Source organism: Sphingobium sp. VMM (assembly GCF_056790315.1).
The window spans coordinates 1-55,602 of sequence record NZ_JBXGSI010000026.1; the positions used below are offsets into that span (position 1 = coordinate 1).

At 61.5% G+C, this 55,602-nt stretch carries 58 protein-coding genes and 5 pseudogenes; 26 read left to right on the plus strand and 37 right to left on the minus strand.

Features of this window, described 5'->3' with window-relative positions; translation table 11 throughout:
- Nucleotides 1–67: 67 nt before the first annotated feature.
- The 7 genes and pseudogenes from ACUCV3_RS24215 to ACUCV3_RS24245 all read left to right on the plus strand — a co-directional run.
- A pseudogene (locus ACUCV3_RS24215) lies at nt 68–382 on the plus strand (transposase); the annotation flags it as partial.
- A 79-nt stretch (nt 383–461) separates the two neighbouring features.
- Nucleotides 462–1,617, plus strand: a pseudogene (locus ACUCV3_RS24220) (IS110 family RNA-guided transposase).
- A gap of 299 nt (nt 1,618–1,916) precedes the next feature.
- Nucleotides 1,917–2,030 (plus strand): annotated as a pseudogene (locus tag ACUCV3_RS24225) (IS5/IS1182 family transposase); the annotation flags it as partial.
- Nucleotides 2,031–2,274: 244 nt separating this feature from the next.
- A pseudogene (locus ACUCV3_RS24230) lies at nt 2,275–3,305 on the plus strand (IS110 family RNA-guided transposase).
- Nucleotides 3,306–3,697: 392 nt separating this feature from the next.
- Nucleotides 3,698–3,946: a phage integrase N-terminal SAM-like domain-containing protein gene (locus ACUCV3_RS24235; protein WP_230588605.1), complete on the plus strand. Its 249-nt coding sequence runs from the start codon at nt 3,698–3,700 to the stop codon at nt 3,944–3,946.
- Nucleotides 3,947–3,949: 3 nt separating this feature from the next.
- Nucleotides 3,950–4,567 carry a tyrosine-type recombinase/integrase gene (locus ACUCV3_RS24240; RefSeq protein WP_482241230.1) on the plus strand — a complete coding sequence of 206 codons (618 nt, stop codon included), beginning with the start codon at nt 3,950–3,952 and terminating at the stop codon, nt 4,565–4,567.
- 9 nt (nt 4,568–4,576) lie between these two features.
- Nucleotides 4,577–4,699: pseudogene (locus ACUCV3_RS24245) on the plus strand (IS91 family transposase); the annotation flags it as partial.
- Here ACUCV3_RS24245 and ACUCV3_RS24250 read toward each other — a convergent pair.
- From ACUCV3_RS24250 to ACUCV3_RS24260, 3 genes are all read right to left on the minus strand, one after another.
- A complete protein-coding gene (locus ACUCV3_RS24250) occupies nt 4,674–5,117 on the minus strand; it encodes a site-specific integrase (RefSeq protein WP_206046375.1) in 444 nt (147 codons plus the stop codon). The pseudogene ACUCV3_RS24245 and the gene ACUCV3_RS24250 sit on opposite strands and share 26 nt — an antisense overlap.
- Complete coding sequence (locus ACUCV3_RS24255) at nt 5,117–5,674, minus strand: tyrosine-type recombinase/integrase (protein WP_230588603.1); 558 nt, start codon at nt 5,672–5,674, stop codon at nt 5,117–5,119. The genes ACUCV3_RS24250 and ACUCV3_RS24255 overlap by 1 nt, the downstream gene beginning before the upstream one ends.
- A gap of 334 nt (nt 5,675–6,008) precedes the next feature.
- Entirely contained in the window at nt 6,009–6,356 is a 348-nt protein-coding gene (locus tag ACUCV3_RS24260) for a hypothetical protein (protein ID WP_482241231.1), read from the minus strand.
- 198 nt (nt 6,357–6,554) lie between these two features.
- Between ACUCV3_RS24260 and ACUCV3_RS24265 the strand changes: the two genes are divergently transcribed.
- Complete coding sequence (locus ACUCV3_RS24265; protein WP_482241232.1) at nt 6,555–6,791, plus strand: hypothetical protein; 237 nt, start codon at nt 6,555–6,557, stop codon at nt 6,789–6,791.
- A gap of 15 nt (nt 6,792–6,806) precedes the next feature.
- Here the strand turns inward: ACUCV3_RS24265 and ACUCV3_RS24270 are convergent, their stop codons facing one another.
- The 13 genes from ACUCV3_RS24270 to ACUCV3_RS24330 all read right to left on the minus strand — a co-directional run bounded on the left by ACUCV3_RS24270 (nt 6,807) and on the right by ACUCV3_RS24330 (nt 18,827).
- The gene (locus ACUCV3_RS24270; RefSeq protein ID WP_482241233.1) at nt 6,807–7,319 is read right to left on the minus strand and encodes a hypothetical protein; all 513 of its coding nucleotides are present in this window, start codon (nt 7,317–7,319) and stop codon (nt 6,807–6,809) included.
- A 282-nt stretch (nt 7,320–7,601) separates the two neighbouring features.
- The gene (locus tag ACUCV3_RS24275) at nt 7,602–8,582 is read right to left on the minus strand and encodes an SLOG family protein (RefSeq protein ID WP_482241278.1); all 981 of its coding nucleotides are present in this window, start codon (nt 8,580–8,582) and stop codon (nt 7,602–7,604) included.
- A gap of 515 nt (nt 8,583–9,097) precedes the next feature.
- Nucleotides 9,098–9,316: a DUF6117 family protein gene (locus tag ACUCV3_RS24280; protein WP_482241234.1), complete on the minus strand. Its 219-nt coding sequence runs from the start codon at nt 9,314–9,316 to the stop codon at nt 9,098–9,100.
- Between the two features lie 70 nt (nt 9,317–9,386).
- Nucleotides 9,387–10,397, minus strand: a complete 1,011-nt coding sequence (locus tag ACUCV3_RS24285) for a DUF2493 domain-containing protein (RefSeq protein ID WP_482241235.1) — start codon at nt 10,395–10,397, stop codon at nt 9,387–9,389.
- A 70-nt stretch (nt 10,398–10,467) separates the two neighbouring features.
- The gene (locus ACUCV3_RS24290; RefSeq protein WP_482241236.1) at nt 10,468–10,746 is read right to left on the minus strand and encodes a hypothetical protein; all 279 of its coding nucleotides are present in this window, start codon (nt 10,744–10,746) and stop codon (nt 10,468–10,470) included.
- 87 nt (nt 10,747–10,833) lie between these two features.
- The gene (locus ACUCV3_RS24295; RefSeq protein ID WP_062063578.1) at nt 10,834–11,304 is read right to left on the minus strand and encodes a DUF736 domain-containing protein; all 471 of its coding nucleotides are present in this window, start codon (nt 11,302–11,304) and stop codon (nt 10,834–10,836) included.
- A gap of 620 nt (nt 11,305–11,924) precedes the next feature.
- Entirely contained in the window at nt 11,925–12,875 is a 951-nt protein-coding gene (locus tag ACUCV3_RS24300; RefSeq protein WP_482241237.1) for a hypothetical protein, read from the minus strand.
- Entirely contained in the window at nt 12,872–13,078 is a 207-nt protein-coding gene (locus ACUCV3_RS24305) for a hypothetical protein (RefSeq protein ID WP_482241238.1), read from the minus strand. Before ACUCV3_RS24305 ends, ACUCV3_RS24300 begins: the two co-directional genes overlap by 4 nt.
- Before the next feature lie 39 nt (nt 13,079–13,117).
- Nucleotides 13,118–14,401 carry a hypothetical protein gene (locus tag ACUCV3_RS24310; RefSeq protein WP_482241239.1) on the minus strand — a complete coding sequence of 428 codons (1,284 nt, stop codon included), beginning with the start codon at nt 14,399–14,401 and terminating at the stop codon, nt 13,118–13,120.
- Between the two features lie 12 nt (nt 14,402–14,413).
- Entirely contained in the window at nt 14,414–15,616 is a 1,203-nt protein-coding gene (locus ACUCV3_RS24315; protein WP_482241240.1) for an ATP-binding protein, read from the minus strand.
- A gap of 61 nt (nt 15,617–15,677) precedes the next feature.
- Nucleotides 15,678–16,520: a hypothetical protein gene (locus tag ACUCV3_RS24320; protein WP_482241241.1), complete on the minus strand. Its 843-nt coding sequence runs from the start codon at nt 16,518–16,520 to the stop codon at nt 15,678–15,680.
- Nucleotides 16,517–17,089 carry a DUF5983 family protein gene (locus tag ACUCV3_RS24325; RefSeq protein ID WP_482241242.1) on the minus strand — a complete coding sequence of 191 codons (573 nt, stop codon included), beginning with the start codon at nt 17,087–17,089 and terminating at the stop codon, nt 16,517–16,519. Before ACUCV3_RS24325 ends, ACUCV3_RS24320 begins: the two co-directional genes overlap by 4 nt.
- A gap of 64 nt (nt 17,090–17,153) precedes the next feature.
- Complete coding sequence (locus ACUCV3_RS24330; RefSeq protein WP_482241243.1) at nt 17,154–18,827, minus strand: ATP-binding protein; 1,674 nt, start codon at nt 18,825–18,827, stop codon at nt 17,154–17,156.
- Between the two features lie 130 nt (nt 18,828–18,957).
- Between ACUCV3_RS24330 and ACUCV3_RS24335 the strand changes: the two genes are divergently transcribed.
- Complete coding sequence (locus ACUCV3_RS24335) at nt 18,958–19,122, plus strand: hypothetical protein (protein ID WP_482241244.1); 165 nt, start codon at nt 18,958–18,960, stop codon at nt 19,120–19,122.
- Nucleotides 19,123–19,142: 20 nt separating this feature from the next.
- Here the strand turns inward: ACUCV3_RS24335 and ACUCV3_RS24340 are convergent, their stop codons facing one another.
- The 9 genes from ACUCV3_RS24340 to ACUCV3_RS24380 form a co-directional block, all read right to left on the minus strand.
- Nucleotides 19,143–19,556, minus strand: coding sequence for a hypothetical protein (locus tag ACUCV3_RS24340; protein ID WP_482241245.1), 414 nt, complete (start codon nt 19,554–19,556; stop codon nt 19,143–19,145).
- 23 nt (nt 19,557–19,579) lie between these two features.
- Complete coding sequence (locus ACUCV3_RS24345) at nt 19,580–20,662, minus strand: DUF5983 family protein (RefSeq protein ID WP_482241246.1); 1,083 nt, start codon at nt 20,660–20,662, stop codon at nt 19,580–19,582.
- Between the two features lie 15 nt (nt 20,663–20,677).
- Nucleotides 20,678–21,139, minus strand: a complete 462-nt coding sequence (locus tag ACUCV3_RS24350) for a hypothetical protein (RefSeq protein ID WP_482241247.1) — start codon at nt 21,137–21,139, stop codon at nt 20,678–20,680.
- Between the two features lie 136 nt (nt 21,140–21,275).
- Nucleotides 21,276–21,632: a hypothetical protein gene (locus ACUCV3_RS24355; protein ID WP_482241248.1), complete on the minus strand. Its 357-nt coding sequence runs from the start codon at nt 21,630–21,632 to the stop codon at nt 21,276–21,278.
- Complete coding sequence (locus ACUCV3_RS24360; RefSeq protein WP_482241249.1) at nt 21,613–22,047, minus strand: DUF4262 domain-containing protein; 435 nt, start codon at nt 22,045–22,047, stop codon at nt 21,613–21,615. Before ACUCV3_RS24360 ends, ACUCV3_RS24355 begins: the two co-directional genes overlap by 20 nt.
- Before the next feature lie 52 nt (nt 22,048–22,099).
- Nucleotides 22,100–23,362 carry a hypothetical protein gene (locus ACUCV3_RS24365; RefSeq protein ID WP_482241250.1) on the minus strand — a complete coding sequence of 421 codons (1,263 nt, stop codon included), beginning with the start codon at nt 23,360–23,362 and terminating at the stop codon, nt 22,100–22,102.
- Nucleotides 23,355–23,822 (minus strand): hypothetical protein, encoded by a 468-nt coding sequence (locus ACUCV3_RS24370; protein ID WP_482241251.1) that lies wholly within the window; start codon nt 23,820–23,822, stop codon nt 23,355–23,357. Before ACUCV3_RS24370 ends, ACUCV3_RS24365 begins: the two co-directional genes overlap by 8 nt.
- 75 nt (nt 23,823–23,897) lie before the next feature.
- On the minus strand, nt 23,898–24,110 hold the full coding sequence (locus tag ACUCV3_RS24375; RefSeq protein WP_482241252.1) for a hypothetical protein: 213 nt from the start codon (nt 24,108–24,110) through the stop codon (nt 23,898–23,900).
- Between the two features lie 86 nt (nt 24,111–24,196).
- Entirely contained in the window at nt 24,197–25,393 is a 1,197-nt protein-coding gene (locus ACUCV3_RS24380; protein WP_482241253.1) for a DUF932 domain-containing protein, read from the minus strand.
- A 227-nt stretch (nt 25,394–25,620) separates the two neighbouring features.
- On the opposite strand from ACUCV3_RS24380, the gene ACUCV3_RS24385 reads away from it, so the two are divergent.
- A complete protein-coding gene (locus ACUCV3_RS24385) occupies nt 25,621–27,312 on the plus strand; it encodes an ABC transporter ATP-binding protein (RefSeq protein WP_482241254.1) in 1,692 nt (563 codons plus the stop codon).
- Between the two features lie 77 nt (nt 27,313–27,389).
- Nucleotides 27,390–27,662 (plus strand): hypothetical protein, encoded by a 273-nt coding sequence (locus ACUCV3_RS24390; protein WP_482241255.1) that lies wholly within the window; start codon nt 27,390–27,392, stop codon nt 27,660–27,662.
- 76 nt (nt 27,663–27,738) lie between these two features.
- Here the strand turns inward: ACUCV3_RS24390 and ACUCV3_RS24395 are convergent, their stop codons facing one another.
- From ACUCV3_RS24395 to ACUCV3_RS24415, 5 genes are read right to left on the minus strand one after another with little or no spacing between them, the layout of a single operon-like run.
- Nucleotides 27,739–28,023 carry a hypothetical protein gene (locus ACUCV3_RS24395; protein WP_482241256.1) on the minus strand — a complete coding sequence of 95 codons (285 nt, stop codon included), beginning with the start codon at nt 28,021–28,023 and terminating at the stop codon, nt 27,739–27,741.
- 17 nt (nt 28,024–28,040) lie between these two features.
- Nucleotides 28,041–29,099, minus strand: coding sequence for a deazapurine DNA modification protein DpdA family protein (locus ACUCV3_RS24400; protein WP_482241257.1), 1,059 nt, complete (start codon nt 29,097–29,099; stop codon nt 28,041–28,043).
- Nucleotides 29,078–29,419, minus strand: a complete 342-nt coding sequence (locus tag ACUCV3_RS24405) for a hypothetical protein (protein WP_482241258.1) — start codon at nt 29,417–29,419, stop codon at nt 29,078–29,080. Before ACUCV3_RS24405 ends, ACUCV3_RS24400 begins: the two co-directional genes overlap by 22 nt.
- A gap of 29 nt (nt 29,420–29,448) precedes the next feature.
- Nucleotides 29,449–30,171: an N-6 DNA methylase gene (locus tag ACUCV3_RS24410; RefSeq protein WP_482241259.1), complete on the minus strand. Its 723-nt coding sequence runs from the start codon at nt 30,169–30,171 to the stop codon at nt 29,449–29,451.
- A gap of 34 nt (nt 30,172–30,205) precedes the next feature.
- Nucleotides 30,206–33,628: a strawberry notch-like NTP hydrolase domain-containing protein gene (locus ACUCV3_RS24415; protein WP_482241260.1), complete on the minus strand. Its 3,423-nt coding sequence runs from the start codon at nt 33,626–33,628 to the stop codon at nt 30,206–30,208.
- 333 nt (nt 33,629–33,961) lie between these two features.
- Between ACUCV3_RS24415 and ACUCV3_RS24420 the strand changes: the two genes are divergently transcribed.
- Complete coding sequence (locus ACUCV3_RS24420) at nt 33,962–34,240, plus strand: type II toxin-antitoxin system ParD family antitoxin (RefSeq protein ID WP_275488985.1); 279 nt, start codon at nt 33,962–33,964, stop codon at nt 34,238–34,240.
- 2 nt (nt 34,241–34,242) lie between these two features.
- Nucleotides 34,243–34,551 carry a type II toxin-antitoxin system RelE/ParE family toxin gene (locus tag ACUCV3_RS24425; RefSeq protein WP_482241261.1) on the plus strand — a complete coding sequence of 103 codons (309 nt, stop codon included), beginning with the start codon at nt 34,243–34,245 and terminating at the stop codon, nt 34,549–34,551.
- 253 nt (nt 34,552–34,804) lie between these two features.
- Here ACUCV3_RS24425 and ACUCV3_RS24430 read toward each other — a convergent pair whose 3' ends face one another.
- The 4 genes from ACUCV3_RS24430 to tnpA form a co-directional block, all read right to left on the minus strand.
- Nucleotides 34,805–36,859: a ParB/RepB/Spo0J family partition protein gene (locus ACUCV3_RS24430; RefSeq protein ID WP_482241262.1), complete on the minus strand. Its 2,055-nt coding sequence runs from the start codon at nt 36,857–36,859 to the stop codon at nt 34,805–34,807.
- Between the two features lie 419 nt (nt 36,860–37,278).
- On the minus strand, nt 37,279–38,847 hold the full coding sequence (tnpC, locus tag ACUCV3_RS24435) for an IS66 family transposase (protein WP_482241263.1): 1,569 nt from the start codon (nt 38,845–38,847) through the stop codon (nt 37,279–37,281).
- Nucleotides 38,848–38,914: 67 nt separating this feature from the next.
- On the minus strand, nt 38,915–39,268 hold the full coding sequence (gene tnpB, locus ACUCV3_RS24440; protein ID WP_147222007.1) for an IS66 family insertion sequence element accessory protein TnpB: 354 nt from the start codon (nt 39,266–39,268) through the stop codon (nt 38,915–38,917).
- Nucleotides 39,265–39,693 (minus strand): IS66-like element accessory protein TnpA, encoded by a 429-nt coding sequence (tnpA, locus tag ACUCV3_RS24445; RefSeq protein ID WP_482241264.1) that lies wholly within the window; start codon nt 39,691–39,693, stop codon nt 39,265–39,267. Before tnpA ends, tnpB begins: the two co-directional genes overlap by 4 nt.
- A gap of 53 nt (nt 39,694–39,746) precedes the next feature.
- Here tnpA and ACUCV3_RS24450 point away from each other — a divergent pair, with 53 nt between their 5' ends.
- Nucleotides 39,747–40,043: an HU family DNA-binding protein gene (locus tag ACUCV3_RS24450; protein WP_482241265.1), complete on the plus strand. Its 297-nt coding sequence runs from the start codon at nt 39,747–39,749 to the stop codon at nt 40,041–40,043.
- Nucleotides 40,044–40,097: 54 nt separating this feature from the next.
- Here ACUCV3_RS24450 and ACUCV3_RS24455 read toward each other — a convergent pair whose 3' ends face one another.
- Together ACUCV3_RS24455 and ACUCV3_RS24460 are read right to left on the minus strand one after the other, a co-directional pair.
- Nucleotides 40,098–41,003, minus strand: coding sequence for a DUF7146 domain-containing protein (locus ACUCV3_RS24455; RefSeq protein ID WP_482241266.1), 906 nt, complete (start codon nt 41,001–41,003; stop codon nt 40,098–40,100).
- Nucleotides 41,000–41,485, minus strand: coding sequence for a sigma factor-like helix-turn-helix DNA-binding protein (locus tag ACUCV3_RS24460; RefSeq protein WP_482241267.1), 486 nt, complete (start codon nt 41,483–41,485; stop codon nt 41,000–41,002). Before ACUCV3_RS24460 ends, ACUCV3_RS24455 begins: the two co-directional genes overlap by 4 nt.
- 372 nt (nt 41,486–41,857) lie before the next feature.
- Here ACUCV3_RS24460 and ACUCV3_RS24465 point away from each other — a divergent pair, with 372 nt between their 5' ends.
- From ACUCV3_RS24465 to ACUCV3_RS24520, 12 genes are all read left to right on the plus strand, one after another.
- Nucleotides 41,858–42,409, plus strand: coding sequence for a helix-turn-helix domain-containing protein (locus ACUCV3_RS24465; RefSeq protein ID WP_482241268.1), 552 nt, complete (start codon nt 41,858–41,860; stop codon nt 42,407–42,409).
- A gap of 62 nt (nt 42,410–42,471) precedes the next feature.
- Nucleotides 42,472–42,816 carry a hypothetical protein gene (locus tag ACUCV3_RS24470; RefSeq protein ID WP_093021584.1) on the plus strand — a complete coding sequence of 115 codons (345 nt, stop codon included), beginning with the start codon at nt 42,472–42,474 and terminating at the stop codon, nt 42,814–42,816.
- Between the two features lie 53 nt (nt 42,817–42,869).
- Nucleotides 42,870–43,310, plus strand: coding sequence for a hypothetical protein (locus ACUCV3_RS24475; protein WP_482241269.1), 441 nt, complete (start codon nt 42,870–42,872; stop codon nt 43,308–43,310).
- Entirely contained in the window at nt 43,220–43,882 is a 663-nt protein-coding gene (locus ACUCV3_RS24480) for a JAB domain-containing protein (RefSeq protein ID WP_482241270.1), read from the plus strand. Before ACUCV3_RS24475 ends, ACUCV3_RS24480 begins: the two co-directional genes overlap by 91 nt.
- Nucleotides 43,883–43,955: 73 nt before the next feature.
- Nucleotides 43,956–44,696, plus strand: a complete 741-nt coding sequence (locus tag ACUCV3_RS24485) for an AbrB/MazE/SpoVT family DNA-binding domain-containing protein (RefSeq protein WP_482241271.1) — start codon at nt 43,956–43,958, stop codon at nt 44,694–44,696.
- On the plus strand, nt 44,689–45,090 hold the full coding sequence (locus tag ACUCV3_RS24490; RefSeq protein WP_256213600.1) for a type II toxin-antitoxin system VapC family toxin: 402 nt from the start codon (nt 44,689–44,691) through the stop codon (nt 45,088–45,090). Before ACUCV3_RS24485 ends, ACUCV3_RS24490 begins: the two co-directional genes overlap by 8 nt.
- A 43-nt stretch (nt 45,091–45,133) precedes the next feature.
- Nucleotides 45,134–46,072 (plus strand): nucleotidyltransferase domain-containing protein, encoded by a 939-nt coding sequence (locus tag ACUCV3_RS24495; RefSeq protein WP_482241272.1) that lies wholly within the window; start codon nt 45,134–45,136, stop codon nt 46,070–46,072.
- A gap of 343 nt (nt 46,073–46,415) precedes the next feature.
- A protein-coding gene (locus ACUCV3_RS24500; RefSeq protein WP_482241273.1) for an IS630 family transposase occupies nt 46,416–47,356 on the plus strand; the annotation gives its coding sequence in 2 pieces (ribosomal slippage) (nt 46,416–46,761 and nt 46,761–47,356; 942 coding nt in all).
- 261 nt (nt 47,357–47,617) lie between these two features.
- Nucleotides 47,618–48,184, plus strand: coding sequence for an RNA polymerase sigma factor (locus ACUCV3_RS24505; protein WP_256213601.1), 567 nt, complete (start codon nt 47,618–47,620; stop codon nt 48,182–48,184).
- Nucleotides 48,181–49,290 carry a FecR family protein gene (locus tag ACUCV3_RS24510; RefSeq protein ID WP_482241274.1) on the plus strand — a complete coding sequence of 370 codons (1,110 nt, stop codon included), beginning with the start codon at nt 48,181–48,183 and terminating at the stop codon, nt 49,288–49,290. Before ACUCV3_RS24505 ends, ACUCV3_RS24510 begins: the two co-directional genes overlap by 4 nt.
- Nucleotides 49,291–49,346: 56 nt before the next feature.
- On the plus strand, nt 49,347–51,947 hold the full coding sequence (locus tag ACUCV3_RS24515; RefSeq protein ID WP_482241275.1) for a TonB-dependent receptor domain-containing protein: 2,601 nt from the start codon (nt 49,347–49,349) through the stop codon (nt 51,945–51,947).
- Complete coding sequence (locus ACUCV3_RS24520) at nt 51,948–54,071, plus strand: Atxe2 family lasso peptide isopeptidase (protein ID WP_482241276.1); 2,124 nt, start codon at nt 51,948–51,950, stop codon at nt 54,069–54,071. It abuts the gene before it with no gap.
- A gap of 30 nt (nt 54,072–54,101) precedes the next feature.
- On the opposite strand, the gene ACUCV3_RS24525 is transcribed toward ACUCV3_RS24520, so the two are convergent.
- On the minus strand, nt 54,102–55,602 hold a 1,501-nt coding region (locus ACUCV3_RS24525), incomplete at its 5' end, for an asparagine synthase-related protein (RefSeq protein ID WP_482241277.1).

The following is a 55,602-nucleotide window of genomic DNA, read 5'->3' on the forward strand; positions in this document are numbered from 1 at the left end:
CTAGATGCCGTAATGGGCCGGCGTCTCGAAGGTAGCCAAGTGGGAGGCTGTCTTGATCCGGGGTTTGATGAGCGACGAGGAATGGACGTGTCTTGAGCCGTTTGTGATCGAGCGCAGGGCGCGCAGCGAGCGGCGCCCGCGAGATCACCGCCTCGTCCTCGATGGGATTTTCTGGATCGCACGGACGGGCGTGGCCCGGCGCGACCTGCACGAGCATTTTGGCAAATGGTCATCGGTTTACCGCCAGTTCTGGCGCTGGACGCTGTCAGGCTTGTGGGAGTTGCTGCTCGAAGCCTTCAACGAAAGCGGGGGCGGCAACCCCAGCCTACAGATGATCGACAGCACAATAATCCGGGCGCACCACTGTTCAGCCCGCGCAAAAGATCCCATGATGAGAAGTGGACAGCGGCCTGAGGGAGATCAGAGTCGGTTTGCTACCAACCTCTCTGAAAGGATTTGCCATGTCAGCAGAATCAATCTCGCCGCCTGCCGCCATCTGGGTTGACCTTGGCGCAATTTTCGTTTCGCTGGAACTGTCGAAATCGACCTGGCTGGCGACCTCGCTATCGCCTGGCAGCGAGCGGATGTCGCGTCACTGGGTGCCGGGCGGCGACCTGCCCGCATTGCTGGCCTGCTTGGGTGCCTTGCGTGAGAAGACACGGGCCCGGGAGGGCAGGCTCTATCGTGTAGTGGTCATCCAGGAAGCGGGGCTTGATGGCTTCTGGATCCATCGCGCGCTTGAGGCGGAAGGTTGGATCGCAAGCCATGTCGTGGATGCCGCATCGATCGCGGTGTCACGCCGGCATCGCCAGGCGAAGACCGATCGCATCGACGGAGAGACGCTGGTCCGCACGCTGATGGCATGGATGCGCGGTGAGCCTCGCGTCTGCACGATGGTCCGTGTGCCTGCAGTCGAGGATGAGGATCGCCGCCGGATTGGCCGAGAGCGCAAGGCGCTGATCGAGGAACGCAAACGGCACGTCAACCGGATCAAGGGGCTGCTCTTTGGCGTCGGCATCCGGCATTATGAGCCTGTTCGTCGCGACCGCCGTGAGCGCCTGGAAGAACTGCGAACCGGCGACGGCCGCCCATTGCCTACCCATCTCAAGGCACAGCTTTGTCGTGAACTGGACCGGCTCGAGCTATTGGACGGACAGATCAAGGCCGTCGAAGCCGAACGCAATGCCCTGTGCTCCCAAGCCCATGAGACCTCGCCTCAAGCGATGCTGACGGGGATCAAGGGTATCGGCGCGGAATCCGCCAACATCCTCACGAGCGAGGGACTATTCCGACAGTTCGACAATCGGCGCCAGGTCGCGGCCTATGCAGGGCTTGCACCCTCGCCTTGGCGAAGCGGCTCGATCGATCGTGAACAGGGCGTCTCGAAAGCAGGCAATCCACGACTGCGCACGACGATGATCCAGCTGGCATGGCTATGGCTGCGCTATCAGCCGGACGCGGCTCTCACACGCTGGTTCCATGAAACGGGCAAGCCACAGCGGCGGGCGAGGTCGAAAGGTCGCGATCGTCGCGCTGGCGCGCAAGCTGCTCGTTGCCTTGTGGAATTACGTGACCGCAGGGGTCGTGATCGAGGGAGTCGCCATGACCGCAGCGTAGCGAAGGGCTGCTCGCGATACACTCCAATCCTCAGGACCTGATCGGTCCTGACGGATCCAGGCGAACGGACCGAAGCCCCCCCATGGCTTCCAACGCCGCTCAAAAGAAGGGTTCCGTTCTCCTGAGCCGCGTCCCCGAATGCGGGATTATGGTGCAGCCGTCCCGAGCGGCGACCGGATATGAGGTGGTACAGGCGAGGCACACCCGCCGGTACTCGTGAACGGGCTCAGCTGGATGCCGATGCCGACCGGGAGATACGAAACGACGAGATATCCCCTTGACCTTCAACTCATCATATGAGGGGGACTCCGCGTCAGGGTCTTGGCCGCTCAAAAGGTGGCTTTACGACCAAGATCCATCTCCGCATCAATGCGTTGGGCCTGCCCATAGCGGTGGCGCTGACCGGGGGCGAAGCGTACGCATCCGGGGAGGCTTGCGATTACCCATAAGTTTTTGAATCACTTATCAAGTAGTTGTCGAAAATTGTTGAATCGGATGAGTCGGTTATGATTGATTGAACGAACGAACATGACGTAATCGCGGGAGCGCCGGCCATGGGCAAGGGGCTCGAGATTACTGGAAGGTTGGTTGCCCCCCGCTAGATGAAGAACGGGCTCACGATTTTGGACCGGGCCCAGCATCAGATGGAGGACAACCGTGGACCAGCATATAGGACTCGATGTTTCCCTGAAAGACACTTCGATTTCGATTCGTCAGGATGGCAAGCGCGTTTGGCGTGGCAAGTGTCCGTCGGATCCGAAGCTGCTCGCAGAAGTGATCCGCAAACGCGCGCCGAATGCAAAGCGCGTGGTGTTCGAGACAGGGCCTCTTTCGGTTTGGTTTTTTCATGCGCTGACTGCGGAGGGTTTGCCAGCGATCTGCATAGACGCGCGCCATGCCAAGGCGGCTCTCGACATGGCCGCGAACAAGACAGACGCGAACGACGCTGACGGTCTGGCGCATTTGGCCGAGGTAGGTTTCTTTCGGGAGATCCGCGTCAAAGGCTTCGACAGCATGTTAATGAGGACGCTGATTGCAGCACGACGCCAACTTATGAAGATGCGGGTGCAGATGTCGAACCAGATACGCGGGCTGATGAAGACGTTCGGTCTCGTAATACCCAAAGGCGCAGGCAGCGTCTTTGAGCGCAACGTAGTTACGCTTCTGGAAGACGAAGACAATTTGGCGCGCATCATCCTACCACTGCTTAAGGCCTGGGGCGATATTCGGCTTCGCGTGGCGGAGTTGACCAAGCAGCTGGTTGTTATGGCCGGCACGGATCAACGCTGCCGCCTACTCGCCTCGGTACCTGGCGTGGGTACGGTCACCGCCACGGCCTTTGCAGCAGCAGTGGAGGATTCGATCAACTTCAAGAACTCGCGCGCGGTGGGCGCCTGGGTCGGGCTGACCCCGAAGCGATATCAGTCAGGCGAGGTTGACTATGAAGGTCACATCTCGCGTCGTGGTGACGCTAAGCTACGCACGTTGTTGTACGACGCGGCCTCGGTGATTTGAACAGGTCGTCGGAGACCAGCGCGTTGCGAACATGGGCACTCGCGCTGAAAGAGCGTTTGGGATTCAAGCGGGCCGCTGTCGCCCTTGCGCGCAAACTGGCGGTAATCATGCACTCGATGCTGAAGACGGGTGAGCTGTTTGATCCAAATGCCGGAGCCACTGCCCCGGCCTGACCAATAGGAGGAAAAAGCGCCGGAACCAGCATCATCTATCGTTTCATCAGTTAGCGCCCGTTCGGGGCGTGCCGAGCCGTCCCTGCCGGGACGCGGTTGGGATCATTCCGCGAAGCGGGAAGCAACTGCCCCTTGCGAGCAGATTGCGTCACGAACATAGGAAGATCTCGGCTACGGAACCCATCCTGCGGCGATCAAATTTGTATCGACCGCGTAGACGACCCTGTACCCGGCACACGCGGCGCATCTTTATGAACGATCAATTCGTTGGACTTGACCGAGGGGCGATTAGACGACCCGCTGACGCGGCACTGGGTTGTTCGCTGGCTGGAATGGCCTCCTGATGGGAAGGTTTGGTTGCTGAAGACCAACCCCTGATCAGGAGACCATCCATGACCGACACCTTGGCAGCGGTGAGCCCGCTGCGCCGTCGCATGATCGACGACATGATGCTTCGCAACCTGTCGCCAGCCACGCAGCGATCCTACCTCCATGCCGTGACGAAGTTCAGCCGTTATTTCGGCCCTTCGCCGGACCGCCTGGGGCTGGAGGATGTCCGCGCGTTTCAAGTGTATCTGGTGTCGCAGGGCATTTCCTGGCCGGCGCTGAACCAGACTGTCTGCGCGCTGCGCTTCTTCTAAGGCGTGACGCTGAAGCGGGCGGAGATTCCCGAGCGGATCGCCTATGCGCGCACGCCCCGCAAGCTGCCGGTGATCTTGAGCGCCGACGAGATCGTGCGCCTGCTTGAGGCGGTGCCGTCCCTGAAGGCACGCACGGCGCTGACCACGGCCTATGCCGCGGGTTTGCGCGTTTCGGAAGCGGTGAACCTGAAGGTTGCTGATATCGACAGCGCGCGCATGGTTATCCAGGTCCGTCACGGCAAGGGCGGCAAGGACCGGACGGTCATGCTCTCTCCACAACTGCTCGGTATCTTGCGGACCTACTGGCGCCTGGCGCGGCCGAGCGACTGGCTGTTTCCGGGTCGCGGCGACAAGCCGATCAACGTTTCCGTGCTCCATTCGGCCTGCCGGTCCGCGACCAAGGCGGCGGGATTGACCAAGAAGGTCAGCGTGCACACGCTGCGGCACAGCTTCGCTACCCATCTGCTCGAGAGCGGCGTCGACATCCGGATCATCCAGGTCTTGCTCGGGCACAACAGCCTGTCGACGACGGCGCGCTACACGCATGTGGCGACGACGACGATCGCAAGCACGCAGAGCCCACTCGATCGTTTGACCATCGAGGTGGTGCCGCCCGCCTGAGCCGACCCCGTGCGGTCCGATCTGGAGGTGGCGGATATTTTCCGCCGCCACGGTGCTGCTTTTCGCCTGGCCCATGACGGCCATCTCGGTCGCGTCGAACGCCGCGTCATGTCGGCGGTCGAGCTGTGCCGATGCGCAACCCCGTGACCGCGAGTAGGGCTATCAAGGTCGCATAAGTCAGCGGGCGCAGGCCTCCTTGAGGTCGAAGCTGGCTAGCGGCTTCGATCAGGCGAGCGATCTCCGTGCCCGAGTAAATGTGCGGTGGCCGGCGCCTTTTTTGGGCACCGAAGTGATTGCGCGGGGGCAACTCGTGCCGCACGTCTTCGACGCGGATATGGCGTGCGAAGCGGCAGACGGCTTTCAGTCGCGCGTCGCGTTGCGCAATCGACGGTCCCAGTGCGGCCCAATCGATGGCTGTTTGCGTTTGAACATACGCCTGTCCGCGCTCAGTCGCGAAGCCGGCGAAGCTTTTGAGCAAATACTCGGCATTCGACATCGCAAAGCCCGTGGCACGACGCAGTGCGAGATAGGTCTCGATGGTCTTCAACATCAGAGCGCCTCCGGCCATGGCTGCGCCACCTGCTTCAGAAGAGTGACATCGGCTTTGGCGTAGTGGGCCGTAGTGTCGATGCCACTATGCCGGAGGACCAGACCGATCTTGTCGAGCGGCACCCCGTGGCGCAGCATCTCGGTCGCCGCGGTGTGCCGCAGGACGTGCGCACCCTTGAACGGTGTCACGAGGCCAGCCCGCTTCATGATGCGCCTGACCACCGAAGAGACGGCGTCACCGTTTAGGAACGGGCGACTGGGCGCGATCGTGCTCAGGAACACGCGATCACTTCGGCAGAAAGACGGTCGGCATTCGAGATAGGCCGCGACCGCATCCCCGACGTCCTGGGGCAGCGGCAAGCGAACTTCATGGCGCGACTTGCCCGTAATCCGCAGCGAACCCGCCTGCCACTCGATATCGGTGAGGCGGAGCTGCGCCACGTCGCCGGCCCGCAGTCCGATGCACCAGCGAGTCCAGCCCTTTTCATGAAGGTGGCGGTCGAACAGATCCTGAAACCGCGTCTGACGCGTACCACAAATTATTTCAAGGTAACTCAACGGGATAGGGCCGACCTCGTCGGCGTCGTGGTCCGCGTACGACGCTCCCCTGGAACCGGGTCATACGGGTCTTACGGCAATATGACCTTGTTTCTACAGGCTAATACGCCCGCTGCACCCGTGCGTAGGGTCCATCACAAAACGGCCTCGCGCCGTGCGTCCCGCCTTACGCAGCGCGCTCGCGCTGCGCAGCCTCGCACCGGCAGGCGCGGGGCACTCTTGCTGCAGATTTGCCGAGAACATCGGCATGATGGTTTGAGGGATGTCGATCATGGGTGGGGTCTTCGCAAATACAAAAAAAGGACCGGGCGTCAGGCCCGATCCCGAGGTGCAATTAGCCTTGCTGGGCGATCAACATATGCGCTTGATGTATGAGCATGGCGGCCTCGTCGTCCCGACCCTGCGCCCGAATGATCCAATATGCATTGGACCGGGCAGCCATGCAGGCGAGGTCCGATGCCTTGTTCCATTCGGCTTCATATTCCTCGTCGCACTCGCCGGTGATCACGACATCGCCGGTTTCGTGATCGGTGTAGCCATAATATCGGCCAGCGTAGGAATTGGCGCTTTTGAGGTATCGCTCGATCTTGCGGATGAGCGCGAAGCCCCGCGCCTGCGCATGGAAGTAATGGGGTTCATGGGTTTCGACGAACCGGTCGTAATCGGGTTCGATAGCAAGCATGGAAGCCTCCTTGAAAGGGGGCCGCAGGCGACAGGCACCGCAGGCCGATGGATGGGATGGGTCAGTGAAGGATCGACAGGAGCGGCCAGGCGCGACGCCCCGCCGGTTCCGCAGGAAGCGGCAATCCCCGCTTGCGCTGGTCCGTCGATGTGGCAGAGTTACAGGTGACGGGCAGGCCATCGGGGAAGGACGATGGAAATGCCGAAGATGACGGAAAGGGATCGGCTTGCCGATCTGGAAGCGCGTCAGCGCAAGATGAACGGTGAACTGGAAAGCGCGCGCCGTTCCCTGCGAGGCAAATATGCCGCGATGATAGCGGACCTGCCGGTGGAGAAGCTCACGGAAAAGGATTTCCGCGAGCTTCTGACACAGGCGATCCGGGTGGGTGGCAGTGTTGCGCTAACGGCGCTCAAGGGATTGCCGGCAGCGACCTGATCGCGCCGCAGGCAATCAGAGGTTCCGACAGGGATGCGCCTCGAGGAAGCTGTCCCTGTCGGAATCCGATCGGAGCGTAATGAACCGCTCTTCCGGATCAAGCCAGATCACAATGAAACATCCCCGCGCCGCCAATCGGTGGATATTTGCGAGACTCCCACGGCTGCGATCGTCCCAGATCACGAACCCGCAGGATGCATCTTGCGCCATCGCCATGTCCTTGGGCGTGTGATAGGCGGCGGTGCCCTTCGCCCCGGAAGACGGGATGTTTCGGGTGGGCCATTTCCCGAGGTTATTGCGCGGTCCATCGCCCGAACAATAGACCATGACGGCATCGATATTTCGATCGGAAAGAAAGCGCTGGACGGCACGGTCCGCACCGCGTGCATCCCCGATCAGGACAGGAAGCGCGCGCTCGACGATACCGTCGATACGCTCGATGACGGGTTCGGGAAGCGCGGTAATGGACAGCGATCCTGAAATGAAGACCGCCGGGTTCGTGGATGATGGAAGGATATGGTCGGACATGGCTTTAATCTCCTCGAATGAACCAATCGTCCCTGCCCTCCTCTCCTCTATGCGGCGGAACCGGACCTTGCCGCCTCAACCCACCCCGCCAAAACCGCACCCGAAGGGTGTCCCTGCGACGAGCACGGCGAAGCCGCGCGCAGGAGGCCGGGACCGCTTTGGCGGTTCCGCATCGCGCCCGCGACGGACCCGCCTGCGGGTCCCTGAGCGGGGGCGAGAGCTACGCTCGAAAAAAGAAGTGAGGACCGGCCCGGCGAACCGGACCGATCCTCTTGGGGAAGCTCACTGCGCCTCCCATCCCTGATCGTTGAGCCTGACGAACCGCGCCGGGATACGCTTCTCCTTCACGAGACGCGCGAGGTGCGATTGCAGTCCCGATCCTTCGCAGACCAGCGCTTCGACGGGTCGCAGGCCCACCATCTGCTCGTTGCGCACGAACCCCGCCCGCTTGCCCAGCTTTGCGCTGAGGCGGAATGTGATGAGCTTCACTTTGCGGGAGGCTGCCCACGCTGCGGCCATGGCGTCGCACCCCTTGTCCTGTGCGGTCGTCGCCAGCAGCATCAGCGGATTGCGGGTTTTCGCTTCGTCGAGTTTCGCCCAGATGAGGCGGTCGTCGAACCATGTGTCCGCTCCGCCTGAGAAGATCACGATGGGCCCTTGCGGGTTGTGCGCGTCGGTGCGGCGCTGGCGGCGGGCGGCAAGGAAATCGGTGGCGGCTATGACCGAGGCGGTGCGCTTGCTCGAGACCAGCGACCCCTTCGGTGCCGACCATGGCCGTCCGGTTTCGGTGTGGAAGACGTCGGCGGCATGGTCGCGCATGCACCGCAGGGCGTCGGTGGCTTCGTCGAGAAATTCCAGAGTGTCGCGTGCCTGCTCGAGTTCGACGCCGTGGATCTCGCTGCCGTCGGCGCACCGCAGCAGGTCCTGAACCTCGCGGGTCGCCTTGTCGGCCTGCCCCTCCCATTGCTGGGCGACATGATGGAAACTGTTGACGATGCCCCATGCGAGGCGTTCGGCAGCAGGCTGCAACCGGGTGTCCCGCAGCACGTCGAAGAGCGTCGTGACGATGAGTTCCACGGCGAGCTGCGCTTCCCTCGGATCGGGCATGTCGGTCGCCATCTCCTCCTCATCGCGTCCGATACGGATGCCCTCCAGATTGGAGGCGAAGGCGGCGTGGAAATCGTCGGCCGTGGCCGTCGTTTCCTGCGCGATGAATTCGGCGATGTCGCAGAACGGGCGGACGGTGCGGTTGATAGTCGTCATTGGAACCTCCTGTTGAAACGAAAGAGGTTCCCCCTTGGGCACGGGCTCCGAGCGACGGGGTCAAGGATCGCGGAGCGACCGGCGCAGCCGGCGATGGGGGTCACGATTTTTTTGGGCGGCGACCATCATCGCAGGCCAGGCGCGACGCCCGACCCGCCCGGAAAAATGGTGGGGCCCCGTCGTCCTTGAGGCCGACGCGGTCCCGTGCCACCATAGGAATTCTTGAGAGAGAGAAGAGGCTTTGCGAATCTGGGGCTCGATGCCCCTGATTCGCAAATGGGTGCCTCCGGGCGCCTCCCTCAAATCCATGGACGGTGAGGGCCGGGGTCAAGGACCGCGGCACGCGGCCGCGAAGCGGCGGTGGGGGCAACGATTTTGCGGAGCAAAATGGTGGGTCCCCGCCGTCCTTGACGCCAACCGATGCCTCCATGACGATGATGGGAATGGAAGGGTATTGCGAGCTTGCTCGTGATGCCCGCATCTCCCTTCTGCCTGATCGAGGGCACGCGCCCCGCTCAGGCTGCCGGCGGGACATAGGCGTCGAAGGGATCGCCCTCATGCAAGTGCCCGAACGGCGTGAAAAGATATTCGTCCCCGCTCCGGCCGACGGCGCACACGACAAAGCGTGGCTCGCCGGAAACCGCATCCACGCACTCCATCAATGCGAGATCGCCGCTCAGGGCGGCATGCAGCAATGTCTGAAAATTGGCTCGGTGATGATCGGGTATCGCCATGACACGTCTCCATGAAAATGGGGACAGCGCGAAGCGCCGTCCCCGACAGGATGAATGAAACTCGCGGTTCTTATGCCGCCCGACGGAGCCGGCCCTGCACTGGCAGAGCGATCTTCTCAGCCGGAGCCTGATCCGCCTTGCGGAAGGCATGGATAGGGACACCTGCCTTGCGCAGGGCCTGATAGAGGTTCGCCTGAATGCCCGACCCCTCCCCCAGCAAGGCTTCGACGGGCTTGAGATCCACCAGCTTGCGGTTGCGCGCGAAGGGCGCACCGCGTCCCGAGCCCGTCAGCGAATAGGTCACGAGCTGGACCTCGCGGTTACCGGCCCATGAAGCCACGATCGCGTCGAAGCCCTTGCGCTGCGCGGTCGTCACCAGCGTCATGTGCGGAATGCGCTCGAGGATGGTATCGAGCCGGTCCCACAGCTGCTGCCAGTCATGCCATTCGGCATGGCCCGAAGCGACGACGATCGGACCGCGCGGGCGGTAGCGCTCGCGTTCGGCCAGTTCACGGGCGCGCAGGAAATCCTGTATCGATACCTGCGTGGCGGTGGCGACCTTCGATACGCGCGAGCCGCGTGCGGGCGACCATGGGCGGCCCGAAAGCACCCGAAAGGTGTCGGCGGCATAGTCGCGCATGCACTCGACCGCCTCGCGCTGTTCGCTCAGCGACTGGCACAGCAGCTGCTTCTCCTCCAGCTCGGTGTTGAACACCTCGGAAGGGTCGGCACGACGCATCATGTCGCGCAGTTCGTCAGCCAGCGCATCCTCCTGTCGCTCGAGCTTGCCGGCGACGAAGTGGAAGCTGTTGACCATGCCCCATGTAATCTCGGGCGCAAGCGCATCGAGACGGGTGTCGGTCAGCAGATCGAAGATCGTCGCGATGATGCCGGCACAGTCGGCTTGCGCGTGAAGCGGCTCGGGCATGTCATGTTCGCCCGGTTCGTCCCCCGGGCTGATGATCGAAAGCGGAATAGGGTCGCCGAAGGCGCGCTTGAATTCCGGCGTCGCCGTTATCTCGGCGAACAGCGCCGGCAGGTCTGCGAAGCGGCTGATGCTGCGCGAATGTTCTCTGGTCATGGGAGTTCTCCGTGGACATGAAAAGAAAAAGGGGCGCGGACGCCCTGGCGTCCCGCCCCCCGGTGTCGGATCAGTGCAGGATCGCCCGGATGCCGGCGAAGGCGGCCGAGCGCGTCAGGACGGCTCCGACGATTTCGGCGGCATGCGGGGCAAAGGGCGTGCCCTCGAGCAGGTCGTAAATGGCAGCGATGATCTCGCCGCAGGTGATCCCCGTCGGGATCTCGGGAATGTGGGCCGCTGCCAACGGCGGCGAAAGCATGTCCCGGATGGCGGGACTGGCCATGATCGCGGCGCAGAGCGCGGAGAGATCGGCCAACGGGGCGAGGTCGTGCAACGAAGGGAGCGGCATGGACTGCCTCCTCAGACAGGAGAAAAGAAAAGGGCCGGGGAAGCCTGACGCCTCCCCGGCCCGGAACCTGTTCCGATCAACCGGCGATCAGAACGGATCCTCCTCGCCGAACGGCGCACCCGCGCCGGTCAGTTCGCCGCCTGCACCCACGGTGCTGTCGCCGAAGCCGCCCTGATCGCGCGGGCCGCGATCGTCATAGTTGGTGCGGCTGACGCCCATGCCGCCGCCGAAGTCGGAGCGCATGGTGTCGCGCCGCCATGCGACCATGTAACCGCCATGATCGGCCGGGAAGAGCGCGATCGGCATCGGTTCGGGCAGGCTGGGGTCGTCGATATTGCCGGCGAGGAAGACCTCGCCCGTGCGCTTCGACACGGCTTCCCACAGCGCGCCGATCTGGACCCAGCGGCGTGCGACGTTGAGGGCGAGGATCTCGTAGACCGGGGCCTTCTCGTTCTCGCTCATCACCTTGCGCAGCCCGATGCGGGGCAGGTCGATCGTGCGGGTGGCGATCGAGCCCGTCAGGCGGTTGTTCACATTGAAGATTTCACCGATGTTCATCGTCTTGACCTTTCGAATGTCGCTCGGAAACCATTCTCCGGCGACACCCTCCCCGGTCCTTCTCTCCTCTCTGTCCCGCCCTCTCCCCGCGCGCCGTCCGCCCGTGGACCAGCGCTCCGCTGCCTCCCGCGCGACGCCGCACCGCCTGCCCCGCGCGCAACGCCACAGCCCGCCCACAACTCTGCGCGACCACCGCGACATGGCGCGAAGCCGGGACGGAGGTGGGGGGCCGAAGAGGGGCTGGGGAGCGAGGCTGGAGGCGCGGCGGTAGCCGCGCTGGCGTTACGCCAGCGGACGTAGAGGTAGCGGCGCGGGCAGCATAATCAGGCGGTCCCTGCAGGCAGTACCGGCGGACCCATGCTGGAACGGCACCAGCCGGTGCGTTTCCGGTATCGGGAACAATCGGGGGATGGCGGCGGGCCGCACGGCGGGATCGCCGCAGACTTCTGTCTCATGGGGGATAATTTGTGGGACCGACAGCAAGGCGCACTGAACCGCATTGGCTGCGAGGCGGCGGAGCATGCCTTTGGGCGGACTATGCTGATCTTGTCGGCCATCGTCCCAAATGGCCGTATGGCTTCCGTTATCAGGGAGGTGCGATGGTGGACGAGAAACTGGAATCAGGCTGCTCGGGGGAACTCATCCGGATCATTGATTGACGGGGAAGCACAGGCCCGCCCGGCATTGAAACGCTCGATCCATGTGCTGATATGGGATCGCTGCTCGATCGGAACGGCTGCGGCGGCACGCTGGAATTCGAGAAGGTCGAGCGGCGCCGTCGCGATGATCTCGTCAATCTCATCGGGATCGAGCAAGCCTTCGGCACGGATGAACGCGGTCATTGAACCGGGACGTTTCTTGGTCGATTTGCGCCATAGTCCTTCGACGGTTCGAAGCCTCGGCGCGGCGCGCGCTTCGAGCAGAACGATAAGGCGCAATTCCTCGCGCGGTAGAGCGCGGACCTCTGAAATCTGCATTCCGGAACAAAAGAAGCACGAACTTTTATAAAAAGGAGGCAGACCTTCATCCGCGATAAGGCGCTCACAATCTTCTCGTGTAAAACCCCATTCTCTCAGCGGGTATCTGTACTCGAAGAGCGGATCGACATGCCCCACGCGATGTGCGTAACGTTGATTGTCGCGAGCGGAGCAATCGTAGCCGATCAGGCGGACAATCTTGCGTCCCTTTGCCCAGGCGTGTTGCGCCGGAGGCCATGCCTTGACCCATTTATCCTGCGGCGAAATTTTATGACGGGCCGAACAGCTATGCCGCCCGAAGGCTATCGACGGCAATGTGCCATTCGTCAAATTCGCCTCTAACAGCGAGGTGTAGGGTGGCCAATGTTTGAAGAACCGGGCCTGATATTCAACGATCTCGTTGGGAACGCCATGATCGTCCATCCACTGGCGAAATATCGGGATAAGCCTGCGCGTGTGCGGCTGTTCGGGCATCGCGGCCAGCAACGTCATCTCGGGGATTTCGCCGCGCCGAACGAGTTCAATGATCATCGCTGTCGAATTGGTGCCCGCCCCCCATGCCGCGACGACGGGCGCCCGACTGCCCGCGCTCATGTGACCATCGCCAGCCAACGATCCGGCCATGGCGGCGGACGGGTCGTGACGCGATAGGCCTGGAAAGGCGCGATGCCGTGCACGACATAGTGGGGGACGCCGGTGGCGCGCCGCAGGTTCAGCGCAATGCGATAGGCGCGATCGAAGGAGGATAACTGGCTTCTGAGCGGTGAAAGGCAGGCGGGCGGGACTGGCAGAGCCATGGGAACCTCCGAAAGGAGCTGACCGGGAATGGAAATCGATCAGGCCGCGATCGGCAGATCGGGTGGAACAAGAGCGAGGAGACTTTCCAGCGTCACCGGCGCGCGGCTTGCCCGGCGCGTTCGCGGTCCCCGGCTGGGCCTTGCCGGATCATTGAACCGGTAGCCGATGCACGCCGCATGCTTGCCGATCACCGCCGGATCGCGGCCGAGCGCCTGTGCTACATCGACCATCGAAACGCCATGGAGCCAGGCGCTGCGGATAGCCCGGTCTTCATCGCTGCTGAACGGGCGCATGAACCCGTGGACGAGGCCCAGATGATTGGCGCGGTAGAGCACGGCGCGAAGCCCGCGCCCCAATGCCTTGGCGATCTCGCGCGTCGGGATTTTGCCATAATCGGCGCGCAGACGCGCTTCATCCTCAGCGGTCCAGACCGGCCCCTGCCGAAATCCGTCACGGCGAACATGCGTGCCGCGAAGCTTCAGGGCTTCGGCGCGCCATCGGATGGAATGGGACGAACGGCCCAGCCTTTCCCGTAGCGGCGTGAGACTGGCGCCGGTCGCATAGGCATGGCGGAGCAGATCATCCTCTTCCGCGATCCACGCACGTCCCCAGCCCCGTCCATAGCCGAACAGGCGCAGGCGCTGCCCCAGGCTGCGGCTGTTGCGCTCGGGAAAGCCTTCGTGGGCCAACATCCGGGCAATGGCCATATAGCGCGCGCCCGTGGCGGCGAGGTTGAGCGCACGGGTCATTTCCGCGTCGCTCCAGTCGTCGGGCTGGCAGGCATGACGCAGGCCCAGCACCGATGCGCGCGCGATGACACCGCTTAGCGGCCGCCCGATGAGGCTCGAAATCTGGGCGACCGGAACGCCCTGTTCATAGCCGGCGCGAAGTTGCGCATCTTCCCATCCGCTATAGGGTGGGGACCCGGGCTCGGACAGGCCGAGCAGCCGCGCGCGGGCATAGAGGGCACTCACGCCCCGGCCGAGCCGGGCGGCCAGCGTTGCCGTCGGGACATGTGCGTAGCAACGTGCCATTTCCTCGTCGTCCCAGTCGTTCCAGGATCGCCGGGAGTTGCGGCGCAGGCCAAGGTCATGGATACGCGTGGCGACACCTGCCCGGGACCTGCCGAGCACGGCGGCGATCTCGTCGATCGTGCGATCTTCGGCAAAGGCGGCGCGCAAGCGATTTGTCTCATCGGGGAGCCATGCGTCCGCACGGAAAGCCAGTTCGGAGAGCGGCGCGGTTGGAGCGGTTTCCGCTTCGGGGACAAAGGGGGTCAGTTCGACGATATCGGCGTCGAGATCGAAGCTGTTCTGGGTCATGGTGGGCGCCTCTCAGACCAGGCCGACGACGGGCGTATCGACGACGCGCAGGCGCAACCGGGCCGACAGACGCGCAATACGCGTATCCCCCCGCGGCATCGTGTCGGACGCGCCGATGGCAGCGAGCAGATCGAGCCCGGCGTCCACATCGTTGGCGGCTAGCGCGAGATGGCGCGCAAGATCGTCGGCCGTGGTGGCATTGGGCGCTATGTTGCCCAAGGCCCCGACAATGCGCGCGGCGGCGGGAGCGGCAGGGTCGAGCAGAAAGGCATCGAGCGCACGCTGCCCCCGCATGGCGGCATGGCTGGTCCTGCTCGGTGCGACCTCGCGCAGATTTTCAAGGTCGAGCAGAGTGCGGCTCTCGTCCGGGTCAAGGTCGGCCGCGGCCACCAGATCGGGCGTGCGGCCGATATGCGGTGTGATCGTCGGATCGATTTTGGCGAGCACAGGCGTTGCGGCCAGCGCGGGACCGAAGGCGAAGAACTCGCCGGGCGGAAGCAGGCGCAGCAGCGCTGCCTGATCGCTGCCGAACCCGAGCAGGTCGGCGGCGCGCGCAACATCGCGGTCGAACACGTTGAGGCCGATCAGATGATTATGCAGTTCCGAGACCACCGAACTGGCGAGTTTCGCGAGGCGCTGCGTGGCGATGATCGTGCCGATGCCGCGCTTGCGCCCCCGTGCACACATGTCGGCCAGCGTGGCGACACCCAGGCGGCGGGTTTCCGCGTCGCGAGCGGACGCCGCCATATGCGGTGCGAGCAGATGCGCTTCGTCGATGCATACCAGCACCGTATGCGCCCAATGTTCGCGTTGGGCGGAGAGGAGCCCCGCGAAAAAGGCGGCGGCCTTCTCGATGCGGTGATCGGGTTCAAGATCGGTGAGATCAAGGTGCAGCGCAATGCGGTGCTGGCGCGTGCGGAGCGCAAGGGCGGTAAGGCCGTCATTGGCATAATCGCGCGCGACAACCGTCGTGGCACCGATATGCGCGGCGAGATTGGCGAACTCTCCCTCCGGGTCTACGATGATGGTCGTGAGATAGTCGAAAGCTTCCTCGATGATCCGGCGCAGCGTCTGGCTCTTGCCCGCGCCGGATGATCCCTGGATGAGGCAGCGGCCCGACATCAGTTTGCCGAGATCCAGTTCCAGGGGGCCGGTCGAGCAATGGCCGAGCGGGACGCGGGCGTCGCGTGTGAAATTGCTGATGGGAATGGTCATCGGGCATACTCCTTCAGCGGCCGCAAAAGGCGGTCGTTCGCGTTGAATGTGGAGGGGGAGTTCAGGCGGCGATCGCTGCCGGAAGAATGATGGGTCCAGCATTGCGCCAGTCATGACCGGCCGCTTCCAGGGCATCGGTCACGACAGCGAACTGGCGGTCGCCGTCATCGTGGAGGATTCCCAGCGCGCAAGCGTCGGCCATCACCTGGCTGAACAGGCCGGCTCGATAGGCGTCGAAATCCTGCCCGGCTCCGAAAGGCGCCTCGCAGGTAACCCAGAGCGAAGCCTCGATTTCCCGGATCAGTGCAGACGCGCGGTCCAGTTTCGGATCGTGGAACAGCGAGCAGCGGCGCAGCAGAAGCTCAGGCGCCCAACAAGGGCCTTCCGGCTGGTCGATCTGCTGTGCGGCAGCCTGCCATCCGGTTTGCGACAGCGTGCCGGGTGCCAGGAAGGCGACGATATCGTTGAACCAGCGCAACTGATGCATGCAATGGATGCGCGCGCCGATGGCGTCGCACCGGTCCAGCGCATCGGGATAGTCGGCCTCGAGCGCCGCTTCCAGTTCGGCGGGTGTCAGCGCGATGAAGCAGGCACGCTGCTGCGGATCGGGAACGGCGCGGGACGCGTAGAGATTGGCCAGCGTGACCGGTGCAGATGCGGGAGGCGGAGCTTCGACAAGGGCAGGCGCCACCGCGCGCCAGAGCGCATCGGGATAATCGCAGAGGGCGACGACATGTTTAAGCGTGCCGCTGTCGTCAGCATCGATCAAGTTGAGCCGCGCGCCGCCCCGGATCGATGAAACGGCTGCTGGATCGAATAGGGCGACCTGCAAGGCCGAGCGTTCGAGGCTGCTGAGCGCGACATGGGTGACAGGATGGTCTATGGAGCCTGATGGCATGATCATGCTGAAACCTCCTTGGTTTCAACGGTCTCCACGACCGATGTCGTGTCGTTCTCGCAGGCTTCGCAAAAGGCAGCGTCGAACACCGAGCCGAGTACCCAGTCCTGGATGTCATCGTCCCAGCAGGCCCAGGCGTCGCGCATCACATCAGCGCTGCCGCATGAACCGCATCGAAGGGCGGTTTTCCCGGCCACAGGGCTGGCGGTGGCCACCGGTTCGGCAAGATCGCCGGAGTTCTTTGGCGCGACTTCCGTCATCTCGGGAAAGACCGGAAATCGATCGCAAGGCGGTTCGTCGCGGTCGAAGCTGATCCAGTTGGCGCCGCTCTTGCGGGCGTCAGTCAACAGAGCCCAGAGCTCAGGGGAAAGTTCGTCGGGGCGCTCGGGCCAGTCATCGAGCAGGCCAAGATGGATCCAGAAGCCATATTGATGTGGTTCGATCGACAAGAGCGGGTGATCGACGATGATACGGCCACCTTTTCTGGGCGCGTTCCGGATCAGACCGTCAATGGTGTCGCGCTCGGCCAGGGGAAGATGCGCCGTCGAGCAGGCGCAGACGGGGAAGCGGCGCATGGCCGGTCTCCTTCATAGATGGTGGACAGGAATAGCGGGAGCGCCAGGCGCTCCCGGCGGCAGTTCAGTTCGACAGGAAGTCGACGGTGATGCCGCCGCGCTCCGCGTGAATGACGACCTTGCGATCCTGCGGGATCAACCAGACCAGATGATCCCACGCGCTCATATTGATGGCTTCGAGGATAGCGGCATCGTCTCCGAGAAGGATCCGGGTCGCTTCGTGCTGCGCGTCGCGCTCGAAGGCGCGGGACTGGGTTTCCCAGCTATCGCAGTCGCTGTCGTCACTCGAACAGAAGAGGCTCGCATAGATCATGCGGCCCAGCCGAGAGGGTTTGATGCCACCCTCCTGCGCCGCGAAGATGAGCGCCTCCTCCATATCCCAGCCGCCGTTGCGGCACACAAGAGCCGGGATTTCGACGGTATGGACGCTGTGCGATGCACCCTCGTTCCCAATCCGGGCGACAATCAGTTCCACCACGATCCTGTCGCTGAGGCCTGAAGCCATATCAGCAGGAAGGCAGGTCTCGTCGTCATAGCGATATTCCGCGCCATCACGGTGAATGCGGAAGGAGATCTGCTCAATGATCGGCAGTGCGTCATACCAGGCGTAGCCTTGCAGTGGACGTTCCGCTTCGACCAGTTGAAAGTCCCGAAGCGGTATCTTGTCCCGGGCGAGCGCCAGAGCCTGCGCGATGTCGGGCTCCAGCGTGGGAACAATCAGCATGGCGCCCTCGGGAGCCATCGTTGCGCTGGCGCGTCCATGACAATCATCGGCCGTTTCCGGGCGCCAGGTTGAAAGTCCGGAGCGCGCCTCAGGCAGTTCCACGCCAAGTTCGCCTGCCCGTTGCCAATTGGCAAATGCAAGACGATGATCTGCCTTAGTGCCGATGGCTTTGTAGATGGCGCGTTCCGCGGCTTCGCGAAGGGCCCGCAGCGCTGTGCTTTCGATGACCTGCTTGCGGGCAGGCAATAGCAAATGGATATCGGGCGCGTCGACAATATCGATCCGGACGGCCCAGTGATCGAAACTGTCCTTGACCTCGCCAATTGTGGGCAAGGCGCATTTGACACGCAAACCGTGAAAGTTGATGCGGCGGCCATGTTGCGAGTCTGCGTCGAGATTATAGACGCCGATACGGCATCCACAGGTTTCCTCGACGAACAGAGCTTCCCGCAGAAAATCCTCTCGCGGCTGCAACACCCCGTTCATCGTTATCGGCAGGGGAAAGTGGAGCGCGACATCCGCGACAATGCCGTTCAAACCCAACTGCCAGTCATCGGGCATTTCGATAGAGATCAGCGTGCCCCAGCTAATCGTGCCCTGGTCAAGCGGTAGCGGTGCGCCGCTGTCCCAAGCCTGTGCCGGGATGCGCACTTTCCATGCCGTGCCGGCCGATGGTGAGAAGGACTGGATGTCGACGGTGCGGCCGGCAAGGCTGAACATGCCCATGCCGGCAGGATCTTCGGACCGCGCGATGTCATGGTCCCAGCCCGAATGCCCCAACATCAGCAGGGCAGCCGGATCGTCGATGCCGCAACCATCGTCGCGGATGTGCAGAAACAAGCGGCCATCCTGCCGGGTGAGATCGATGGCGATCCGCGTGGCGCCGGCGCGCCTCGCATTCTGGCACATTTCGTGGAGGCAGTCCCGACTGTCGCCCGAGAAGAGACGCGATGCGCGGCGGATCGCGTCCTGGCTGACGGCGGTCTGGATGGTGGCGGGAAGAGGCATGATCATCTCCGGTCTCGGCGACGGACCCTCTGTCCGCCTCTCTTGCGCCGCCCCCCTCCCCCTTTCATCCCGGGTTGCAGATGCGAGGCGGACAAGACGGTTGCCGCCAGGATGCCCCTCCTGCAAAGAGAGGGCGATGAGCCATTCAAACGATGTAAAATTGCGCGACCTTCTTCGGCGATTACCCGACTGGATGAGAAAGGATCTGGCCTCGAGCGATGTGACCAGGCGGGAGCGCGCCGAAGATGCGCTTCAGGTCATGCTGCTGCCGTTGCTGGAGCGCGGGGCCGGCGGCCCATGATGGGGCAAGGGCAGGATATGCTAGCGAGCAGCCTGATCGTCGGCGAGGAAAGTCGACCAGTCCCCATATAGCATGCCGCCATATTCGATGAGATCGTCGATCACGTTGAATTGGCAGTCGCAAAGCGGTCCGTGAGCGTTGCTGACGCCGCCGGCGCGCCACTGTGCCATGACCTCCGGGAAAAAGCGTTCCATCACGTCCGGCGCCGCGGCGAATTGCAGTTGGCTCATGTAAGTCACATGGATCGACGCCAGCGGTCCGATCACGGGGCCATCGCTGCCCCAGTCCTCCATCTGCTCGCCGGCCGTGGCGCGGCCATGATAGAGCCGAAGATAAAGCTTGCCCGTTTCCAGCGGCAGGGCCGCTAGTGTCGGCGGGGTGCGTGCGCTGTCCGAACGGCAGGGTGCAGTAGCGTGCTCAAGCATTCCAATCATCGGGTTTCCTTTCGACTATGGGATCACCAGTCGTGGACCGGCAAATCATCCGAGCGGTCACCGTCGCAATCGAGGAGCAGGAACTGGAAGCCCCGGCTGCGGCCGAACGTCATCAGGCGCAGCAGGTCTGCCGGCAGTTGCGCCTGGCGCTCTTTGTCGAGCGAACGGGTGGGAATGAACCAGCCGTAGACGGAGGCGGCGATGTCGATCGGCCGCTCGGTCGGTGGCCAGGATGCCCAGCCGTCGAGAAGGCCGGCGGTCTGGACCGTCAGATGCGCGGTCGAGAGCACGCAATAGCGTCCCGTTTCCACAGATTTCGAAGCGAAGCTTGTATGGAGAAGCGGCGGCATGACCTGCAGTAGGTCTTTGGCGCATCCGTCCGATGGGTGCCCGTCGAAATAGATGGCAATCACGGTTTCATCGTCCAGCGCGGCGGGATCGCGCTCGTCGCCAGCTTCTTTCCACCACTCGCGGCACCAGGCGGCGATTTCCGCGTCCAGCGTAGCCTCATCGATCGCGGCATGGATATTGGTGCCGTAGCGGTGCTCGATAGCGGCGGCATGAAGCTTGACCGGCCAGGGCAAGGGCGATCGTTCGATATGGTCCTCGGCACTGCGGATTGCCGCGATCAGTTCGCTACGCGCAAGGTGTGCGAGGTTATCGGGATAATGGATGGCCGAGCGTGCCCGCATCAGCAAGGCGAGATGATCCTCGCGGCTGGCGATAATTGTCGGTGCCGACGGTGGCTCTTTCCCGATGCCGGTTGGCCCAGCCTGTGCAGCGGCCTGTCCGGCCGCATCGACACGCAGGACCGGGTGGTGCGGATGGGACCAGTCGACGCTTTCGGCCAGCCATCGGCCGATATAGGCCCCGTCGAGACCGAAGGGGCAATCGTCATCGACGTGCTGCCATGCCCGTTCGACGGTAGCAGTCCAGCTGAGTATGATGGGACGCAGGGTCTCTGCCCCAAGCCTGTCGAACGCCCTGCGGATCGCCAGGGCGCGTTCGAGCGCATCGGGATCGGCGGCAGGCCGGTCACGCAAGGTCAGGACCGCCTCCCATAGGCAGGCGGCGATTTCGAGATGGAAGGGGGCATAGCGGGTCATGGGCTCAATCCTGGTTCAGGCTGCGCGGCGGTGATCGTTGAGACACAGGCCGAGATCGGTGGCGATCAGCGTTTCGATCCGGGGTGCGAGACTATCGAAGGCAGCATTGAGATCGATGCCGGAGATGCGATGGCGGACCTCGCCGGGCTCATGGTCGAGCAGAAGCATCGGCGGAACGAGACGAGTGGTCATTTCAGGGAAAATGGCCTGCAGGATGATGGCCTCGACACGGCGCGACACAAGGTTGAGCCGCGCGGCCAGGCCGCAATGCATGGCGAGATAGCGCTCGAACCAGCGTCTTGGCGCCAGCACGTCGGCGAGCCGGGTACAGGGCAGCCGTCCAGCCGGTGTCGGGACATGAAGAATGACGACACGATGCCGACGGTGGGCGGCAAGCTGGTCCAGCGGGACGAGAACCCGATAGCTGTAAAGCGGGGCCTGTCCGCTGATGCGGGTCCTGCAGATGATCATATCCATCGGGCATTTCCTTCATATGCGTGCGCAATGCTGCTCGCGGTTTCACGCACGCCCCCTCCCCCTTCGCTCCTCGGCCCGGTCGTGAAGGTGATCCAGATGGTCTGGAAAATTGGGCCGCAATCCGCTGAAGCGGTTATCAGCCTCCGATGCCGCCGCCATGAGCGGCGGCGTTGTCGTACATTGGTTTGTCGCCCGGCCGCCATGGGACGGGATGCCAGATACGGCCATTGTAGCTGATGCGACCGATGATGACGCCCTCGCGGATGAGTGTGGCTTCCGGAAAAGTGCTGGCGCCAAGACCGGTCTGGTCGCGGCGTTCGCAATAGTGGCGCGACGCATCTGCGAGTGTTTCCACCATGATGTCTGGATATCCGGCTTGCCTGACGATCAGGAACAACCGGTTTTGCTGGCCTGCTTCTGTATATGGCACTGTCGCATTTGGGGGCATGGCCGCGTTCCTCAATGGCAGGGCATTATGGGCGGAGAACGTCATAGCGAGGGTCGCATCCTCGCTCGCCGGGGTAGAGACCCATCGGATCGGGCAGGAGGAGCTGGACGACGGCATATTCCTCATGGCCAAGAAAGCGCCCGACCTGGATCGAGAATGTGCTGCGTGCCGTCGCTCCGGCAAGGCGCGGACGGATCGGGAAGGCGCCGCCGATATCGATATCCTGGTCGGGCACCTGCTCCGTCTGGCGCATTCGCCGAGCAACTTCGTTGAGAACCGACGCCATCAGGATCGGCGCGAAATTACCGATGATCAGCAGTTCGGGCAGGCCAAGGCGCGCGTTGTCGATCGTGTAGGGCAAGCCCGGCGTGTCGGCGTCGGGGAAGATTGCGAAAATATGTTGGCCCGCCCTGTCGATGTTGGATTGAATGACGGCCATGTTGGTCGTGAGGATGGTCATGATGGGTTTCCAGTTTCGCGATGCGAGCCGGCCTCGCGTCGTTCGGGACAGGTCAGTAGTGCGGAACCGCTGACGCGAAGCGGCGCAGCATTGCCGCCATATGTTTGCGTAAATGCGCCTTGTTGGAGACGATCGCTTCAGGCTTGAGCGGTTCGCCCTGCGGGGTCATGAAGCCCGTTGCGGATGTGCCGTCTGTGCATTCGACGACGATTTGATGGCCGCGCGGCCGGGCGGGACCGGCATAGCGGGCCGTGAATTCGCCAAGACGACCGGAGAGACCCCGGGCGATCTTCGTCCAGCAGATATGGCCGCCGGCCATGGTTTCGCCGGCATCCAATCCACGATCGAGCCACATGCGCAGCTGACCGCGCTGCTGGATCACAGAGTTTCGCGTTCTCTCCATGGTGCGGCATAGCGGAAGCAGGTCGGCATGGCGGTCGATCCAGTCGAGATCCGCGCCGTCCGCAAAAACCAGAAGATCATCAGGATCGATATCAGCGAGCAGGACAGGCAATGGGCTGAGCGCACGCGCCGTTCCGGCGTTGCAGACACTATTCCATAGGCGAAAACCCTGGCCGGGAACGGCCAGAATGACTGTCATCCCCTGGTGACCTGGGCGGGACTGGAGCATGGCGGGAAGGTAGAGACCGGTGTCCGCCGCGGTGGCCTCGCCTATGATCAGCAGGCGCCTCGACCATCGCGTGGGGCGCGGCGCGTCGGTGGGAAGAGGCCAACGGCTCGGAGGCGGCCGGGACACCGGCTGGTCAGGGGCGTTTCGTACCTCACGCGGCACCGCGGCCGCAGCGGCATAGGCACGCCTCGCAGCATCGAACGGGTCGTCGAAACAGCCTCCCGCGTCGCGAAAGCCCTGGGCGTAGGCACGCTCGAGAGGGTCTGCGTTCGCGCCACCCGGGGTACGGAAGGATCGGTGCGGTTCCCAGCCTGAAAGTGCCGCGACAGTGCCATCGGCATATTGAACGGCCTCGTCCCAGTCATATCCATGGCGGGTCCGGGCCTGCAGGATGACATGATCGCGCGTGTCGGCGGCGCCGGCGGCCGCACGGCGCTCGATGAAGGCGAAATTCCGGCGTTTCCTCTCGCGTTCGCCCTCCTCCTGGATGGCGTCGTTGAGAGGACGGAGCGCTGCGACCCGTTCACGAATGCGGGCCATCCGGTCCTGCGCTGGCGCCTCAATCGGGAGATCCGGGAAGTCAGCCCATGCGCGAGCCAGTTGCTCTGCATGATGCTCAGGGCGGCCGCGCGTGATCCAGCATCGCGCATCGGCGGGATCGAAGACTGTCGGGGCTTCAGTCATGGCAGTTGCGGCCGGCCGCGTCATAATGATCGGGATCGGCTGCCCCGACATGCCATCCGAACATCGCGCCGGCCTGCATGGCTGCGATCGCGGCAGGCGCCGCGTTGAAACTGGCATTGAACGCATCGACGGCGATGAGCGAGGGCATTGGCCAATATCCGGTTTCGCCGCGCTTGATGACGATGGTCTCGCCGGTTTCCGGATGGGGACAGGCGCACATGTCTGGAAGCTTTTCCAGATTGGCGAGGCGGCGCCCTGCGTTGTCGAGGCGGAGCTTCGGCAGGTCCCATAGCCAGGACGGCCCGAACTGGTTGCGGATCATACGAAGCGATGCGCTATCCGGCTCCCGCTCGTCATCGCCGTTCATCCATTTGAGATTGAGCGCGTCCTTCCAGCGCCTGCCATGGCGCGCGCGGAAATCGAGCAGCGTACGCCACATGCGATCGTCGGGTTCCTGCATGATGATTTCCTTGGTCGGCACCGGCCACTGCGACACATGCTGCAGCGCAGTGGCCGGCGTGATCGCAGACCCGTGTCAGGCTGGCCTGACGGTGGCGGTGCGACGCAGATCGGGAATGCGCGCATTATCGTAGACACTGTTCACCGACATATGCAGCGCCTGCTGCTGCGCGCTGAACCATGTCGCGGCCGGAATCCGATATGTCTCGATGGCGAAAGGGTCCGACCCGCTGAAAAAGGCGACGTCGACAGTGAATTCCTGGAGAGGGGCGGATTTGTGGGGACGCATGAGGGCATCCTTTCATGAGAAAGGGCATCCTGGCGCGGGACCAGGATGCCGGACTGGAAAGGGAAGAAGGGTAAGAAGGCCAGACGTCAGAGCGCCTGTTCGAGGAGCTTTCGGGCCTTGGTTTCCAGTTCGAGGCGGCTGTCCTGATGGGGCTTTGTCCGGGCGAGCGCGGTTATGCCCTGCACGAAATCGTAAATGGATTCAGGCGGCCGGCCTTCCTCGGCAAGCACGGTCTGGATGATCTTTGTGGTTTCCGCCTTCGAGAAGCCGCGCCTGCGCAGGAAAGGCTCGCGATCTTCCTCCTTGCGCGCGACGATCCGTTCGCGCGCCGCCTTGATGCCGGAGATGAAATGCGACGGCGAGGAGTTCGCGAAATGCTCGAGCGCCGGCGCCGCCTGATGGGCAAAACGGGCGGCGGCGAATTTCGAGTGGCGGATGTTGACCTCCTCGAAATTCTCGACACCCCAAAGGCACCTGTTGGCGCACACGCCGCGTAGGTAAAAGGTCGCGATGCCGAGGGTTTTCGAGCCGACCTCGCTGTTCCAGGCATAGAAGCCCCGAAAGTACAGGTCAGGATCGCCATTGGGCAGTTTTCCTGCCTCGATCGGATGGGTATCATCGACGAGGAACAGGAAAATATCCCTGTCCGAGGCATAGAGTGTCGTCGTCTCCTTGGTGATATCCACATAAGGGTTGTAGGTCATGCTGCCCCATTGGATCGTACCCGGAACCTTCCACCGCGTATCGCCGACGCCATCACCGGCAAAGGCCATCACCGCCTCGACAAGCTCCCAGTCGAAAATGCGGCCATATTCGGAACCGGTAGCGGCCCGCAGTTCGGTCCTGCCGTTGTCGGTCTGCAGCAGTTTGACCTGCTCTCCGCGGTGGGTCATGAGCCCATTCTGCAGGTTGATGCCCGCAAGGGCGGCGGGAAGCTGGCGCAGATAGGAAGCCGGCGCCCCGACGAGGCTCGACACCTGGCCGAAGGACCAGTTGGTCGGCGCCAGCGGGCGATCGTCGCCGGGCGCCATCAGCATCAGGCGTTCGGGATTGTCGCTTTTCGCCTCGACCCGGATCGCCCGGCTTTCGACGATGCGCGTGGTCGCCCGGTCCGCGCGGCCGCGCACGGCATCATAGAGGCTGGTCAGCGAGAGATACTTCTCATCGTCAGGGCGTGAAAACCATTCCGACGACACGCGGCTGTTCATTCGGCCGCGCGAGACATCGATGCGATAGGGGGCGGATATGGGGGGCGCTTCGTTCATGCGGGCAAGGGTCGCCATGGGAACCATCTCCTTGAGAGTGAGGAACGACGGGACGATCCACGTCTCCCGTCACATTCCCGCCCCTCCCTTCCCTTTCCGGTGTCTTGCGATCCCGGCTTCGCAATGCCCGGATTTGACGCTAGGATAGAGGCCGCGTTCCAAATCCTCCTTCTGGCTCATCCATCGATCGCCAGGAGGTCTTTACAGTGACGACGTTCGGTATATTGGTCCGGCTGATCCGGCTGATGCTGTCGGCGGACCTTGGCGCCAGGCGGAGCCTGATAGAGGCTTTTGCCCTGGAAGCCCTTGTGATCGCTATGGGTGTTGCCGGGCCCTATGCGCTCAAGCTGTTGATCGACACGCTGGCCGGACCAGCGGCACCGCCCTTGCAACTGCTATTATACATCCTGCTGTTCGTGGGATGCTGGGCGGGTGGCTCCATTCTGGAAACGGCCAGGCTCTCCTGCACTGCCAAGATGGTCGATGCACTGGGCCGACGGCTCGCCACCGATGCGCTTGCCGCCGCCCTGCCTCAAATCACCGCGGCGCGCGACAGCCGGAGTGGACGCGTTCCCGGCATGCTGGAGCGATTGCCCTATAGCCTGACGCTGGTCGTGGAAGGATTGATCTGGCGGCTGGGGCCCGTCTCTCTGCAGGCTGTCGCCAGTCTCGCGGTGATCGCCAGCCTGATCGAACCGCGCTATGTCCTGATCCTCGGGCTTACGCTTCTGGGATTTCTCGGGGCGACCTGGATGGGGGCGGCACGCCACCGTGTGCATGCCGATGCGACCAATGCGGCTGCATCGCATGTGTCCCGCACGATCGGCGACATCGTCCGCAATGCCCGCCGCGTCATCCTCAACGGCGCCCTCGATCGCGAACTCCTCTATGTGGGCAGGACTTTGAGCGTCAGGCGGCACGCCCATGCGGACATGTACCGGTCGCTGACCGTCATGGCGTCGCTGCAATTCTGCATTGTCGGGGCCGGGCTTGTGGCGCTGCTGATGCTGGCCGGTCTCGACGTAGGCAAAGACCGAATGACGGCAGGCGAATTCGTGCTGCTGCAAACCTACGCCTTTCGGCTGACGGTTCCGCTGAGCGCGCTGGGCTACATCCTGGCGCAGGCGGGCGTCGCGATCGCGAACATCCGCGACGTGCTGGCATTGACGAATATCGATGGCGAGCCGGGTTGCTGGCAGCCCGACCGCTTTGCCAACGCCGATCTCGCCGCCGAAAATGTGAGCTTCAGCTATGGTGATGGCCTGCCCGCTCTCGCCGGGATTTCGCTGCACATCGCATCAGGGCGCTTCGTTGCGATTGTTGGCCCGAATGGTTCGGGCAAATCCACGCTTGCACAAATTCTGGCCGGCGTGCTCGCACCTGCTTCGGGAAAAGTCGAGATTGCAGGGGTCGATGTTGCGACGATCCCCTGGGGAGAACGTCATCGCTATATTCTTTATGCGCCGCAGTTCATCGGTCTGTTCAACCGGTCGCTGCGGGAGAATATCCTTTATCCACCGGCAAACCAGCCGATCAGCGACGTCGAGGAACTGCTTCATGTCTGGCGCTTCCACGAGCCTGGCAGATCGATCGACTTCGATATGGAATTGGGAGAACAGGGCGAGCGCCTGTCGGGAGGCCAGATCCAGAAGCTGGAGCTTGCCCGGTTGGCGGGGGTCGACGTGCCGGTCCTGATACTGGATGAAAGCACGTCCGCGCTCGATCCGCGCAGCGAGGCAGATGCGATCGCAAGGCTGCGACGCAGGACCCATAGCGCGACGACGCTCATCATGATCACCCATCGCCTGGCGACAGCAAAGGGCGCCGACCAGGTTCTCTTCATGCAAGGCGGGAAACTGGTCGGCAGCGGAACGCATGCGGAATTGATGCGGCAATGCGCGCCCTACCCGGCTCTGTGGCATGGGTTGCAAGAGTGAGGTTGGAGGACAGCATTGCGGCCAAGCTTTCCTAGGCTTTGCACATTGGCGTATATGTTCAATGGAAGGGGTTCCCGATGCCGGTAAAGCACAAAGATGATCTGTCCCAGAGGCGTGAAGCGGTCGTGGCCGCCGCAAAAGCGGCAGGATTGCTGTCCGGCGCGAACAGCCGGCTCAGCGCGCGCGTGCCGCGTGAACTCATCGATCGTGCCAGGATACGTAGCGGCATCGCCTCGACAACCGATCTCGTCGAATATGCTCTTGCCAAAGTAGCGCTCGAGGATGATTTCGGGGCAAGGCTGGCAGGTCGGAAGGGTTCTCTTCCTGCGGATATTGCGATTGGCGTTTGACCGCAAAGGCGTCGCTGGGGAGAGTGATGTGGGGACGTGCCTGAGCTTTCGCTGATCGGAGGTTTACCTGCTCGCGTCACACCTCATCGCGCAGAATGGAATAGACGTCTTCACCATATAGGCGAGCGGTCTGGCAGCTTTCATCCCAGAAATGCGTTCCGGCGCGGAGGCGCGCGGCAACCCAGAGTCCGGTGTCCAGGGTGCGCCAGGTGCCGATGGCGGTCCACAGTCCGTGCGGAGAATATTCAAACCAGAGCTGGCGACCGAGCTGGCCGCATTTCATCTGGAATGCCCAGCCGCGATGGTGGCGCTCGGCCCTGACCGCGTTCCCCGCATATAGTCCGGGCAGGATGCGTTTCATGCTTTCGCCGTGGCGGATCATGGAGAGCTTGCCGGGGACATAAGCGGTTCGGCCTGAAAGAGACCGGCCGCCCACTGCGCGATCCAGGCGTCAGAAATTTCGTCGTGCGAAAGCTGCCCATCCTCGATCAGAGCCCGGATTTCGGCGCGTGCCTGTGCAATCGCCTTCTCCCAGGGATCGCGTGGCGGGCGATCATCGGGGCCTAGTGGAAGTTCGCCCTGTGTGGGCGTGGGCGCGTGGGCAGACCGCGCATATTGGCGGCGGGCCCATCTTTCCATATGATCGGCGACGAAGGCGTCGGTCTTGGAGATGCCGCGCTGGCGCGCCTCGATCCTGCTGGCAATTCCGAAGGCCTGGCTGTCGACTGTCTGGATGCGATGTTCGAGCCCGCGCAGCTTGCTCAAGGCCGTGCCCTTTATGCCGAAACCATGTACCATTGTCCCGTCGCCGAGAATGCGATCGAGATGCTCGAAAATGGCGATCACGCCGTCACTGCCGCCGACGGGCCTGCGGCACATCGAGCCGATCCCGATCAGAGGCACGGCATCGATGATGTCGCCAAGCGCATCGATGCAAAATTCATAGTCGCCCGCAACCCTGCCCTGCACTACGGGCATGAAGCGATGGGCAATGCCGCGGTCATGCGCGCCGCGCCAGCAATCGCGATTGACCCGGATGGTTCTCGAAATCCGGTCCCGCACCTCTTCGCGATCGGGCGCGATTTCGGGTTCGACGCAATAGTCCATGCTGGCGAACCAGCGGAATGGATAGCTCGCGGCGAGATCGAGATACTCTTCCGTCGCCCATGGATATCCGCGATAATGGGATAGAGCCACGAATCCGGCGGAATCAAGTGACAGGCTGGACAATCCATCGGCATTTTTCAGCAGGTCGAGGCGCCATCCCTGCCATTCGGGCCAGCCCTTGCCGCGGTTCCAGCGCGACAACGCATTCGCGGAGATAAGGGTCGGCACCTGCATGGCACGGGCGCGGTTCAATATCGGCCCCTCGCGCAGGTGTGGCAGGCCTATGATGATCTCGATCGCCATGGGGCTCAGGCAACGCGCCAGCAGCACCAGCGCTCCGCGGCTTGCCGAGCACTTAGCAGACCATGATTTGCGCCGCACCATTTTCGGAAAGAGGGATCGAGAGCAAGAGCGGGGTCGCCGAGCCGCGCGATGACATCCTGGACGAAGGCGTCGGCCGGATCCGTGCCGAGCCCGGCGCGCGCGGCAGTGATCGCAGCCTGGAGCCGCGCCGCCATCTTCTCGGCTTCTTCGAGTGAAACATCCTCGACGGCGCGCATGCCGCCGCGCGGTCCGCAGATGGCCAGCGTTATGACTGTCATCCCCGCCGACGTCCGGCTGAGCGCGGTGATATGGACATGATGGAACATGCCAGTCTCCAGCAAAGTGAAATCCTGGGTCAGAAGAGGGTCAGCTGTTGCGGCATGGCCGGCGTCGAGGCGCAGGGTTCGCACAAGGGTAAAACCGGGTGGCGCATCGGGACTGGCGCGGGTGGCGCTTCGACAGGATGCACACGCGTTTCGCCAGTGGGCTCATGGCGTTGTCGACAGGCCAGCCGGGCGTTCCATCCACACAGAATATGGGCCGGCGTGTACCAATGCCCGGCTATCTCGCCCGAAAGGGAATTTCCGACCATGAGATGCGCCGGCACATGCAACAGCGAGAGCTGGACATAAGCCATGTGGATCGCGCGCGGGTCGATATCGATCGCGGTGACATGAAGATGGCGCTGATAGTTTATGCCGAGATCGCGCATGGCCTCAGCGAGCGCGATGACCATCGACCCCGCGCCGCACGCCGGCTCCATGGCGGTCACGAAGCCATGATCGCCGATGATCGCTTTCACGCTTTCCGGATTTCCGATGGTCACACCAGCCATGAAACGACTGAGCGTATAGGGCGTGAAGAATTGTCCCCTCGCCTTGTTGTGAAGTTCAAGGTCGTGAAACAGGGCGCCCAGCACGTCGCCTGGACCGACTTCGAGAGCCTGTACCAGTTCGGCGAGGACTCGCGGAAACAGATCGAGCACATCAGGCCGGTAGCGGCCGACAATGTCGAGATAGCGCGCTTCGCGCGGCTCACGTTGGCGCAGATCGACGCTATTGGCCATGGCGAGCGCCATCGCCTCCATGCAGTGACCGAAAACGGTGTAGAGGTCATGGCGCGGCTGGCTGCGGCGGAGCAGCGCTGCCATCGCCTTGAGATATACTATTCTGGGTGGCGATCCGCAGCGCGAGGATACGGTTGAGCCAGCGATGGATGGGAGGCAGGCGTTCCAGCAGTTCCCCGCCCTCGCCGCACAGTTCAAGTCCCGTCATCTCCTGAAAGGCCTCGAGCGACACACTGCGCAGCTTGCCCTCATAGAGGAGATGGAACCATTGCGTGAGCGCATCGCGCGCATGGTCCGATTCCAGATTGTCGGACGGGTCGAAGAGATTTTGCGATCCGGTCTGGCGCTGCCCCCTCGTCAAGGCGCCCAATGCTTCGAGGCCGCGGATGATGGTGCTGAGGAAGCGGCGCTCGCCGCGGCAATCGGTGGTGAGCGAGCGATAGACGGGCGCCGTCATCTGATTGGTGCGATGACTGCGCCCGAAGCCCTGCACGGCCGAGAGGATGCGGAAACCCAGCTCAAGAAGGAAATGCGCGCGCCGGCGGTGCGCGGTCGGGCAGTTCCGATCGGAATGCATGGACCGGCCGGTGCTGCCCGCAAGCGAAAAGGCGGCGATCGGCTTGATCCCATTCTGGAAGGCCTGGACTTCGAGGACGTTGGCGCGGGCGCCCCGCCTCTCGATCTTCTGCTTTCCGGTGACGTCGGTCACGATGCGCCGCGAGCGTCCGGTGATCTCGGCGACGCGGTCGGTTCCAAAATGCGCGATCAGGGCGTCCAGCGCGGTGGGAATCGCGGGGAGCGCGCACAGATCCTCGATCATCGCGTCGCGAGCAGCGATCGCCTGCCGGCACAGCACCGGATTTCCATCAGCATCGGTCATCGGTTCGGCACGCACGGCGCCATCGTCGGCACGAAAGACGCGCATCTGGCGGATGGGAAAGGCGTTCTTCAAATAGTCGATGAGGGTCTCTTTGGGGGAAACCTGAACATCCATCATTGCCCGCTCTTGCGCAGAGAGTTCGGAGAGCCGCCGATCCATGATGGCCTCGCCCGTGCTCGCGAGTTGCACCAGCACGGCGTTGTCCGACGCCAGTTCCTGTTCGATCGCCTTGATGAGCGAGGGAATTTTCAGGCTCACGAGAAGGCTGGAAAAGAACCTCAGTTTCGCGGACTCAAAAGCGCTTAGCGCAGATCCGCGTGCGCGCGCGTTCTGCGTCTTGCCCGATATCCGGTCGACGATACCGATCTCGGCCAGCACTTCGCGAAGTCCGCGGTGGATGATCGACCAACTATCCGCATAGGCGTCGTAGATTGCGATCTGGTCGGGTGTCAGCACATGTTCGAGCGGTTCATATTCGACGCCTGCGAAGCTCAGGGCCCGGGCGGTATAGAGGCCCATTGCCTTGAGATCCCGGCAAACGACCTCAAGCGCCGCAATGCCCCCCTCCTCCATCGCCTTCATGAACATGTCGCGCGTGGCAAAGGCCGTGCCGGGACCCCACAGGCCGAGCCGCACGGCATAGGAAAGGTTCTCGGGCCTGGCCGCACCGGTGGCGGACATATAGAGGATGCGCGCCCGTGGCAGGGCGTTTTGCAACCGGACGCCCGCGAGCCCCTGTTCCGACCCCTGCGCCTTCCCGAAATCCGTCTCCGTTCCGCCGGCATGGGCCATGGCATGAGATTCGTCGAAGACGATCACGCCGGCAAAGTCCTCGCCGGTCCAGTCCAGCAATTGCTGCAGGCGCGATGCAGCGTCATGGCGGGCGGAGCGCAGGGCGGCATAGGTCAGGAAGACGATGCCGCTTTCCATCGTGATCGGTTTACCGAGAGGGAAATTTGCGATCGGCTGGATATCGATGGCGAGACCGCCCAATGCCGTCCAGTCGCGCCGTGCGTCCTCGATGAGGTCGGCCATGGAAATCCAGATCGTGCGGCGATTGCCGCGGTTCCACTGGTCGAGAATGATACCGGCCGCCTCGCGGCCCTTGCCGACCCCGGTGCCATCGGCGATGAAGAAGCCGGTGCGATAGGGTTGGCCGTCCCCGTCCTCGATCAGTCGATCGCCCGCCAGATTGGCCGAGAAACGCCCCGCAAGATCGCGCTCATGCGCTTCGCCCGCATAGATGATGGTTTCGAGTTGCGCCTCCGACAGGGCCCTGATCGCCCGGTCCTGGAGTATCGGCTGATAGCGCGGCACCGGAAGCGACACCGAAGCCATGGCGATGGATTCAACCAGGTCGTCGGGATGCCGGGAGGCATTTTCGATGGCGATGCGCGCGAGGCGCCAGGTGGAATAAATGCCCACGGTCTCGCCAGGCGCAGGCGGCGTCTGGTGTGCGGCATAGCTGATCGGTCGCGCCTCATCCGCCGTGGCGGCGACCCGTGAGGGTGGCGCAAGCCTTTGGCCATTCATGCGCGCGAAGAGCATGGCGGGCGATGGGGCGGCCGGGACAAGTGAACGGGGCGTAGCGACGGCCGGCGGCGGGGCAAGCGGCGGCGGCTCCATGGGATCGAGCCGATCGGGCATGGCAAGCACGAGGCGCAGCGCGGCGTCGATATCACTGGCGAAATGGCGCTCGGGCGTGCCGGTCCATCCCTTGTCGAAGACCAGCAACCTTACATCGATCCCCGTGCCGTGTTTGGCGTAGGGACTGCCCGCAATGGTAATTTCGACGCGGGGCGGCACAAGTTCGGCGACGGCATTATAGCCAAGTGCTGCCGAGCCCTCGGGTGAGAAGCTGGTCGGCATGATCGCAACGCATCGCCCGCCCGGCGCGAGACAGGCCAGAGCCGCGCGCAGATGGCGCGCGCCGGCATGGCGATCGATCCCGCGTCCGTTGCTGCGGCTGAAAGGCGGGTTGATCAGCACCAGCGTCGGCTGCCGGTTGCTGATCAGCAGATCATGGATATGCTCGCCATCATGGCGGGTGACAATCTGGCCGAGATTCTGGGACAGGAGGTCGGCGCGGGCCGAATCATGTTCGTTGAGAAGCAGATGCGCGCCTGCCCGCAGGCCATGGACCGCCAGCATACCGGTGCCGGCCGAGGGTTCAAGCAGCATATCGTCCGATCCGCAGCGCCCCGCCATGCCCACGAGCCAGGCCAGGGTGATCGGCGTGCTGAACTGCTGGAGGTCGACCTGCTTTTCCGAACGGTAGGTCTGGGTCGGCAAGCTGCGCTCGAACTGCCGCAGGCCTTCGAAAATGTCGCTCGGCGTGCCATCCAGGAGCGGGTTTTGCGGATCAGCGAGAAGCAGGACCTGGGCGGTTTCCAATGCGTCATAGGCATCGCGCATTGACCAGAGGCCGCCGGCATCGTCACCGCCATAAGCCTCGGTCATCAATCGCTTGAGGCCCTGGCGACTGACGGAAGCGCCGCTTTGCAGGCGGTGGCAAAGAGAGCGGGCGACGTCGGACAGGCATGCAGCGCTGTCTCGGGTCTGCGACAGGGCAAGCTGGGGCAAGTTCATGGGTACCTCTTGGGACAACAGGACAATCCTCCTGTCCCCTTCCCGCTCTCCTCCATTGGGGCGCATCGATTTGCGCGGCCGGATCCGGGACGGAGATTTCGACCGGTTTCGACGGCGCACACGGCCCTCAGGCGCGAGGGCGAAGGCGGCGTGCTGCGACTCGACTGATGTGTGGAATGAGTGATGGTGACTAGGGGCCGACCATGGGGCGACGGCGGGCAGCAAACCCAACCTGGGCATTGCCCCGCGGCCTGTTCGCAGGGACGCTGCTGCCACCAATCTTGAAGGCGAGCGCGAATAGGATTAAATCATATCCATAAGGAGTGCCCATCCGTGCGAACGACTCAACAGTTCAGCGTAACGCTTCCAAACGACATGGCGGCGCAGGTGCGCGCCAAGGTGGCGTCGGGCGAATATGCCAGCGAGAGCGAAGTCATTCGCGACGGGCTGCGCGCGCTTCAGGCGCGGGACCGCGCCGTGGAGCAATGGCTGCGCAACGAGGTCGTCCCTGCCTATGATGCCTATAAGGCTGATCCCTCGCGCGGGATTCCGCTTGAAGATGTGCGTGCCGGACTCGCCGAACGCCACAAGCGGGCCGCTAAACGCGGCTGAACGTGGCCCATTTGATTATCCTCACGCCGGAAGCGCGTGACCATCTTAATGCCATTTACGACTATATCGCAGCTGCTGCGTCGCCGGACGTCGCGCAGCGCTTCAGCGATGGCATCGTCGGACATATAGGCAAGCTCACCGAATTTCCCCGTCGCGGCACGATGCGCGACGATCTGCGACCCGGCCTGCGCACGATCAGCTGGCGCCGCCGCGTGACGATCGCCTTTGTGGTGGAAGAGTCGGTGGTGGTCATAGTCGGAATCTTCTATGGCGGCCGCGATTTCGAGGGCCCGCTCAGCGAGGAGTCGTAGGAAAGGGCGCCGGGCCCTGTCCCGCGGAGCAGCGATGCCGTGATAGTAAAGTGCGGCGCTTCACTGGTCAGAGCGCTATCACCATAAGGATCATCCCGAGAATGGCTATCGAGGGCGCGTAGCAGCCAATGATGGCGCCAAGGGCGTTCGCGAGCCGACGAGCAGCGCGGCAAAGCCGCCATTTCGGCTTCTGACACGCTAAGTTCAACCTCGAAGCCCGGGGGATAGGCTGTTGCCTATCCCCCGAGTCCGATCAGGCAGCCTGGGAGATTTGATCGTCGTTGTCGGCATCGACGATCGCAGCGTGTGACATGTCGTGATCGTCGCGCGTCTCTTCCGGCTCGCCAGCGATTTTGGCCGAGCCAAAGCGCATGGCTTCCGGGAGCCATGCAAGCGCCCGTTCCTTGATCTCGGGTTCGATGATGACGTCGCCTCCGAAAAGCCGCTCGGCCGAAGCCGAAAGATCGTGCTTCTTGGAACCGGCGTAGCGGGATTGGAGCTCCAGTCCACCGATCTCCTGGAACAGGCTGAGAATGGCAGGCTTGGTCAGCTTGTCGAAGTAGGTGAGCGCGGTCGGGCGCCACCAGGCCGCGACATCGATGCCGAGCTTCGTGCCCAGATGATCGAGGAAGCTTGCTTCGCGGCGACCGATCGGGACGGCCTGCAGCGTGCGCGCAATCGCCCAGCCGAGCCAGGCTGCGCGCGCTTCATCGGGGAGCGCGCAGAAGGCGTCGTAGCGATCTGCTATGGCCTGGTGGTTGACCCAGCTTCGGTCGAGCGCCTCATCGAGCTTCGTCCATTCACCCGCTGCGGCGGTCTCGGGCTTGAAGTCCGCGAGGAGACGGGCGGGAGCGCAAGCGCGCAGATCGCTCGGAATGTCGAAGGACGAGAAACGACATTCGCGGTCGACCATGATGAAGGTGCCCAGATCCAGCGCGAATGCGGGATTGCTGGCGACATGGACCGCCAGCAGTTCGGTCTTCATCATCGCCAGCATTTCGCGCAGACGCTGGCTCATCACCGGGCCGCTGTTTCGCGCTTCGTCCTCGCCAGCCTCTTCGGTGAGGATTTCACCATCGGTTTCGCTATCCTCGAGGCTTCCATCCTCGTCGTCTTCACTCTCTTCGTCGGTGGCGACGGGCGCCACATACAACTCCTGGTGAATGTGCGGCTGGCCGTCCGGCCCGATCACGAGATAGGCCAACGCGCTCGCCTTCTGCTCGGCATCGACGATGGGTTCGCGTTCGACGATGGACGACAGTTCGGTCTGGAGGGCGTTGTAGCGATTCTGGTCGTCTTCGTCCGGCTCATAGCCTTCATCCTCGAGTTCGGCTTCCAGTTCGGCCAGTTCGTCCTCGATCTCGAGCTTGCGCTGCTCCTGCTCGTCGCTGAGCGCCGGCGCCTCGACCGGAAGCGGCGTCAGGGCGTAGGTATCCATATAGGGGACGCGCGTGTTGGCGACGGGACGGACCTCGGCAAAGCCTTCGCGCTCGCGCAGCATGTCCGCTTCGGCGGCGAGTTTCATCATGGCAAGTTCGTCGACGATATGGGTGTCGATCCAGCGTTCGTCGTCTGCGTTCGAATAGAGGTCGGCGTCCTCGATCCGCCCGCCGGCGGCCGCGTAAGCCTCACGGCCGACCAGCAGGACGCGAGGATCATTGCCTCGATAGCTATAATCCTTGATGCGGCGGCGGATTTCACTGACGGAATGACCGCAGTAGCTGTCCGAGAGCATATCCCAGATTGCTTTTTGACGCGCGCTGTCAGCCGTGGTGCAATAGGCCTTGGCGACGTCGAGCGTGATCTCGCCATTCTCGAGCGCCTCGAAAATCGGCTCGGCAAGGTTGGCCAGACGCAGACGGCCCATCACGAAGCGCTCGGTGAGCCCGAACCGCTTGGCGACGTCGGCCGCCGTCTTGCCCTCGACCTCGATGATATCCCTGAAGGCCCTGCATTCTTCGCCCGGTCCCATCGGAAGCCGTTCGAAATTTTCAACGAGGCTGACTTCGCGGCCATCCTTCGCGTTGTCGAGAACCAGAACCGGGATCGCGTGATCGGCCGGCAGGCTTCCCTTTTCGATCAGGCGATGCACGGCATCGAGGCGACGACCGCCGGCCGTGATCCGGTAGTGGCCCTTCTTGCGCGAAACCGGCACGCCGACCAGATTCTGGATGAGACCGTGGGCAAGGATGCTGGCTTCCAGTTCCGCGTCGGCGTCCGCGTCGCTGCGGGTCCGGACATTGACGGGTGACTTGGTGAGATTGGCAGCGGGTACGGGAATGGGAGTCTGGGACATGGGTTTCTCCATTGGTGCGGCTCGCTCATCGAACCGCCCATTCCCCCTCCCTTCCCTCCTGCGGCACTTAGCCAGGACGGCGCGAGACAGGGCGTCGGCGTTAGGGATTGTGAGTCATGGAATGGCATTCGCGCTCGTAGCTGCGAAAAGTTTGCGCATTTGCGTGATCGTCACGCCGCGCGCGGCATTTCCTCGAATGCATCCGCCGAGTCATTAGGAGGAGATGATGCCACGGGCTGAACACCTTTGGATCGGTATGCTGATGGGCTAGCCGGATCTGGCGGTTCGCTATCTCGCCCGTCTCCTTTTTACTCGTGCCGTTTGGCCCGTGACGGCAGGCGAGCGCGGCGCTATGAACGCTAGCTTAGCAATTTTCAGGAGGATGATTATGAATAATTCGTAAGCGCTAAATCACCCCCACCAAGAAGGATTTAAGCCGCCTGATCGACCTGGGCTGCGGATGTGGCGCGGCTGTGAACCCAGTTGTAGGGTAAGAGGTCATCGACGGGATCGGCGTCGGTACGCAGCACAATCCGGGCGAGCACATCAGTGAGGTAAGCCTGCGGATTGATGTCGTTCAGTTTGCAGGTTTCAATCAGGGTTGCGAAGCCGGCCCAGTTTTCGGCGCCGAGGTCGTGTCCAGCGAACAACGAGTTTTTTCTCTGCAACGTGATCGGCCTGATTGATCGCTCGACCGTGTTATTGTCGAGTTCGATACGCCCATCCTCCAGGAAGCGGATGAGCCCTTTCCACTGATTGAGCGTATAGCCGATCGCCTCGGCCGTGCCCGAACCACGCGGTAGCTTAGGTAGCATTTCCTTGAGCCACGGATGCATCTTCGCAATGATCGGCGCTGCGTCGACCTGGCGGACGGCCAACCTGTTTTCGGCACTCGTTCCGCGGATCCTCGCCTCGATCTTGTAGAGTTCGGCAATGCGCCGCAGGACCTCCTCAGCTACCGGCGCATTACCGCCCTTTGCATCGTCGAAGAACCCGCGTCTGACGTGCGCCCAGCAAAATGCCAGCGTTCCCGGCCCGGCCTTTCGATCGGGGGCCTCAATGTGCTTGTACGAGCCGTAACCATCGCATTGGACGATGCTGGTAAAGTCGCCAAGCAGCTTTTCAGCCCAGACCTTCCCGCGCCCTGGCATGTAGGTGTAAGCGACCGCTGGCGGATCGGCGCCGCCATGCGGGCTATCGTCGCGGGCAACCGCCCACAGGTAGCCGGTCTTCGTCTTTCCGGTGCCAGGCGCCAGGACCTTTGCGGTGGTTTCGTCAGCGAACACCCTCGCGCCTGCAAGTATATCCGCCTTCAGCCGGCTCGTTATGCGCCCAAGGTAGCCAGCTGCCCTGCCTGCCCAGTTACACAGCGTTCCTCGGTCGATCACGATGCCCTGCCGCCGCATGGCCTGCGCCTGACGATAGAACGGGGTGTGATCGGCGTACTTCTTGACGACGACGTCGGCGATGAGTGCCTCAGTGGGAAGGCCGCCTGGAACCACGTGCCTGGGCGCCGGCGCCTGGAACACACCCTCGCTGCACACGCGGCACGCCATTTTCGGACGGGCTGTCACGATCACCCGATACTGGATGGGAATGACGTCGAGCCGGCTCGAGACGTCGCTGTCGATGCAATGAAGCGCGCCGTTGCAGCAGGGGCATTCCTTTTCATCGGGCAGAATTACCTCTTCCACCCGAACCAGGTGCCCTGGAAGAGATGCGCGCGCAGCACCTGGCTCCTTCCGACTTCGTTTCTTCTTTCGATCTCCCGCCCCCGCCGATTGCTCGGCAAGTCCGTCCAACTCGGCGCGGGCGACGTCGAGATCATCGAGGCCCAGCGCCAACTGATCCGGGCTGAGCTTTTCCGAGCGTTTGCCGAAGGTCGTACGGGTGATCTGATCGAGAATATGCTGCATCCGAGCTTCGCGCTCGAGGCCTGCCAGGACCATCGCCTTGAGCGTGGCGATGTCGTCAGGAAGGTCGGCGGCAGTGGCGGACATGCCCGTATTTTGGCCGTTTTTCGGGTGCTCGCAATCGCTTTTCGATCAAGGGAATCAGGCGCGCGACCTACCGCGTCGTGACCGGACTATGGACCCGCGGCGTGTGCATTTTGGACCATTGAAGCCCCTCGAACAAGGCAGATGCCTGGGCGGCAGAAAGCCGCATCACGCCATCTCCGGCCCTGGGCCAATGGAAGCCGCCGGTCTGCAGAACCTTGCTTACAAGCACGAGCCCGGTTCCATCCCACACCAGGAGTTTGATCCGGTTCGCTCTCTTCGAACGGAAGATGAAGGCCACGCCAGAGAAAGGCTTGAGCCCCAACTCATGCTCGACCAGCGCGGCAAGGCCGATCGCTCCCTTCCTGAAGTCCACCGGCTTGGTCGCCACCATCACATTAAGCGGCCCTGGCGGGATGATCATCCCACCTGCCTCACCGCGCCCAGCACCCGGGCGATATGATCTGCGCTGGCCCCCGGCGGCACGTGGATCGCAACGGCGGCAAGGCGGATCACAATCTCCTGATCCGCCTTGCCGCTGAGCTCACCGTCGCCGCCGCCCGCGACCTCGACCACAGCGGGAACGAAGCCTAGCCTCTCGTTGCCCGCGCGCTTGCCAACCGTGCTCTCGTGCCGCCAGGCGTAAAGCTGCTGAGGAAGCATGTCGTGGGCTCGAGCAATCTGCGCAACATTGGCACCGGCCTCGAAACTTGATGCGATGATCCGCGCCTTCGCTTCGGCGGTCCAACGGCGGCGCACCCGGCCCGCCGGTATCACATCCATTCGCGAGGGACGTTGGCCCTCGGGCCTTTCGAAAGTTGTTTCGAAAGTCGTTACATCATCTGCCACTAAGAAACCCCTCATCTGAGGGGCTAACCATAGCCAACTCGTCCGTTACGAAAATGTGGGGAGGATTTGGCGCTTACAATAATTCCGAACTGGCCGAAGCACTTGGTACGTCTCATGGATTGACCAAGGCCGATGCGCGCAAGCTTGTCGACGCGGTCTTTGGGACGATCGCCGACGCGGCCGCCAAAGGGGAAGAGATTGCGCTGAACGGCTTCGGCAAGTTCAAGGTCAAGGATACCCCTGCGCGCGACGGCCGCAATCCGGCGACGGGTGAGACCATTTCGATCAAGGCTTCGAAGAAGCTGACGTTCACGCCCGCCAAGGCGGTCAAGGATCGTCTGAACGGCTGATCGGCGTGGCTGCCCTGTGTGAGGGGCGGGGTGGCGTCTCCTCACCTATCGCCGTCAGGCTGCGTGCGGCAAGGTTTGCAGCACATCCGCCCAATCATTGTTCGGCAGCGGCGGCCACGGGCTGATGATTTCCAGACCAGGGCGGCGATAAGCGACACGGGCACGTTGGTTGGCCTTCCAGCCGGCCGCGTCCCTGTCGAAGAGCAGAACGAGACGTTCGAGCCGATCGGGCAGCAGGATATGGCCGGCTCGTTCCGTCCCGAGGATCGCCCAGACCGGAATCCGGTGCAATCGAATCGCGGCGAGCGCCGTTTCTATACCTTCTGCAAGGCCAAGGACCCGCCCGGCGGGGATTAGCTGGACCGCGCCACGGCCGGGACGCCCGAGCATCATGCGTGGTTCGGCAAGATCACCTGCACGCGTAGCGGTCGCGGGATCCAGGAAGGTACGGTGGATAGCGACGATCCGGTGCCGTTCGCGCACGGCGGCGATCAACGCTGGACGGAACGCTACGGCCCTACCCCGCCCCAGCGGTGTGCGCGCATTGTAGCGCAGATCATGCCAGGGCAGCTTGAGCCGGCGATTGGCGAGATAGATTTCAGCGGGTGTCGCGGCGAGTGGTGCGGACGCATCCCATGTCCGCAGCGCCGGCCCTGCGCCCGTTTGAGGGATATGGATTTTGTCCGATGGGACCGATATGGGCCCATCAGGAAGCGGGAGTCGCAGACGCCGGATCGCTCGCAAGACCTCTCGTGTGTCGCAGCCCGCGAAGCATTTGAACAGCAACGCGTGTCTGCCGACACGGATCGAAAGGCTGGGGCTATGATCGTCATGAGCGGGGCACAGGCATAGGCCCCGATCTTTCTGCCATGTCCCTCCCAGCCGCTGGCACAGGTTCGCCCCCTGTAACTCCAGTTGGACAGTTTCCATCGTCGCACGCTCAAACGCTGCACCATTCATGTCTCATCAAGAGCTATCGACAGGGCCAGAAGCGCCGCCGCCAACTCGCGCTGGACGTCAGCCACGTCGAGATCCAGTTTGGCGGCTATCGCCGGATAGGTGAGGCCCTCGATGCAATGAGCGAGGTATATGACGCGGCTTTGTTGCGGCAGGTCCGCAAGGGCACTGCGGAATTTAGCCTCTTGCATCGCGTCGCAGGATCGCAAGGCTTGCTGCTCTACCCAGATCCATCCCCTGACCCACACGCCCTGCGGGGTCTCCTCGACATGGGCCTCGTCAATGTCGATTCGCAGGACAGGGGCGCCCTCCAACCTCGCCCGCGCAACTGCGATTGCCGGATGCCTGACCCCGCTCAGTTGATCTGCAACAGCGTCGAGACGGCGAAGCAATGGAGCGGCCTTGTGGCGGGACCGCAACCAGGTCCGGCCGAGAAGATGGGCTTTAAGGTCGTAAAGCAGCGAAACTATTTCAGAATTGTGCATGATGGTTCGTTCCTACCGGAAGCTCCCCTGCTCACCCCCCACTTCCCTTTTCCGAGCCATGGTCGTGCGAGTATCGTGCTCCTCCGACCCCGTTGCCTCTTCAGACAAACTCGGCGCCTGACGCTAGCCACCCACCTTGCATATCGTTCGGCGTGCGCACCATCCTTCGATTGGCCGACGCTTACACCGCACGAGCCGTGTGCCAGCCAATTGCGAAATAATCTGTCAAACCGAATGCTGCGCAGCTATGTTTTCTAAAGATTTTCACTTGAAACAGAATGAAGGCGCTCGGAGGCTGCCAGCAGATTGATTGAAGAAGGTGGGAGAGGACGCAGCTTGCGATCGCCGTAAATCGTCGAAAGGGAACCACCCTTGAACGAGAACGACTTTTCAGAGATATTCGAGCGGCTCAGCCCTCGAAAGGGCGATTGTCTGCGAGAGGCCGCTAAAGGCAGCTCCTCAAAAGAGATCGGGCGTGCTTTGGGCATCTCGCCCAACACGGTCAACAATCACATCCTGGAAATCCGCAGGCAGCTCGGCAATGTGTCGAAGTGGAAATCGGCGCAACTCTTTGTGGAATGGGAAACGCGTAAGGGGGGGCAAAATATACCCCCCCAATCAATGGTTATTTTCGATGACCCGACTCCCGTGCCAACTGGCGTCACCGAAACCCAGGCGGACGACGATGCAGTACAAGGCGAAGGCGAGATCATTTTCGCGAATGAACAAAAGCCCTATGGCGTTCGCGAACAAAGCTTTTCCTTGCTCGACATATTGCCGTTTCGCGTAGCCGGGAGGCACCGTAATGAGCTGAGTGGCCCTTCCATACTGATCGTTTTCGCGATCCTCACAACCTTGCTGCTCCTTGCCGTAGGCGCCGGCTTTTCCTTGCTGTTGGCGCTCAACGGTCTCGTAGAAAAATAGAGCAGCAATCCAGGAAAATCCAACGACATGACCTGCTCCGAGCGGAGCGGGAAGGAGAAACCATGCGCGCTCAACGCCAATCCATCGCCAAACATGTAGCCGAACGGCTGTTCGCCGCCGAGGAGGCCATCGATATTGCGGCCGCCCGCATTGCCGAACTGAACGCGGCGCTACCCATTGCACGGCTGGATGCCCGCCTCTCGGCCATGATCGGCCAGGATGCGATCCAGAGTTCCGCATCGGCTATGCTGCTCATGGCCGAAACCCGACAGAAGATCGTCACCACACATGCCAACCTCAAGCAGGCAAGTGATGCGATCGGCTTGCCGGAGACCAACTATGGCGACCTACTCAAGGTGGCATCGGCGGGAACCCGGCCCGAGGGACAACATCTTCGTGCAGTGTGAGGTATGTGCCGGGGGAAATTGACGAACCAAAGCATTTGTCGTTCCTTTGGATCATGACGAGACAAGCCCTGTTCCTGGCATTTCTGCTTCTGAGCAGCACCTATGCATTTAGAAGGGGTGACCAACCCGAAAAGATCGGTGCGGTCACCCTTCTGGGAGGTGCGAGCCTGACGGTTCTTGTGGCGTCCCCCCTCGGTACCCGCTTTCAGGATGTCGAAGCCGGCATTCTTGTCATCGACATATCGATAATGGGTATTTTCTTATGGCTTTCAGTACGCAGCACCCGGTTTTGGCCGATGTGGATCGCCTCGATACTGGGCGCGGAAGTCATCATCCATGTTGCGCTCGCGATCGCGCCCGGAGTGGTTCCCCGAGCCTATATGCACGGCCTGGCGCTATGGGGGTGGCTTGCTCAACTGACACTGGTGATCGCGACCTGGCGACACCGGAGGCGACTGACGCGCCTGGGTGTCGACGAGCCCTGGAGGATCTGATCGGCCTAACCTGCCCCGCGCGGGCACAGGAACTCTCGGAACGCCTCTTTACCCGCTTCGGCTCGCTCGGCGAAGCGATATCGGCACGTTCAGCAGAACGGATCGAACTGCTGGATGACGCGATCGAGATTGAACAAACCTTCCTCTGCTTCAGACGGGCCATGACCCAGATGCTCCGGGGCCAACTGATGCAGCGTCCGATATTGTCCAGCGATCAGCGCCTGTTGGACTATTTGCGTGGCCGCATGGCCTACGAGCCGATCGAACAGTTGCGGGTGTTGTTCCTCAACGCAAACAATGAGTTGATCGCTGACGAGGTGCTGGGCATGGGAACAGTCTCGGCCGTCTATGCATGGCCCCGCGAAATTCTCAAGCGCTGCCTCGATCTGGAGGCAACAGCGATTTTGCTGGTCCATAATCATCCATCCGGTTGTTCCAGGCCATCGCGGGCAGATCGCGAGTTGACGGAAAGGATCGCGAAAGCGGCCAGATGTCTGAACGTCGTTGTCCATGACCATCTGGTGGTGGCGCGCAATGGGACGACGAGCTTTCGAAAGGCAGGTTATCTATGACCGGCCCAAATTGCCTTGCCGACGTAGCCAGCACGAGCAGCCAGCCCGGATCCCCTCTTAACGGAGGCACGTCATGTTCTCCGCATCGATAGCATCGAGGGAGAAGCTCGGAGTCGATAGCTGGCCCCCGGCCTCGCGGGCCGCGACATGTCGAACCCTTCTGAAAATGGTGGCGATTCTCAACAGCAAGATGGGAACGAAGCTGTCGTCGAGCCCCTATCTGGCATATCTGCTCGAGATCTATATTGCCGGGATCGACGGCGAAAGAATATACCCGGCTTGCTTCTCGCCCGAACACGCATCATCGACCGCCCATCGTCGCTCGGCCCGGCTGGAGCAGTTAGGGGCTGTTGTGCGTGAGGACGATCCCGTGGACGGCCGATGCACCGATCTCACGCTCGCGCATTCAACGAAGGAGGCTCTGGAAGACGCGATTGATTTGCTGATCGGGCAATGCCTCAGCCTGAGTTCGGAAATCTGTGCCTCCGGACAATCTGGCAACTTGATGCCGATCATGAAGATGAGGTACGATCACCATGTTGGTACCGTTCAGGACATAAATGACATGACCATCTTGCGAGGCAAGGTCATTGCAGGCGGGCGCATCGCCCTCCCCGCCGATATCCGCCGTTCGCTGGGCCTGCAGAATGGCGACACCGTCCTTTTCGAGGTCAATGGCGACGAAGTTCGTATTCGCCCTGCCCGCTCCGCGCTTCGACGAGTGCAGGAGCGTTTGCGCGCCTTTGCGCCCAATGAGGGACTTGTTTCCGAGGAGTTGATCGCTGAGCGGCGGGCCGAGGCGGTACGTGACTGACGTCGATACAAAGGCCGTTTTTGTTCTCGATGCCTCAGCCCTTCTGTGCCTGCTGTTTGGCGAACCGGGAGCGGACCGGGTGGAAATGCGATTGACCGGTGCTCTGGTGTCGGTGGTGAACTACCATGAGGTGCTGGCAAAGCTCACCGACTGCGGCGTAGATGCCGCTGAAGCGCAGATGATGCTGGCCGAACTCGATATCGACATTGTGCCCGCCGATCGTGATCAGGCCGACGTGGGCGGAAAGCTGCGCCCCGAAACGCGCGACATCGGCCTGTCTCTTGGCGACCGATCCTGCCTGGCTCTGGCGCTGTGCCGAAACGCGACTGCTGTAAGCGCCGACCGGGCATGGGAAGCCCTGGATGTCGGCGTGGTGGTCGAACTGGTGCGATGACTGGCGTGCTGCATGATGATAAGCGAAATAAGAAACTGAGCTGATGCGTACCGACCTCAATCATCTTCCGATCGCCAAGCAGCGTGAGCTCGACCGCGTCGTGGAAATGCTGTTTCAGGGGTTCCGCGAGGCGACGCTGGAGGCGACGGGCCGACGCAAATCCGCCCGGATTCTCAAGGTCATCCTGTTCGGCTCTTATGCCAGGGGCGATTGGGTCGATGCGCCCTTCGACGCAAACCAGTTCATGTCGGACTACGATATCCTGGTCATCGTCAACCAGAAAGAATTGACGGACGGCGTGCTCTATTGGGAAGCAACGGAACAACGCCTCTTCGACGCCCATCAGGTTGAGAAGATCATCCGCACGCCGGTCAACTTCATCGTGCATACGCTGCAGCAGGTGAATGACGGCCTTTCCCATGGACGGCTTTTGTTCACCGAGATCGCCAAGGATGGTGTGGTCCTGTACCAGTCCGACGATCGGCCGCTCGCAAATCCTAAGCCCAAAACGCCCGAACAGGCGTATCTTATGGCGAAGGAATATTTCGAAGATTTGTTTCCCGGGGCGATGCGACGTTTTGCGTTCGCTGAAATCGGTTATGAAAGAGGCTGGTATCGAGACTCAGCTTTTGATTTTCACCAGGCGACTGAAAAACTGTACAGATGCGTTTTGACGACATTCACCTTCTACGCTCCGCGCAGCACGAACATCGTGTTTCTCAGGGGCATGGCAGAAGGCCTCGATAGGCGGCTATTTGATGCCTGGCCGCGTGCAACGCATGCCGATCGCGCCATGTATCAGAAGCTGAAGGACGCTTATCGCAAAGGCCAGCATTCGAAACATTTTGAGATTTCATCCGAACAACTCGAGTGGCTCAAAACAAGAATAGAGATACTTGGCGCCCTCGTGCATGAGGTCTGTTCGGAACGCATTGCGACGTTGAAAACTGCTGCGGAGACGGGCGCAAAAGCGGAGCTGTGAAGCAGATACGATGCCTAATGCCGTCCAAATGCTGCTTGCGGATTGAAATCCGACAGCGACTCCCGGGATATCTCGCGGTCCTGCTGGTTATGCGGCAATTACCGGCCTTATTCGCCGCATGGGGCGCGGTGAATATGCATCGCTTGTGTTGGAAGCGGCCTGTGATGCCGGATAATTTTCATGCCTGCGAACGATTGGATTCCACTCAAGACGTCAGACATTTCTCCCTTCATGCCCGGACGTCCAAGCTAGAGCGGTTTTCGACCGTTCTGAATCGGTCTGGGATTCCCTTCGGACGCGATTTCTGATTCAGAATCCGTGCTGGTGAAGGAGGCCGGCATGGATGGCTCTTTCGATGGATTTGCGCACTCGGCTGTTGGCAGCGGTGGACAGTGGATCGAGTTGCCGTGCTGCGGCGGCCCGGTTCGGTGTTGCACCATCAACGGCGGTCCGTTGGCGGGCACAGCAGCGCGAGACGGGTGACATAGCCCCAAAGCCGCGCGGCGGGGATATGCGCTCGCGGCGGGTGGAAGAGCGGGCAGCGGACATTCTGGCCATTTGGGAGGAGCGCAGGGACATCACCCTCGAAGAACTACGTCTGGCGCTTGCGGACAAGGGAATGGGCGTTTCCGTGGCCGGGCTACATCGCTTTTTTGTTCGCCGTGGCCTGACGCGCAAAAAAAGACAGGCCATGCGATAGAGCAAGATCGACCAGACGTCCTGAAACAGCGTCAGGACTGGTTCGAGGGTCAACTCGATCTCGAACCGGAGCGCCTGGTCTTCATCGACGAAACCTGGACCGCGACCAATATGACCCGCAGCCACGGACGTTGCCCGAAAGGCGAGCGACTGCGGATGGGCTTCCCGCACGGCCACCGCAAAACCACCACTCTCGTCGCTGGCCTGCGCATGACTGGCATGGTCGCGCCCATGGTGCTCGATGGACCGATTAACGGTGACTGGTTCGAAGCCTACGTCGCTCAGGTCCTCGTCCCGGAACTGCGGCCCGGCGACGTCGTCATCATGGACAACCTGTCGAGCCACAAGCGCGCATCGGTGCAGGTGCTCATCGAGGCTGCAGGCGCAACCCTGCGCTTTCTCCCGCCCTACAGCCCAGACTTCAACCCGATCGAGAAAGCGTTCTCCCGCCTGAAGGCCATGCTCCGTAAAGCGGGCGAGCGAACGGTCAGCGGCCTGTGGAGCTTGATCGGCAAACTCGTCGATATCTTCCAGCCTCAGGAATGCGCCAACTACTTCAGATCGTGCGGCTATGAACCAGAATGATCGAAAACTGCTCTAGGGATGGGGAAGTACCGATAGGACAAGAATACCAAAAGCTTGATTGGATCCTTTTCTCACGGCATAGTACCAATGCGGGCTGGAATCTGGCAGCCGCCCGCAGGATTTTCCTGTCAGGTATCTCGAAGCTCGACATACGGGTCGAGCGCCGGTTGCGTCGTTGGGCGACAACTCGGCTCACCTCACATCGCTTCTCCCTTGCACTTGCGAGGACGGCGCTGCCACGTCGTGAGGAACCGTGATTTCATGTCGTCTGAGAATTTCAATGTGCCACAAGGCCTGAGAGACGATGTCGCTCAGAAGAAACCAAGAGCCGGGATGGCGGACGTGCAACAGATCTACGAAACCGAAGCGCCGCGGCTGCAGCGATATTTTCAAAGCCGCTTACGCTCGCGGGATGACGTCGGTGATCTCGTACAGGAATCCTTTGTCCGCCTGGTTGGCTGCATGGCCAGAACCAGCCTTCCACGGCCGGCAGCCTATCTCCAGCGCATCGCCCGAAATCTTCTTCTGGATCGATACAAGCGTCTCGAGACCCGGCTTCTGGCGTTTCATGTGCCGATCGGCGAAGACTTCGAAGTGGCAGTCGCGCCGGATCAAGCCGCACGCATCGAGGCCGAAGACGTGATGCGGATTTACAGGCGCGCCCTGGAAGAGCTACCTCAACGGACGCGAGAGATATTCTTGGCTCACCGGGTGGAAGAACTGACCTACCGCGAGATCGCGGAAAGCATGGGGATTTCAATCCCTACTGTGCAATATCATGTCGCCCGCGCGCTTGCCCATATCGACGCAGCTCTGGAACAGGAATGATGGAAGACACAGATCCGCCGCGTCGGCATGGACAACTCAGGGAAGAAGCCGCCGACTGGTTCGCTATCATGCGTAACCCGGAGGAAGCAGAAATCAGACGCAAGGAATTCGAAGCATGGTTGGCACGCGGCGCGCTGCACCGCGCCGCCTATAACCGCATTGCCGAAGCCTACAGCATCGGAAAGCGTTTAAAGGACCCGCCAGAGGACGATGCCCTCCCTTCCGACGCAGCGTTCAGCGACGACATGGGCCAGAGCCCGCGACGGTCCAAGGCGAAAAGACGCGCGGTGCTTATACTGGCGATGCTCGGCGCCGTTGCCCTTGTTGCGCAATGGGCTGCAGGTTCGCCGCGTGATGATATTAGACAGCCGTCGCTTGCAATAGGCTCGGCGCCTGGCAGATCTGATGGTCCTGCCCAACTGAAGATTGCTACAGCCATCGGCGAAATTCGATCGTTTTCGCTCGAGGATGGCTCTGTCATCACACTCGACACGAACAGCCTGGTATTGGTGAGCTTCGACGCCGAGCGAAGGAACCTTCGCTTGTTGCGTGGTCGCGCCCGTTTCACCGTCGCTCATGAGGAACGCCCCTTTACGGTTCACGCCGGGCGCGGAACGGTGACAGCCCGCGGTACGATCTTCGACGTCAATCTGCTGCCGGACAATCGCCTTGTCGTACGACTGGTGAAGGGCGCAGTCGACGTCGTGACAGACGTTTCCGCACCCGGGCGCCCGCAGCCGGCGGTTCGACTTTCTCCCGGTCAGCAGGTCGAACTGCACAATGCTCCGAAACCCCTTGCCCTCGAAGTGGTCAAGGCGCAGGCAAATGACAGTGAATGGCCTGACGGATTGAAGGAATATAGTAATGTTCGTCTGGGAGACCTGTTCACGGAGGCCAATCGCTATGCTGACATTCCCCTGGTAGGCGCAACACCCGATATAGATGGTATTCGAGTCTCGGGAAATTTCCGTATCACAGACAGCGAGAGACTGGCACGCAATCTGGGAGACGTCCTGGGGCTGGCGGTCATTAGTGGGGCTAACTCGGTTGCCCTGGCCCGACGGTGCCCAGCTCTTCCGAAAGGAAATTGTCGCCCGCCATCATAATCGGGGCGCGCTGCTCGTCGTTGCCCACAATGGAACCGGTCTCGAACGAGGCCGGATTGAAATTGGGGGCAACGATGAACGAGTTTGGACGGTGGGCGGTCGGTTCGGTATTTGCGCTTGCACTAGCGGGCATGCCGGCTCCCTTGCTGGCTGCATCGGGGCAAAAGCAGGAATGGAATCTCGACCGGCAGGACCTCGACGGTGCATTACGCGCCATCGGGCGTTCCAGCCGTCGTGAAATCATTTTTCGCCCCGAGGCGGTGAAGGGGCGGCAAGCTCCACCGCTCAACGGGACCTATACCGCGCTTGAAGCGGTCGAGACCGTACTCAGAGGCACCCGATTGACAGTAATGGAACGCGATGGGACCATCCTCATTCGCCGGCGATTTTCAGCGGTATCAGATGACGCGCTGACATCGGGTGAGAATATTGTTGTCACCGGGTCACGAATTCGTGGAGCACCTTCGACTTCACCCGTCACGACAATCACGCGGAATGAAGCCCAACAACTGGGTCATACCGATCTCGGACAGGTAATACGCGACCTTCCGCAGAATTTCGCTGGTGGACAGAATCCGACAATCACAGCTGGGGGGCAAGGCGGTTTCACCAATGTGTCCGGTTCATCCGCGCTGAATCTGCGCGGCCTTGGACCCGATGCATCCTTGACCTTGATCAATGGCCATCGTGTCGCATTCGACGCTATTAGCCAGGGAATCGACATCTCCGCCATACCTCTTGCTGCTATTGAACGGCTCGACGTTGTCGCAGATGGCGCCTCTGCGCTTTATGGCTCTGATGCTGTGGCCGGTGTCGCCAACGTCGTTTTGAGGCGTAGTGTAGACGGGGTAGAAACATCCGCGAGGTTCGGCACCGCAACGGATGGTGGCGCTGCCGCCCAGCAATATAACATTGTCGGCGGCTCTTCATGGCGCTCCGGCGGGTTCATGATCGCGGCTGACTATCAGGATTCAACGGAAATTTCCGCGCGCCAGCGCTCCTACACCAGCAACGTGGCACCCGATACGACGCTGATCCCCTCGCAGGATCAGATCAGTTTGGTCATGGCCGGCCATCAGTCGATCACGGAGTCGATCGGCTTCGAGATCGATGCCCACTACATGCGTCGCTCCACATCGCGCTGCTTGATTGGTGTCGTAGCTACAAGTTGCGCGGCACAGGGCAGCATCGTCAAATCGACAGCTGACGGCTGGTCGGTTTCGCCAGCATTGAAGGCCCATCTGCCGTTCGGATGGGACGTCCGCCTCTTGGGAACGTATAGCAGAAGCGACACCAACGTAGTGACGCGCGTCTTCTCTGCCGGAACTGAAATTGTGCGTGCGTTACCGAATTATAGCAACGAACTGAAATCGATCGAATTGGGGGCAGAGGGAGCTTTGTTTACCTTGCCGGGGGGCGAAGCGAGGCTCGCCGTCGGCTTGGGATTTCGTTCCAACAATCTGGCGGTGGACTCACGACGCATCGTCGCCGGGGTGGAAAGCACAACCGAAGCCGTAGCCGAGAATCGCAAGGTCGGCTTTGCCTATGGTGAGTTATTCTTGCCGCTAATATCGCCTGGCAATGCTGTACCGTTTGTTAATAAGCTGCATCTCATTGGCGCTCTTCGTTATGAAGACCACCATTACATTGATCAAGTGGCAACGCCAAAGATCGGAATGGTGTATTCGCCCATTGAGGGGCTTGAGTTTAAGGGCAGCTGGGGCCGATCATTCAAGGCACCTAACCTTTACCAGACGGCTATGCTTAGCAACGCGCAGCTGTTGCCGGGCTCGGATTTCGAGCCCACCCCTTCAAATGGCTTCCCCGTTCTATATCTTTTCGGCGGCAACAAGAACCTGAAACCGGAACGCGCAACGACATGGAGCGTGTCAGTTGCCTTTACTCCCGAAGCTATGGAAGGATTCAAGGCCGAGGTCTCATATTTTAATACCCGCTATTACAACCGCGTCGGGTCTCCGATCGTGGAATTTACCAGACTTTTCGATTCCGTATACAATCAGTACACACGGCTGGACCCAACATCCGCCGAAGTGCTGGATTCCGTCAACGGCATAACCGGGGTCTTTCAGAATTTCACAGATGGAGCATTCGACCCATCGTCAGTGTCAGCGATCGTGCAGGATTATCTGCAAAATATATCCGTCCAGAAGCTCGAAGGCATCGATTTCTCCGCAGCCTATACTCACGATTTCCAGCAATATGGCAGAGCAACAATCAATGGATCAGCCAGCTACTTGAACAGTACGCGCGAGGTTATACCGGGCCTCCCTCTCGTCGAGCAGGCAGGAATAATCTTCACACCACCCCATTGGCGGGGCCGCGTTACTGCAAACTGGCAGAAGGACAATGTCGACCTTTCTGCTACAGTTAATTATGTCGGCAAAACCGACGACAATCGGTTCGAGCCGACGGTGATCGTCGGTTCATTTACGACGTTCGACACCATCGCGACGATCCGCGGCAACTCCGCCAGTGGCATATTTGCCAATGTCGAATGGCAGGTAGGGATACAAAATCTCTTCAATATCAAGCCCCCTCCGATCAGGACCAACCGTACGGCGCAGGTTCTGGTCGATTCGGTAAATCACTCCCTCTACGGTCGCACGGCCAGCATCACCTTGCGGAAGAGGTGGTGAATGAGCCGGGTACTGCATGCCGCCTGCGTGATTGCGGCCTTGGGACTATGCTTATTCGCAACTGCGGCACGGGCTGAGCAATCCTGCGCTTCTTTACTGCCGAATGAGGAGATAGGCAGGGGGCGTGAGCCAGTCACGCCAGAAGCGTTGGCGGGACTACGCGACATTGGACCAGCGCCACGCCCGGACCGGACTCGCTCCCTTTTTTCGCTGTCCCCTGACGGTCGCCGGATCGCGTTCCAGCTTCACCAAGGCAATCCTTCGGAAAACCGTTACTGTGTGGGCATTGTGGTGATGTCTGCGCTGCACCCGGCCCGGCCTGAACTCGTCGACATCAGCCATGAACTCATCCTTGATACTCCCCCTCGGTATAACTGGGCTTATTTCCATATTGGGGCACCCTTGCCGACCGCACCGCGTTGGTCACCGGACGGGCGATCAATTTTCTACCTTAAGCGGATCGGCGGAAGTACGCAGATCTGGAAGGCCGATCTCGCGAGCGGGACGGTTGTGCAGGTCACTCACGCCAGTGTGGATGTCGATGATTTCCAGATCTCGCCCGGTGGTCACGAGATCAATTATGTCATTCGCCCTGGGGTAAAAACCAACAGCGCAGCGATCGACCGGGAAGGCCTAGCGGGATGGCGCTATGATGAGCGCGCATTTCCCGTGCGGGGCGCTCGCCCTCAAACACCCGGTTCGGATCGTGTTTACGTCGGGGTTGATCTTGAGACGGGCTTAGAGATGCCGGCCAGCGAGGCGGTGATCAACGACTTCATTCAATCCGATTCGAATGAAAACCGGATAGATTTAACGATCAGTCGGGCGGGCGACAGCGCCTTCGGCGAACGGATTGACGCCTCCGGCTTCCCCGAGGATTTTCGTATCGCTGTAGAAACGCGGGCGGGCCGCCGTCATCCATGCTTGCTTGAGGAATGCCGCATAGGCTGGTTGGCACCTTTATGGTGGGCGCCGGATGGACGGAAAGTGCGGTTCTTTCGGCGGGAAGGCTGGGCCAATAGCCTGACCGCCGTCTACGAGTGGCTTCCAGGGAGCCGACGGGTCCAGCGTCTTCTGCTGACCAGCGACTATCTCGTCGAATGTCAGCCAATAGGCGATGACTTGGCCTGTCTGCGCGAGCGTTCAAGAGAACCAAGGCATTTCGTTAGATTTGACCTCGACCACAGGAGGGAAAAGCAGATTTTCGATCCGAACCCGGATTTCTCACACTTGGCCATGGGCCAAGTCGAGCGGATGAACTGGCGCAATAGCGAAGGCGTCCCATTTTATGGCGATCTGGTCTATCCCGTCGGATACACCGAGGGACTTCGCTATCCTTTAATCGTCGTACAATATCGAACCAAAGGCTTTCTTCGCGGAGGGATCGGCGACGAATATCCAATCCAAGTTTTTGCCAACCGGGGCTATTTTGTCCTAAGTGTCGATAACCTTACATATGAGGATATCGTTGGCAAACAAGCCAGTGTTGGCGCCTTGGTCTCGGCGTTCAATCACGATTTTGCAGGACGCCGGAATATCCTTTCTGCCATTGAAGTCGCAACTCGCGCTCTGATAGACCGTGGACTTATCAATCCGAACAGGATCGGAATTACGGGGCTGAGTGACGGATGCACTACCGTCCAATTCGCAGCCATCCATTCCGTGCTATTCTCCGCCGGTTCCGTATCGGGCTGCGGGTGGGAGCCCATTCAAGATGCATTTCTGGGACCCATGGTGGCGCAATCTTATCATGAGGGCGGATGGCCGCGATTGATCGACAAGGACCCTGATTTCTGGGGCCAGATATCGCTGGTGGATCAGGCGGAGCATGTGAAGTTTCCGATCTTGTTTCAAGCTGCAGACAGTGAATATCTCGCAATGCTTGCGGGGTTTACGGCAATCAGACAGGCCGAAATCCCGAGCGACATGTACATCTACCCGAATGAGGATCACATTAAATCGCAGCCGGCGCATCGCCTCTCGGTGTATCGCCGAAATCTCGACTGGTTCGACTTCTGGCTGCAAGATGCCCAACCGGCCACTGCGTATCCAAGTAAGGAATTGACCAGCTGGTTGGCAATGAAACGCATATGGCTATCACGGCTTCCGTCGTCGGAAAATTGACGGGGCGACATTTCCATAAATGGCCTGCTCTTATGCTGTTGACCAGCTTCTCACCCACGCCTCGGCATCAAGAAGCGCCATGATTCTGGGACAATCGGAGGGAGCAATGTGTCCACCGGACCGCAGAGCCGTTTCAATCGCGTTGCGGTCAAGCAGGCCATTCGCGGAAAGCTGCCCATCGACCAAGCGGTCCGCGATAGAGCGGCGATGGCCCTGTATGAATTGCGCAACGAAGCCGTCGGGACCGCCTTTCCCCTGCCGACGTAAAATTGCCCGAGGAAGCCTTTTCGAAAACGCCTTTCTTGCAATTGCGCGATCACATCCACCTTCAACCACCCACCAGCTTGGTACACTCAAGCAAAATTCCATCACAGGTTGAGACAGCAATGGGCAGATCATCGGAATCGAAAGATTTTTGTCTCGGTGCTCGATATGATGGAGGGCTCGTAATATCTGCGCGACGTGGCCCTTTTTGCCGGCTGGCATAGACTCGGGTGGAGAAAACCACGGATGTTCAATAGGATCCTCACGCACTGAGTTCAGGAAGTCTTGATGCAAATATGTTTCTGCTACTTGCCAAGGCAGGCCCGGTGCAAATTTTCGAGAAATGCGCAATGCTTCTGTGATAACCTCCCAAATGCTTGCACCAGTAATCTGACAAATGTCGCGGACGGTCTGCATCAGCGCAGTTGACAATCCTTGATCTTCATATCGATCAATAAGCGGACGAGCAGAATGAGTTGAGTAAAATACATTATCTCCTCCAGCGCCTACAAAAAAGCTATCTGCACCCGTACTGGCGGCCGCATCTCGCACTATCTTATTATATGCCTGCTCATGCGATTTCCCGGAAGGAATTGGAATATTTGCGGCGGTCGATTCGCTGATATTGATATCCGCTTCAAGATAGATCGCTTCGATGAGGTTCGCCTCGATCGCCGTGCAGACCTGCCTGGCATATACGCGCTCATCACCGGCTGGATCGTTGGTGACCGCAGTCATGCATGTAACTTCGATACCCGCTCGAGCCAAGCATTCCGCGACAATGGAGGAATCTAGACCGCCAGAGAGGCCAACCAGCGGATGGGAATAGCAGGAAGCCCATGTTTTTATCGTCGAGCTGACGAGTTGAAAAAGATCTGCGGCACATTGCTCGGAATTTGCGTGACGGTCGATCGCGACATAATCCCACGGGCTCCAGAAAAGGGTTTGTTTGATTCCTTCCGTACCTATTGTCAGCATGCAACCGCCTTGAAGTTGGTTAATACCAGACAGCCCTGTCTCCTCAGAGGGGAGCTGAACATGGTACAAAGATTTTCCTACAGAGCGCCAATTTACTGATGGGCGAACCAATCCCGCGCCGATCAGAGTTGAAATATCCGATGCGCAGGCAATCATTTCGCCGCGCGTCGTATAATAGCAAGGCAGAGCGCCTGTGGGATCGCGCAGGATTTTTACTTCGCTTGATCGATCTATGATTGCGACATAGGCGCCCCAATAATCATCTCGAAGCGACCTAACGGGATCTCTA

Excerpts from the sequence above, each read along its gene's own strand:
- ACUCV3_RS24375 (WP_482241252.1), bottom strand. The coding sequence starts at position 24,110 with ATGCGTCCCCACAAATCCGCCCCTCTCCAGGAATTCACTGTCGACGTC.
- ACUCV3_RS24330 (WP_482241243.1), bottom strand. The coding sequence starts at position 18,827 with ATGATCATGCCTCTTCCCGCCACCATCCAGACCGCCGTCAGCCAGGAC.
- ACUCV3_RS24350 (WP_482241247.1), bottom strand. The coding sequence starts at position 21,139 with ATGGATATGATCATCTGCAGGACCCGCATCAGCGGACAGGCCCCGCTT.
- ACUCV3_RS24410 (WP_482241259.1), bottom strand. The coding sequence starts at position 30,171 with ATGGCGCTCGCCATGGCCAATAGCGTCGATCTGCGCCAACGTGAGCCG.
- ACUCV3_RS24390 (WP_482241255.1), top strand. The coding sequence starts at position 27,390 with ATGCCGGTAAAGCACAAAGATGATCTGTCCCAGAGGCGTGAAGCGGTC.
- ACUCV3_RS24320 (WP_482241241.1), bottom strand. The coding sequence starts at position 16,520 with ATGATCATGCCATCAGGCTCCATAGACCATCCTGTCACCCATGTCGCG.
- ACUCV3_RS24305 (WP_482241238.1), bottom strand. The coding sequence starts at position 13,078 with ATGGCTCTGCCAGTCCCGCCCGCCTGCCTTTCACCGCTCAGAAGCCAG.
- ACUCV3_RS24405 (WP_482241258.1), bottom strand. The coding sequence starts at position 29,419 with ATGTTCCATCATGTCCATATCACCGCGCTCAGCCGGACGTCGGCGGGG.
- ACUCV3_RS24495 (WP_482241272.1), top strand. The coding sequence starts at position 45,134 with ATGCGTACCGACCTCAATCATCTTCCGATCGCCAAGCAGCGTGAGCTC.
- ACUCV3_RS24275 (WP_482241278.1), bottom strand. The coding sequence starts at position 8,582 with ATGACGACTATCAACCGCACCGTCCGCCCGTTCTGCGACATCGCCGAA.
- ACUCV3_RS24520 (WP_482241276.1), top strand. The coding sequence starts at position 51,948 with ATGAGCCGGGTACTGCATGCCGCCTGCGTGATTGCGGCCTTGGGACTA.
- ACUCV3_RS24470 (WP_093021584.1), top strand. The coding sequence starts at position 42,472 with ATGCGCGCTCAACGCCAATCCATCGCCAAACATGTAGCCGAACGGCTG.
- ACUCV3_RS24460 (WP_482241267.1), bottom strand. The coding sequence starts at position 41,485 with ATGCACAATTCTGAAATAGTTTCGCTGCTTTACGACCTTAAAGCCCAT.
- ACUCV3_RS24280 (WP_482241234.1), bottom strand. The coding sequence starts at position 9,316 with ATGGCGATACCCGATCATCACCGAGCCAATTTTCAGACATTGCTGCAT.
- ACUCV3_RS24290 (WP_482241236.1), bottom strand. The coding sequence starts at position 10,746 with ATGCCGCTCCCTTCGTTGCACGACCTCGCCCCGTTGGCCGATCTCTCC.
- ACUCV3_RS24265 (WP_482241232.1), top strand. The coding sequence starts at position 6,555 with ATGCCGAAGATGACGGAAAGGGATCGGCTTGCCGATCTGGAAGCGCGT.
- ACUCV3_RS24450 (WP_482241265.1), top strand. The coding sequence starts at position 39,747 with ATGTGGGGAGGATTTGGCGCTTACAATAATTCCGAACTGGCCGAAGCA.
- ACUCV3_RS24270 (WP_482241233.1), bottom strand. The coding sequence starts at position 7,319 with ATGTCCGACCATATCCTTCCATCATCCACGAACCCGGCGGTCTTCATT.
- ACUCV3_RS24415 (WP_482241260.1), bottom strand. The coding sequence starts at position 33,628 with ATGAACTTGCCCCAGCTTGCCCTGTCGCAGACCCGAGACAGCGCTGCA.
- ACUCV3_RS24285 (WP_482241235.1), bottom strand. The coding sequence starts at position 10,397 with ATGACCAGAGAACATTCGCGCAGCATCAGCCGCTTCGCAGACCTGCCG.
- ACUCV3_RS24345 (WP_482241246.1), bottom strand. The coding sequence starts at position 20,662 with ATGACCCGCTATGCCCCCTTCCATCTCGAAATCGCCGCCTGCCTATGG.
- ACUCV3_RS24365 (WP_482241250.1), bottom strand. The coding sequence starts at position 23,362 with ATGACTGAAGCCCCGACAGTCTTCGATCCCGCCGATGCGCGATGCTGG.
- tnpC (WP_482241263.1), bottom strand. The coding sequence starts at position 38,847 with ATGTCCGCCACTGCCGCCGACCTTCCTGACGACATCGCCACGCTCAAG.
- ACUCV3_RS24315 (WP_482241240.1), bottom strand. The coding sequence starts at position 15,616 with ATGACCATTCCCATCAGCAATTTCACACGCGACGCCCGCGTCCCGCTC.
- ACUCV3_RS24385 (WP_482241254.1), top strand. The coding sequence starts at position 25,621 with ATGCTGTCGGCGGACCTTGGCGCCAGGCGGAGCCTGATAGAGGCTTTT.
- ACUCV3_RS24485 (WP_482241271.1), top strand. The coding sequence starts at position 43,956 with ATGTTCTCCGCATCGATAGCATCGAGGGAGAAGCTCGGAGTCGATAGC.
- ACUCV3_RS24250 (WP_206046375.1), bottom strand. The coding sequence starts at position 5,117 with ATGTTGAAGACCATCGAGACCTATCTCGCACTGCGTCGTGCCACGGGC.
- ACUCV3_RS24510 (WP_482241274.1), top strand. The coding sequence starts at position 48,181 with ATGATGGAAGACACAGATCCGCCGCGTCGGCATGGACAACTCAGGGAA.
- ACUCV3_RS24395 (WP_482241256.1), bottom strand. The coding sequence starts at position 28,023 with ATGAAACGCATCCTGCCCGGACTATATGCGGGGAACGCGGTCAGGGCC.
- ACUCV3_RS24260 (WP_482241231.1), bottom strand. The coding sequence starts at position 6,356 with ATGCTTGCTATCGAACCCGATTACGACCGGTTCGTCGAAACCCATGAA.
- ACUCV3_RS24475 (WP_482241269.1), top strand. The coding sequence starts at position 42,870 with ATGACGAGACAAGCCCTGTTCCTGGCATTTCTGCTTCTGAGCAGCACC.
- ACUCV3_RS24430 (WP_482241262.1), bottom strand. The coding sequence starts at position 36,859 with ATGGAGAAACCCATGTCCCAGACTCCCATTCCCGTACCCGCTGCCAAT.
- ACUCV3_RS24360 (WP_482241249.1), bottom strand. The coding sequence starts at position 22,047 with ATGACCATCCTCACGACCAACATGGCCGTCATTCAATCCAACATCGAC.
- ACUCV3_RS24335 (WP_482241244.1), top strand. The coding sequence starts at position 18,958 with ATGAGCCATTCAAACGATGTAAAATTGCGCGACCTTCTTCGGCGATTA.
- ACUCV3_RS24300 (WP_482241237.1), bottom strand. The coding sequence starts at position 12,875 with ATGAGCGCGGGCAGTCGGGCGCCCGTCGTCGCGGCATGGGGGGCGGGC.
- ACUCV3_RS24380 (WP_482241253.1), bottom strand. The coding sequence starts at position 25,393 with ATGGCGACCCTTGCCCGCATGAACGAAGCGCCCCCCATATCCGCCCCC.
- ACUCV3_RS24340 (WP_482241245.1), bottom strand. The coding sequence starts at position 19,556 with ATGATTGGAATGCTTGAGCACGCTACTGCACCCTGCCGTTCGGACAGC.
- ACUCV3_RS24455 (WP_482241266.1), bottom strand. The coding sequence starts at position 41,003 with ATGAATGGTGCAGCGTTTGAGCGTGCGACGATGGAAACTGTCCAACTG.
- ACUCV3_RS24370 (WP_482241251.1), bottom strand. The coding sequence starts at position 23,822 with ATGCAGGAACCCGACGATCGCATGTGGCGTACGCTGCTCGATTTCCGC.
- ACUCV3_RS24355 (WP_482241248.1), bottom strand. The coding sequence starts at position 21,632 with ATGACGTTCTCCGCCCATAATGCCCTGCCATTGAGGAACGCGGCCATG.
- ACUCV3_RS24235 (WP_230588605.1), top strand. The coding sequence starts at position 3,698 with ATGACCGACACCTTGGCAGCGGTGAGCCCGCTGCGCCGTCGCATGATC.
- ACUCV3_RS24505 (WP_256213601.1), top strand. The coding sequence starts at position 47,618 with ATGTCGTCTGAGAATTTCAATGTGCCACAAGGCCTGAGAGACGATGTC.
- tnpB (WP_147222007.1), bottom strand. The coding sequence starts at position 39,268 with ATGATCATCCCGCCAGGGCCGCTTAATGTGATGGTGGCGACCAAGCCG.
- ACUCV3_RS24295 (WP_062063578.1), bottom strand. The coding sequence starts at position 11,304 with ATGAACATCGGTGAAATCTTCAATGTGAACAACCGCCTGACGGGCTCG.
- ACUCV3_RS24325 (WP_482241242.1), bottom strand. The coding sequence starts at position 17,089 with ATGCGCCGCTTCCCCGTCTGCGCCTGCTCGACGGCGCATCTTCCCCTG.
- ACUCV3_RS24310 (WP_482241239.1), bottom strand. The coding sequence starts at position 14,401 with ATGACCCAGAACAGCTTCGATCTCGACGCCGATATCGTCGAACTGACC.